Below are 57671 nucleotides of genomic sequence, written 5' to 3'. Positions count from 1 at the left end.
TGCCAGTCGAGGTGAAATCCACCTGCCTTGCCGCTCATGCCCTGCCGCCGGAATTCAAAGGACGCGCTGATGACTATATTGACCTCATCTGCGACACATTATTGCCGGTGGTTGCCAGTGAAAATCTGGCCGACGCCGTCGATGCCTTTTGTGAACATCTGGCGTTCTCACCGGCACAGGTTGAACGGGTTTTTAATGCCGCAAAAACCTTAGGTTTACCGGTTAAATTACACGCCGAACAACTGTCTTCCCTGCATGGTAGCGCCCTGGCTGCACGACATCATGCGCTGTCAGCCGACCATCTGGAATACGCCACAGCAGAAGATGCTCAGGCAATGGCCGCCAGCGGCACCGTCGCCGTATTACTGCCGGGGGCCTATTATTTGCTGCGCGAAACACAATGCCCGCCGGTGGATGAGTTCCGCAAACATCGGGTGCCGATGGCGCTGGCCAGTGATGCCAATCCGGGCACATCGCCTGCGCTTTCTTTGCGTCTGATGCTGAACATGGGATGTACCTTGTTCCGCCTGACGCCTGAAGAAGCGCTGGCCGGGATCACCTGCCATGGTGCACGTGCGCTGGGTTTACAGGACACGCACGGCACGCTGGAAGCGGGCAAAGTCGCTGACTTTATACACTGGCCACTGTCGCGTCCTGCCGGGCTGGTTTACTGGCTGGGCGGTCAGTTGCCCTGCACTGTTGTTTTTCGTGGAGAAGTACGAGGAGAGTTCCGTTCATGAGCCTTTCAACTGCCAATGTTATCGCTGAACCGTACCATTTTATCCAGGGGACAGCGCCGTTACTGATCAGTATCCCTCACGCAGGTACACATCTGACGCCAGAAGTCGCCAGCGGTCTGAGCGAAGCCGCCCTGCCGCTTTCCGATACCGACTGGCATATCCCGCAACTGTACGATTTTGCGCGCTCACTGGGTGCCAGCATTCTGGTCGGCCAGTATTCACGGTTCGTTATCGATCTCAACCGGCCTTCCGACGATAAACCGCTGTATACCACTGCCACCACGGGTTTGTATCCCGAGACGTTATTTGATGGTCGCGCGACCTTCAAACCAGGCATGACGCCGACAAATACCCAACGCCAGCAATATTTGGATCAAATCTGGCAACCGTATCACCAGAAAATCCAGTCAGAACTGGCGCGCATGAAACAGGAATTCGGTTATGCACTGCTGTTTGATGCGCATTCCATTGCATCGGTGATCCCGCGTCTTTTCGACGGCCAGTTACCGGATCTCAACCTCGGCACCAACAGCGGCGCAAGCTGTTCACCGGCGCTGAGTGAAATCCTTGAGAGAACCTGCCAGCAACAAACCCGCTTCAGCCATGTGCTTAATGGCCGTTTTAAGGGTGGATATATCACGAGGGCTTACGGCCAGCCTGATGTGGATATTCACACTGTTCAGCTTGAGCTGGCGCAGGTGAATTACATGGAGGAGATGGAGCCATTTGCTTACTCGCCTGATAAGGCGGCTGAATTGCAGGTGTTATTGAAACAGTTGCTGGAAGGAATGGTGAGATGGGGGACGGACAGGTATAAACAAAGCGCTGTTTAATTTCGCTTTTCGCTGGCCGCTAAGGGTAAAACCTGGGTTGCCACCCAGACTAGGCTTAAGGTCAAGACCGTGGGCGTCGGCCCACACCGACCAGAGACCCGGTAACGCGCGGGCCTCTGGACTCCGCGCTTTTTCACTGCGCGCTATCGCTAGTAAATCATGTTTCAGGTATCACAGTGACAGGCTGGAAATCTTGCCGCTACGCGGTGCCTTCATTTCGGGATTGCAGCCTCAGGTCTGCAACCTCTCATTCAGCAAGCTTTCTGAAACGCCCGCACGATCTTAAATTCAAAGACAGCCTGTTTTTCGTCTTTTTAATAAGTTGATTGGCGTGCTCAAAAATGGCACCGAGTGAATGGTTCGAGACCCGAGGCTCGAAACCTGAAACTCGGGAATCGCGCAGCGATGACATTTTACGCCACTCACTGTTGCTAATGAACATGTCCGTCGTGCCCGCGATAGCGCGCAGTTTAAGACGTGGGAGATCCAAGAGGGGCCCGTCATGGCCCCTTTTGGTCGGTTTCGGCGATCAAAGCAGAGTGATAGCCGTTATTAATAAACCGAAATTGTCTCGATCAAGCCCTCGCTGCAAGCGAAAAACCGCCCTAATGCCCGGTCTGGCATTATTTAAAGTCCGCATACGGCACTAACGGTTCCGGCGGCATATCCAGATCCCCTTGCCAGCCGCTCATCGAATATCTCGCGTAGAGCAGAAAGTGGCTTGGCGTGTAATCCTTCGCCTGCTGAATATCAATCCCCCCGCCGACGGTCCAGTGAGAACTGACGCGCCGTTCGAGCAGTGCCTGCAATGTATAGCCAAAACCGGATCTACTGCTGCCAGTTTCGATGGCATTTTTATCCGGTAATGAATCCGGGATCAGATTCTGGATCGGATAGCGTTTCTGATCGCTGGTTGAGGAGCGCGACCAGGAGACCGAACCGCCAAGCTGCCATGACCAGTTCTCCGTGCGCTGGCGATAACTGACCGGTACGGAGAGTGAGAAGTATTGCTGCGGGCTGTAGTAACCGCCCTGTCCCAGCGTGTAACCGCTGAGATCTTTCTGGTAATGCCAGAGCATGGAGCTGAGCCCCACCGTGGCGCGGCGGTTATCTTCGTTAATGACTTTGTAGTAATAGCCCCCCATCAGGCGTTCGCGCGTGTTGTCTTCGACATTTTCACCGGTCAGCTGATGCGCGCTGAGATCAGCCCACACGCCGTTAGCCTGCCCCTGATCGTAACTTAATCCCAGGCTGGCACCGGTCGCGCGAACGCCGCCCCAGGTGGTGCCGGTACCCGGATCTTTTGCGCCCGCGAAAGAAAGTAACGAACTGGAAACCGGACGGCGCGACACCGTGGTCGTCCAGCCGATATCGCCCCAGTCACCGCTGTAAGCCAGCCCGCCGACCCAGTCTACAACCGGGAAACCCAGTGGCGTGGTGCCTAAATCGCCTTTCCATTTGTCATTTTCCCATCCTGCGCCAAGGCTGACGCCATTGGCGTTCTGGCTGCGGTAACGGCGGCAGTTTTGATCGCTACAGGTCCCGAAACTGGCTTCGTAATTACCGTCTTCGTTATCAAAGGTTCCGGCATCCATCCGCACCCAGTCGGCCCGCAGGAATCCGCGCCCCTGATAAACCGGCATATCCGCCTGCAACATGGTGGTGTTGGCCGTGAGATCAGATTTCCCCGGCGTGCCGCTTGATGTCCACGAATCGGTGTCCAGCGTGAAATTCACATCCTGCTGACGGTACAGATCATGCGCGTCTGAACGGATACCGCGTTTCAGCCAGTCATCCGTGGCATTGTTGCGGGTCAGGCGCGTATAGCTGTCGTTATCTTCTGGCACTTTACCGGTGATGCCGCTGGCGACCATCGCCTGTGCGTAATCCTGACGCGCCGTTTGTGGCTGTCCGAGTTGCTGCTCAAGGTTGGCGGCGTTGCGATAAATCAGCGCCTTGTCTTGTCCGTCCGGCTGTGAACGCGCAGCCGTTTTCAAGGGTTGTAACAGCGCCGCCGCTTTGGTGGTTTCACCGACATCACGCCAGGCCATGGCGACCTGTCGTTGCTGATTCAGGCTGAGTTCATGCAGATCAGCCTGCTGCAACTGCTGTTTCGCCTGCGAGGTATTACCGGCAGCAAGGGAAGTATCAATGGCGGTCAGGGTTTTACCGAGCTGAATGCGCTGCGCCATTTCGCGCATGTTGTCGTCCCATTTCGCCTGCGGCAAGGTATTGAGATGGCGCAGTGCGGCGTCGTCACGATCGGAACCGGACAGATACAACGCATAAGCGTAAACCTGTTGCGGATCCACCGGACGCTTCGCCGCAAACTGTGCAAAAGCCGCATCCGCCTGCGCCGGTTCACCCGCCTCACGCAGGGCACTGGCATAATGGTAGGTCGTCCAGACATCGTCCGGATTGAGTTTCAGCACCTCGCCGTAGCGGTTCGCAGCCTGATTCCAGTTGTGTTCGGCGGCATATTTTTGCGCCTGCGCAGTGACAACGTCACTTTGCAGTCCACGCTGTTTATCGCTGAGTTTCGCCTGCGATGCACCAGGCAATGAATTAATGTAATCCAGCGCTTTTTGCGGCGACTGACGCTGATAGATATTCGCCAGCCCGCGCTGGGCGCTACTGTTATCGTGCTCCAGCTTCAGTGCGCGGCGGTAAGCCTGCTCCGCCTGCGTGTCATTTTTGCGCTCAACCGCCACATCCCCAAGCCCGATCTGCGCCCACGGGTCGCGGGAGTCCAGACGTTGCGCCTGGTTGTAAGCCGCTTCGCCCTGATCAAGCAGCCCGGTTTTCAATGCCTTATCGCCCTGCTCGATTTTCAGCCAGTAGCTGTTGGACCGGATCAGGCTGTTCCATTTACCCGCGTTATAGCCATCTGTTTCGGCGGCTTTCGCCCGCTGAAACAAAGTCAGCGCCTGCTGGCGGTTACCGGCGCGGGAATAAGCCAGCCCCATCGCACCGAGGACTTCAGCATCGTCAGGTTGCGCCTGCAATGCCTGCTTCAGCGGCGCAATCGCGCCGGTGGAACCACCATTATTAATCTGCGCCAGACCACGGAGTCGCGCCTGATAACGCGGATCGGCCAGTAACGCCTGCTGGCGCTGAAGTTCCTGCTGCGCGGCAATCACCTGCGGACCGGTGTCGAACGTGGCGATAAACTGTTGCAAGGCATCGACGCTCGGGTTGCCCACAGTCTGGTCCTTAATCTTCTGCAGCCATAAATCAGCGGCCGGAGAACGCCCTTCATTGGTGGCGGCGATTTGCTTAATCAGCCCGACAGCTTTGGCGTTATCCCCTTCGTCAAACGCCATCTGCGCCAGTTGCAGACGTAACTGCACATCACCCGGATACTGATTATTCAGCGCCTGAAGCTGTGCCTGCGCACGGGCTTTTTGCCCCGGCAGCCGCGCAATAAGTTGCCAGTATTCTACTGCCAGATCCAGCGTTGGCGGCTGGCCACCAAACAACTCATCATATTGCGCTTTGGCTTCATCGAGCCGCCCTGCCGTTGCCAGTAACCGCGTCTGCTGGAGTTTTTGCTGCATTTCCGGGGAGGCGATTTTCAGGCTCAGCTGCGCCTGCCGGTATTCATCCGAACCAGGCGAAACCTGTTTAATTTTTTCCAGTTGCTGCTGTGCCTTGGCCTGATCGCCTTCGCGGAGAAGCAAACGTAAACGGGCGGACATGACTTTCGGGTTTTGCGGATCCATTAATTCCAGGCGAAACAGGGACTGACGCACCAGATCGTCCTGATGACTGGCTTCACCGACCCGCACCTGTTCCAGTAACCATTGTTCCGGTGAAACAACGGGGGCTGCAACCGCAGGCGCAGCCAGCAAGGCCAGCCCGATCGTCAGGGCCAGTCTGCCGCGCAAAAACAGGTTTGTGCGCTGTGTGTTCACGGACTTATTCCTGGTCATCATCAGACAGACGACGACGGGCCAGAGAACGCAAACCGGTCCACAACAGGATTGCTGCCAGAATCACCACGATCACCGCCATAACCGCCAGCAATACCGGATGGTTCGCCAGGGCGTTCCATACCCGCTCCCACCACGGCAAATGGCCAGCATAATAGGTATCACCGACTTTCAGACTGCTGACGCCGGAATCACGCACCACCGCCACCGAGCCAAAGACCTGCGCCCTCTGTTTGCTATCCTGCATCGACTTGTTCAGCATTTCGAAGCCCTGCTGACCGTTTGCCATCAGCGCGACCACGCTGCGCTGATCAAAGTACGGCGACTGTAACCCGACAACCGCCGCAATCGGGCCTTGCGCACTGATTTGCGCGCTGGCATCCACCCGCGCATCGCTGGCCGGTGCCGTGTTATCCGGTAACGACGTCTGGCGGACTGGCGTATTCACCGCATCGCGCGCTGCCTCGATCAGTAAGCTGGCCTTTTTCTCATCGCGCATGCTGTCGTCACGCAAATCCGCAGGCAGATTGCCGATCACCAGCAGATCGGCGTCGGTGGATTTTGCTTTTGCCGCATCTTCGGTCAGCCCCACGCCAAGCGCCGGATAACCGGTGAGTGCGCCAATATTGCCCATCGTATCAAGCAGCGTAGTTAACTGAACCGGTTGCGGTTGCGGCTGAACCACAAGCAGCGTCTGGGATAAATCCGCCAGGCGGCTGAACGGGAAACCGGCGTTGGCGAAGGCGCGCAAGTCAGGCATCGCCATGAAATGGCGGTAACCGGAGAAGTCGATAGTGGAGCTGTCATCTATCACCACATGATTTGGCACGGTGTTATAGGTTTCACAGCGCCCTTCGGTGCCGCTCGCCAGCAGCGAGGTGTAGTCAAAATCGAAGCGCATCTGGTTAACCGCACCCAGTTTCAGCGCGGGAATATTCAGGTCTTTGCTGCCATCCAGCAGCCCCTGTAACAGGGACAGATGCAGTAATTGTGAATCTTCATCGTGTCCGGTTTTCAGGGTCAGATCCTGCACAAACTGGTTATTCAGGCTGATGCTCAGGCGAGAAGTGTTTTTCAGCTGTGGCGAGGTATAACGGTACTTCAGCCGCATATCGATACCGGAGCTGTTAATCAGGAACAGATCCGGCGGCAGATTAATGTTGAGCGTGATCGGATTCGGCTGGATGCCGTCAGACTGTAACTGTTCCGCATACTGTTTCAGTTCGCCAAAATTCATCGGGCGATCGGTACGCACCCAGTTTGGCGCGTCATACGGCTGGCGTGGCTGGATCCTGTCCACTTTATCGACGCCGATCGTTTCGCCACGAAACAGGATATTCCCCTGCGCAATGCCTTTTACTGCCGTCAGTAAGTCCTGATCATCACGACCGAGGATCAGCAGCATTTTGATGTACGGATTATCCGGGCGGCTGATCATCTGCACCACCGGCCCTTTCACCGGCGGCAATTCTTTGAGGAAATCAGGGCGTTTGCCATTGGTTGCAAACACCACCGCGTGGCCGTCCGGCAACTGGTTATACAACGTCGGGAAGGATTGCCCGCGCCACTGGGCTTTGGTGCCGAACCAGGAGGCCAGAATCGCCGCTGCCTGTTGCTGGCCGGCATCCGGAGACGTGGCAAAGACCATCGGCAGGCTCAGCGGACGACTGTCGCGCGCATCAAAGAACGGTACCGGGAAATGTGCCAGATCGTTGCTCAGCGGCAGTTTCTGATATTGCAGGCTAAGCGAACTGCCCTTGCCGATTTCCAGCCACAGGGTGGTGTTCGCCGGGTTTTCACAGACGTTCTGGTAGTGACCAATAAACTCCAGACGGATGCGGTTGAAGTCGGTGACATAACGCGGGTCAATGGTCATCTGCAGGTGATTTTTCTTGCCGAGCTGGTCTTTATCAATCACTTCAACGCCCATCAGCTGGTCGTTGAGATACACCTTAAGATGCGACTGAACCGGGATCAGCGATGGCGACGGCGTGAACTCGAGATTCAGTGTGGCCTGTGTCACGACTTCGTCACTGCGCACACCGAACTCAATCTGTCCGTTCGGCTGAATACCGCGCAAGGTGATGGCACCCGGCCGCGGTGCCACATCGGCAAACGGTAATGTCACGCTGCGCACCGGCGCACCCGGAATAATCATCGGGTTTACCGCAGGCGCCACCATCGGCAGGGTCACTTCAGGCGCAGGCGTGGCGTTGCCCGGTACAACCGGTGCAGGCGTCTGTTCACTGAAGGCCGGAGCCACAGAACCCAACGCCAATGTCATCAAGGCAGATGCCATAAAAGTGGTTAACGGAAGTCTTTTCATTGTTTTGTCATCATCAGGTTGTATTCATCAGGCTGAACGGCAAGCGGCGGATTACGCGGAGCGAAAGACAGCAGCCAGCGGCCAAACGTTCGGGTTCCGGACGCCAGCGGACGGTAGCGTTGCGGGGCGATGTCCAGCATCCGCAGATAGCCACGGATCCCCAACCCCAGCACCTCACGCAGGCTTTCCATCGGTTTGTCTTCAGGGAAGTTGTCTTCGCGTAATACCCAACTGTCGGCCCGGGCAAACGTACATTGGATGAAATCGATATGTTGTTGGGTGGTTAATGGCAGTAACTGCATGCCGATGTTTTCACCAAACACGCGGCTGATCTGCATCGGGAAGGTATATTCCTGTTGTCCACGGTGAAGCAGTAACGTGACGTTGTCACCGGCATGAAACTGGCTTGCGCTCGGGGTTTCCAGTCCGACACCGTTGTCGGAGTAGTCCTGAATGGTGCAGACATAAATGTGTCCGTCGGGTTTTAACAGTGACGCGGGCATTCTGGCTTCTACACGATGTGCCTGACGCACCTGTTTGGATTCGAACGCCACGGCAATCGCCCCGCCCAGAATAATCATGTTGTAAATCACCCACGCCATACTCACCAGCACCGTCAGGATTTCATCCGGGCGGCCATAGACAATGCGGTAGGCACCGAAGAATAAACCGGCCAGATTGAGCAACATCAGGATTTGATACGGGCGGCTGATTTTCCAGTCAACGTAAGCGTGCTTATTCAGGCCGCCTTTGGCCGTGACGTTGAAAGCCCCGGCATGCGGATTAAACAACGCCACGGTGGTCGGCCTGGCGATATACCAGGCCAGCACGGTTTCGTAGATTTCATTCCAGAACGAATGGCGGTATTTGCCCTGTACGCGGGAGTTAGTCAGGCTGGCATGGATCATGTGCGGCAAGACATACAGTGCGATGGCAACGGCCGGTGCATAAATGATGTAAGCATGCAGCAGCAGAAACGCCAGGGGCGCTGTGAGGAAGATCAGGCGCGGAATACCGGCCAGAAAATGCAACATGGCGTTGGCGTAACACAACCGTTGCGCCAGCTTCAGCCCTTTACCAAACATCGGATTGTCGAGGCGGAATATCTGTACCATGCCGCGCGCCCAGCGGATCCGCTGGCTGATGTGAGCAGAGAGGCTTTCTGTCGCCAGCCCCGCCGCCTGCGGAATACGAATATACGCCGACGTGTAACCGTGGCGGTGCATCCGCAGAGACGTGTGCGCATCTTCAGTGACCGTTTCTACGGCGATACCGCCGATTTCATCAAGCACATCGCGGCGCAATACGGCGCAGGATCCACAGAAGAAACTGGCATCCCACAGGTCGTTGCCGTCCTGCACCAGTCCGTAAAACAGTTCGCCTTCGTTTGGCGTGCGGCGCATACGGCCCAGATTACGTTCGAACGGATCGGGCGAGAAAAAATGATGCGGCGTTTGCAACATGCTGAGTTTTTTATCTTTAAAGAACCAGCCGACCGTCAGTTGCAGGAAAGAACGGGTCGGCACGTGGTCGCAGTCAAAAATCGCCACAAGCTGGCTTTTCGCCTGTTTCAGTGCGTTATTGATGTTGCCCGCTTTGGCATTTTCACGCGTTTCACGGGCGATGTATTTCACACCAATTTCATGGGCAAAATCGGCGAATTCCTGCCGGTTGCCGTCATCAAGCAGATAAATGGTCAGTTTGTCCCGGGGCCAGTCGAGACCCAGCGCGGCGTACAGCGTCGGTTTCACGACGCTGAGATCTTCGTTATACGTCGGGATCAGCAGATCCACCGTCGGCCACGTCGAGACATCTGCAGGCATCGGCACCGGTTTACGGTTGAGCGGCCAGAGGGTCTGGATATAGCCCAGCACCAGCACCGTCCAGGAATAGGTTTCCGCACCTAACAGAAGCAGGCCGCAAATCAGACTCAGCGGATCTTCCCAGTTCAGCGTTGAGGTGTAGCGCCACCATAAATAACGGCAGGAAATGGTCAGCGACAACACGATCATCATCAGCGCCGGGAAGCGGCCCGGAATACGGCGAATAATCATCGCAATGCTCCACAGCAGCACCACGAAGACGAACTGTGCGATGTAACTAAAAGGCTGAGAAATACAGAACATCGCCAGGGTGAGCGCCACCAGTGCGGTCATCCAGACCAGAATACGTTTACCGAGACGGCTCATTTTGCCGATACGGCGCGTGACCTTAATTTCCAGCGGACTGTGTGTGACCTGTTCAGGTAATAATTCGAGCCACAAATGGACTTTTTTGCGCAACTGCTGTGGCCAGCGGGTGTGAATCACACGCCCGCGCCGGCTTTCAGCAGGCAGGATGATCAGCAACCACAGGCTTTGCACGATATAGCGCAGCGGATCGGCCAGACGCGGGCGCGACGGCGAAATTTGCGGATACCAGCGGGTGCGTTGTGCTTTAACACGCTGCCAGACTGGGGATTCAAAACGCAAAAACAGCCAGCTAAGCGCCACGCAGAAAATCATTACGCCAGCGGCGGTCCGTGAGGAGTGGCTGGCGCGATAGTACCGGTAGCGGTTTTGTAATTCGAAAACTACCGGCGGCACCAGAAACAGGTTGAGCACGCGGTTCATTTTTCCGGACTCCGCCCCATTGTCTGGCTATGCACATCCCCTGAATGGCGCAAATGCAGCAGGAACCAGTTCGCCAGCGTGTTAATTTCGCGACTGATTTTACTGTTACTATTCCATTCCCCTGCCGGTTGTTTCGCCGCCAGTGACTCCGCCATGGCTTCGTCGCGGTGCAGAATTACCGGAATCAAAACGGGCAAAGTTTCCTGCCATAACAGCAAAATATCCTGCTGTAACTGACTGGAAGGAATGAACTGATTGAGCAGATAGCGCCCGTTGGCTGGCAGCACATACTGATGTAAACGGGTGTGTGACTGGGTATCGGCGTGGAGAAGCACTACCGTACTGTCGGCAATTTTTTGCGCGGTAAGCGGATCGGCTGCCGGAGAGTCGATCAGGATCCAGTCATATACGCCGGTATTTTTAAGCTGAGTGATCGCCTTTTGCCAGTCAAAATCCGGCTGACTGGCGTCGCCGGTCGTGGCATGCCCGTAAGGCAGGAAATCAAGATGAGAGTGGTAACGCAGTGCGGAGTTTTGCCACGGCTCTCCTGTATTGTGCGCATAGCGCCATCCGCGAGCCTGAGCGAAAGGCATACCAAAGTGCAATCGCAGTAAGTTTTCCGGTGAAAAGTCGATGACCAGAACCTTTTCATTTAATTGCGCAAGACCCCAGGCCAGTGCAGCCGTGACTGAAGTGGTGCCCGTACCGCCACGAATTCCCTGTAAGGCAATGACAGCCATATTATTTTTTCTCCGCGCCGCGTTCACCGTATTGCGCCAGCTCAGCCAGTAGCGGCCAGCGGGACATTAGTTGCGGAATCTTTTCTTTACGGGCTATATCGACATAATTTAATTCTGACAAAGAAAAAAGGTGACTCAGTGCAAAGAAATCATCATCTTTCGTCGGTTCGGATTCCTCCGGGTCTACAATATTGGCTCCCACCGATTCTTTCTCCCTGCTTCAATCTAAATACTGATACCACGACAGCCAAAATGCGCTTACCTGTCTGGGCTTTTTAGTATCAAACATTATTGTGAAGTATTATGATTATTTAATGTAGCAATGATAGAATTTATTATACTCACATTTCTCAGTGTGTCCCAAGCAGACTTTTAATCAAAAACGATACAAGCAGATTAACTATATGGCACTCTCCTTTTCATTGGGCATGAAGCAATTCTGGAATGGATTAGCCCGGATGCAGGCTCAGGGGCTTTACTGGGTTAACACCGAAAGTCAGGAAGCCGCTTATCATCTTTGCGGACAAACGGTTGAGGCTCAGCAAGGTGAAGTTCCGGTCAACGTTTTTTTCCCACAGCACAATTTAATTTGCACTGCACAAGAAAACAGGCTATCTGACGATGATATCCTTCTCACTTATTTAAAAAAATATCAGAAAAAAACGTTTTATTACCTGTTAGCGAATGGGAAGAAAGCATTTCTCTCTCTTGCAGCGGATATTAATCGTTTGCCTGCTCACTCAGCCTCATTAATGATTCTATTACTTCCGGTCAGTACCTGGCAGGCAGTAAATGATAAACAATGGGTCCGCTGGCTGAGTGAAATGAGCGCATGTGTCAATAATAAAGGTGCAACTATCCTTATTATCTGCTATGGAGCCGGTATTAATGCGGTTAAAACTCAGCTTCATTTATACCATCGCAATATATGCGGTCTTGCGGATTTGAAAACAGATGTTGAACCGAACCAGTGGGGCGTTTCCTGGTGGCATGACAATTTGGGGGCAGAAGCTAATACGCTTTATCCACTGACGCGCCGCCTGACCGGCTGGGAAATTCAAAAGAACGCCTCTGCCGCTGTTTCCGAACAAACCGGCGATGATCAGTGGATGCTGCTGGCCGAACGCTCAGTGCTTGAAGGCGCACCTGCACTTTCAGAACGCTGGTTCCTGTTCGATGATAATGAGGCGCTGAGCGAGCGCGCGGCACATGCGCGATCGGCGACGGTCATTTTCGCCCTCACCGGTAATGACGAAGTGGAAGTGCTGGCCCGTCAGGTTCATCGTTTACGCATGCAGCGTGGCAATGGTTTAAAAATTGTCGTGCGCGAAATGAATTCTTCTTTGCGCTATGTCGATCAGCGTCTGCTCCAGGCCTGTGGTGCGAATCTGGTTGTGCCACAAGCAGCGCGCCTCTCCAACTTTCTGACCTTGCTCGATGACCTGCAAAATCTCACTTATACCCGCCATGTGCCGGATGATATCGGGCTGCTGCTCGACAGCCGTCTGCCCACGCATCATAAGGGTTATCTGCCACTGCCGGTTTTCTGCGAAGTCATGCACGATATCTGGAATCACGCCGCGCTGGCGACGGAATCCCGGGGCATTTTAATTTCGCTGCGCCCTGCCGCCGGGATCAGCCCGCAGCAGGCGATGTCTTTGTGTTCTCTGCGCCGCGACGGCGATATTCTGACCGTTACCGGGCGTCATCTGTATCTGTTCCTGTCGAACTGTCAGGTCAGCGACGTCGAAAATGTACTGGCGTTTCTGTTTAATCTGCCGGTCAAAGAAGTGTTCACCAGCCAGACGTTCTGGAGTCAGGAGCTGGATATCCGCACGGAAGTTTTGCGTCTGGCCGCCAGGCCGCCGATGGCAAATCCGGTGTCTGAAGCGCAGCCTTTTGTGGCGCATAAAACTGAACCTTTAAAACGTGCCCAGGTTCATCAGCCCGTTCCCATCACGCTGGCCGTGAGCGATACGCCAGTTATTCAGGCGCGGGAGTAAAAGAGATGGATATTCAGGATATTATCGAAATCTTTATTCTGGCGGCGGTGATTTTTATCCCGCTGGGATATGCCCTGCGTAGCCGTTTGCCGCGCTGGAAAAACCGCTTTGCGACGCGATTTCTGTCGCCGCGTTATTTAACCCCCATGACCATCAGCAGCATCAATAAGAACCGCAAACGCTCCGCTACTTTGCCTGAAACTTCTGCGGCTACAGGAAAATCCAAAACTTCACTATGAACGAATCGCAATCTTCTTCGCCGCGTTTGCGGATCTGGCAATCCTGGCGCGGCCTCGGTGCCTGGAACTATTATTTTTTACTCAAATTTGTTCTGCTTTCACAGGGTTATCTGAATTTTGATGCCCTGAGCAATGTCGTCTTTGCCGCCGTGTTGCTATTCCCGTTACGTTCGCTGCGCCTGCACCGCTGGAGACAGTGGATTGCCCTGCCTTTCGGGCTGGCGTTGCTGTATCACGATACCTGGCTGCCTGGCTGGCGTTCAATTGTCAATCAGGGGGCGGACGTAGCAGGCTTCAGTTTCAGTTATCTGCTCGAACTGGCCGATCGCTTTATCAACTGGCAGTGGATTGCCATCGGTTTCGCTTTGCTGGTCGGTTATCTGTTTATATCCCAGTGGATCCGGCTGACCACGTTTACCGTCATTGCGCTGCTGTGGCTTAACCTCAGCGGGCTGATCACACCGTTTTTCGCACATTCGCCGCCACCGGTTATCGCCCAAAATGCCGTAACGACACCAGTGACCGTTGCGCCATCAGCCACTGATAACACCGTGAACGGCCCGCCAACCAATGCCAACCTGAACGCTTATTTAGAGCAGTTCTACCAAAACGAACGGCGTAAGGCGACGAAGTTCCCCGACGCACTTCCTGCCGATGCACAGCCGTTTGACCTGCTGGTGATCAACATCTGTTCGCTGGCCTGGTCAGATCTGGACGCCGTGAATCTTTCGAATTCACCGCTGTGGTCGCGTTTTGATTTTGTGTTCAGCAATTTCAATTCAGCCACAGCCTACAGCGGCCCGGCATCCATCCGCCTGCTGCGCGCCAGTTGCGGTCAGACATCGCATCATGATTTGTATCAGCCTGCCGGTCAGCAGTGTTATCTGTTTGACGATCTCGCGCGTCTGGGCTTCACGCCTCAGCTGGCAATGGACCATACGGGTGTGTTCGGTAATTACATCGGTAACCTGCGTGATGATGCTGACATGAAAGTTCCGCTGATGTCCCAGGCCGGTCTGGGTTATGAGCTGACGTCCTTTGATGGCTCACCGATTTTCAACGACGGACAACTGTTCTCCCGCTGGCTGGAGAATCAGGAGAAAGCCGGTACCGCACGCACCGCAACCTTCTTTAACCTGATTCCGCTGCATGACGGCAACCGTTACGTGGGCAGCAATAAGGGCGCGGATTATCATAACCGTGCGCAAACTCTGCTGAATCAGCTGAATATCTTTATGGATCAGCTGGATAAATCCGGCCGCAAAGTGATGCTGGTGGTGGTGCCTGAACACGGCGCCGCGCTGGTGGGCGACAAGATGCAAATCTCGGGTCTGCGTGATATCCCGAGTCCGGGCATTACCCATATTCCTGTCGGGGTGAAATTCTTTGGGATGCAGGCACCGCACGCGCCATCACCAATGAAAATTGACGGCCAGAGCAGCTATCAGGCGATTTCAGAAATGGTCGCCCGCGCAGTCGATGGCAAAGTGTTTACCAGCCCGACGATGGACTGGAAAACCTTCGGTTCGAACCTGCCACAAACGCCGCTGGTATCTGAAAATGAGAACTCAGTGGTGATGGAATATCAGGGGAAAATCTATATTCGCCTGAATGGCGGGGGATGGGTGCCGTATCCGAGCTGAATGAAACCGGTAAGCAAGGTTTTGGTTTGCTCCTCCCCCTGCGAAGGGGGAGGACGGGAGGGGGTTTTAAGGGCTAGAACCGGGTAAGAGTAAACCTCAGGTTTAGATTTTGACCTTAATACCCCACCCCAACCCTCCCCTTCGCAGGGGAGGGAGTTGTCCGTCTTTCTGCATTTATTCCGCAAATAACTGGTCATACACATGCTGTAAATGCCGGCTCATTCTTGCCTTCGCCCCTGCGCCATCCTGCGCCAGAATCGCGTCTAAAATCCCCTGATGATCGGCATTCATTTCACGGGCAAAATCCACTTCGGTGTAATGACTCTCCAGACGCATAAACCGACGTGAACGACGTTTATCCCACAAATATCCCATCATATCGTGCAGCACTTCGTTGCCGGTCATTTCGCTGATCATCATATGGAAACGGCGGTCAGCTTCGAGAAAAGCGTCGTTATTAGCATTCAGTTCGTTTAATTCCCGGGCGATAGCTCTCAGTTTTTCACGCTGTTCGTCGGTGCCGTTAATCGCCGCCAGTTCTGCTGTCATAGATTCATAAACCTGACGCGCTTTCACCAGCGATTGCAGGCTGAATTCCTCTTCGGTACTTACCGTTTGCACCGCAGGTGTGGCCTGCGGCAACGGGTCGCTGACGTACACGCCGTTGCCGGTACGGATTTCCACCCAGCCGGTGATCTCCAGCGCAATCAATGCCTCACGGATAGATGAACGACTGACGCCAAGTTGTTTAGACAAATCCCGTTCAGACGGGATCATCGCGCCCGGGGCAAACTGTCCGGTATTAATGCAGTTAATCAATACATTAGAAATCTGGCGATACAGCCGTTCAACTTTAAGGGTGGGTAATGCCATTATTTTCTCCGTGTTCATGCTGAATCCCAGATCTGTTATCCCGGTCACATTAATGTTCGGTTTGATGCTGAATCATATGTCGGTCTGATGGCCTGACCAGCAGACCACCTGACCAGACCGCGCATTAAGATTGAACTTATCACCGGCCCTGCGTCAACTACATTCAGACAGTCAGTTAACAATTTTAAGGAAAACACATGGAACAGACATGGCGTTGGTACGGCCCGAACGATCCGGTTTCACTTGATGATGTGCGTCAGGCTGGCGCAACCGGCGTGGTTACCGCCCTGCACCATATTCCTAACGGTGAAGTCTGGCCGGTAGAAGAGATAAAGAAACGTAAGGCGATAATTGAAGCCAAAGGTCTGGTGTGGTCCGTAGTGGAAAGCATTCCGGTGCATGAGGAAATCAAAACCCGCAGCGGAGATGTTGAAAAGCACATTGCTAACTATCAGCAATCTATCCGTAATCTGGCGGAATGCGGCATCTATACGGTCTGCTATAACTTCATGCCGGTTCTCGACTGGACACGCACGGACCTCGGCTATCTGCTGCCGGACGGTTCACGCGCCCTGCGCTTTGACCATATCGCATTTGCGGCCTTTGAATTGCATCTGCTGAAACGCGAAGGCGCGACGTCTTATTACAGCGCGGATGAGCAAAAACAGGCAGCCGAATACTTTGCGGCGATGACGCAGGCGGAGAAAGATCAGCTGGTGTCTAACATCATTGCCGGTTTACCGGGTGCGGAAGAAGGCTACACGCTGGATCAGTTCCGTGCGCGTCTGGCGACTTACGACGGTATCGACAAAGCCAAACTGCGCGAAAACATGGCGCATTTCCTGCGCAGCATTGTGCCGGTTGCCGAGCAATGCGGTTTAAGTCTGGCAGTTCACCCGGACGATCCACCGCGCCCTATTCTCGGCCTGCCGCGTATTATCTCCACCATTGAAGATATGCAGTGGTTGAAAGAAACGGTCGACAGTATCCACAACGGTTTTTGCTTCTGCACCGGTTCTTACGGCGTGCGTGAAGATAATGACCTGGTGAAAATGATGACCACTTACGCCGACCGCGTGCACTTCATCCATCTGCGCGCCACCCAGCGCGAAGACGTGCCGGAAAGCTTCCATGAAGCCGATCATTTAGATGGTGATGTGGATATGGTGGCGGTTATCAAAGCGATTCTGACGGAAGAACAAACACGTCGCCGCGCTGGCAATCTGCGCGCTATCCCGATGCGTCCGGATCACGGCCATCAGATGCTGGATGATTTGCATAAGAAAACCAATCCGGGGTATTCGGCGATTGGACGTCTGCGGGGACTGGCAGAACTGCGGGGTGTGGAGCGGGCTTTGAAACAGAGTTTTTTTAATCAATAATTTTGCACCTCCCCCTGCGAAGGGGGAGGACGGGAGGGGGTTTTAAAGGCTAACACCTATACCAAAGCAAACTTCAACTTATTTATTTGACCTTAATACCCCACCCCAACCCTCCCCTTCGCAGGGGAGGGAGCAGTTCAGTGCTTTGACTTTCCCCTGCTATGGGAGAAGAGCAAGGCAAAAACTCAAAAATGATACGCCACGGCATTTTCATGCTCAGGCCACGGATGTGATTTATACGGCTTGGCCGGATAGTTAATCTCCACACTCCGGCGGCGGAAATCACTCGGGCTGACCCCCACCCGTTTACGGAAGACCCGCGAGAAATACAACTGATCGTCATACCCCACCACACGACCAATCGTCGCGATGGATTCCTGCGTCGTCTGTAATAAAAGTTTGGCGCGGATCACCCGCTGATCTTCGCGCCAGCGCAGGATGTTGATCCCGACCTGTTCGCGGAATAAATGCGCCAGCCGCGATGGTGAGAGGCAAACATGGCGCGCGACTTCATCGATACGCAGCTCACCCGCCAGATTGCCGGTAATAAACTGGCAGGCTTCGATGACACGTGGGTCCATGATTTTCTGCGGACTCTGCGGATCTTCTTCCATGGCTCGCAGCAACAGACGTTCCAGCAGATTCATCCCCAGCTCTTCGCAAAAACGTCGCCCCGATTTTTGCGTTTGTTCGATGTTGGCAAACAGACGGTCAAATTCCAGCAACAAGGTATTATTCGGTAAAGAAAGACGCCCGACATCGCGGGTTTTGGTGTGCCATTCCAGCCAGTCTGCCCAGTAGGCGCGCGGGCGGAAATACACCCAGCGATGATACCAGGAGTCGGCGTTGGCAGAACGACTGTAAAGATGGCGGGCTTTCGGTGGGAATAACAGCAGATCACCGGGATTGCAGTAGAACGTGTCTTCGCCGTCGAAGACTTTACCCTGCCCCTTCACCGTCAAATTAAGAATGTAGCCTTTCATTCCACCCGGACGGTCGATGGCGAAATCCAGTGGCCCGTCAGCAAGGATAGGTGTCATACCGGCGACCAGATAGGCATTGAAACTGTAACCCGGTAACAGCGGATTTTGCTGCTGATCCTGAATCATACGGTGATACATCGAACCTCCTGAAACTTCACTGGACTATGGACTTTTCATCTATTCTAATCGGCAGTGAAAACGCTGCCAGTAAAGGTTGCTAAATTGTGAACAACCACGCGTTTTTTCGGCATTTAACCCGTAATAGCGTTAAATGCCGCGTGATGATTGCGTGAAAGCGTTATCACAAAACCAGATTAAACGGTCTTTTTCGCTTTCTGTTTGTAGCGGTCGAAGATAACTGCCGCCAGCAGGATCAAGCCACGAACCACATATTGCGAGAACGGAGAAATGTTCAGCAGGTTCATGGCATTTTCCACGGTACCCAGAATGAGGATCCCGGAAACCACATAGGAAATTTTACCGATACCGCCTTTCAGGGAAACGCCACCCAATACGCAGGCAGAGATAACGATCAACTCGAAGCCCAGTGAGGTCATCGGCTGGCCGCTGGTCATACGTGACGCCAGAATGATCCCCGCCGCCGCTGATACCAGCCCGGACAGCACGAAGATGATGATTTTCGTACGCACCACCGGCACACCGGCCAGACGCGCCGCATCTTCATTACCGCCAATCGCCAGCGTGTTACGCCCGAAGGTGGTTTTGTTCAGCAACAGACCAAAGATGATCAGACAGCCGACCGTCAGCCAGATAGGTGCAGGCAGCCCCAGCCAGTTGGCATAACCGAGGGTGAAGAAACGTTCGTCTTCGATGCCCACCGCTTTACCGTCAGAAATGATGTACGCAAGACCGCGCACAATCTGCATAGTGGCAAGCGTGGTGATCAGCGCATTGATTTTCAGACGGGCGATAACAAAACCGTTGAGCAAACCGGTCAGCATCCCGAGCAGTAAACCGGCAGCAACGCCGATCCACAGGCTTTCGGTCATGTTGATCACCACGGCGGTGGTAACGCCCGCACAGGCAATCACCGATGCAACAGACAGATCGAAGTCACCGGAAGCCAGACAGAACAGCATCCCGCAGGCCACCATGCCGGACATCGAAATCGCCAGCCCCAACCCTTTCATGTTGATGAAAGAACTGAAGTTTGGCACGAAAATGGTACAGGCGATAAACAGCACGGCGAACACCACTAACATGCCGTAACTGTCCCAGATACGCATCAGACCCTGGCCGCCGCGTGAGGCTGCTGAAGGTTGATCCGGTTTGGCTGAATTGGTTGTCATACTCGACATAATATTTTTGCTCCTCAGTCAGGCAGCGTCATGGGCAGAATCAAGAACTGGCGTGCGCAACATAGCGAGCCCCAGCGCTTTTTCTTCGGTGGCGTCGTCATGCAACAGTTCGCCGGAGATTGCGCCTTCGCGCATCACCACCACCCTGTCGGCCAGACCCAGCACTTCCGGTAAATCACTGGACGCAAACAGCACCGCAATGCCTTGTTTTGCCAGTGAATAAATCACATTATAAATTTCATGCTTGGCGCCAACGTCGATACCCCGCGTTGGTTCATCCAGCAAAATGACTTTCATTTCTTCCGACAACCAGCGGCCCAGAATGGCTTTTTGCTGATTGCCCCCTGAAAGGTTCATGATCAGTTGCTGGTCGCTGGGGGTTTTGATATTCAGCGCATCGATATGTTTACGCGCATTTTTCGCTTCCCAGGCGTTGTTGATCAGGCACCCTGCCTTCACCGTTTTGCGACGGGCGCTGATGTTGATGTTGTCGCGCACCGAGTGCACAGGAATAATGCCGTCAGCTTTGCGGTCTTCCGGACACAACATGATGCCCTGGCGGATCGCATCTGCCGGTTTACGAATATTCAGCGCTACACCGTCCAGCCGGACGGTACCGCCGGTAATACGCGTACCACCAAATAATCCTTTCATCAGCTCACTGCGCCCTGCACCCACCAGCCCGAACAGGCCGACGATTTCGCCCTGACGTACCGTCAGGCTGACCGGCGTTCTCACGCCCGGTGCTTTCACCTCATCCAGTTCAAGGCGAATTTCGCCGTGCGGACGCGGCGCGTAACCGTAAATGTCATCGAGATTACGGCCAACCATCGCCTGCACCAGCTTGCTGTTATCCACCTGTGTCATGTCGTCAAAGGTGCGAACGTAACGTCCGTCTTTGAAAACGGTGACGGCGTCACTTAATGCAAAGATCTCTTCCATACGGTGTGAGACATATAAAATCACACGCCCTTCTGCCCGTAACTCACGGATAACACGGAACAATTGTTCAATTTCGCGTGCAGAAAGCGAACTGGTAGGTTCATCGAATGCAATAATTTTGGCATTGCGCGCCAGCGCCTTGGCAATTTCCACCATCTGCCACTGGCCGATGGAGAGATATTTCAGCGGTGTATCGGGGTCGATATCCAGCCCGAGATGTTCAAGCTGAAGTTTGGCTTCGTAACGCAGCAATTTACGGTTTACAAAACCGTGTTTGCTCGGCAACTGCCCGAGATAAATGTTCTCTGCTACCGTCATTTCCGGCACCAGATGGAGTTCCTGATAAATGATCGCCACACCGGCATCGAGCGCATCCGTGGTATGGCTGAACGCGACCGGCTGGCCTTTGATATGAATATTGCCCTGGGAAGGCTGATAGTTCCCGCTGAGGATCTTCAGCAGGGTGGATTTCCCCGCTCCGTTTTCGCCCATCAGCGCATGAATTTGTCCGGCGTAACAATTGAATGAAATACCGTCCAGCGCTTTCACGCCCGGAAAAGTTTTGCCAATGTCATGGAATTCCAGATACGGCCTGGCCGCATCAAACTCCGTCAGTGACGGTGTCAGCAAAGGCGTCTTATTATCGAAAGATTGCTGAGTCATAGTGGCTACCTGGAAGTTGAGTAAGTATGGATGCACGCCACTGCAAAGCAGAAAACAGTTCAAACTATTTAAAACTGTCGTCCGTTCTGCAGCAGCGTCTCTCCCCTTCATACTTCAAGTCGCAGATGCGTTGGCTACGCTTACTCACCCGAATCACTTACTTATGTAAGCTCATCGGGACTCGCTCACTTGCCGCCTTCCTGCAACTCGAATTATTTAGGGGTATTGCTTGTTTCAACCACATCTGAAGATCACATAAGACCTTTTTTCTTCAGCTCTTCTTTGAAGTTGTCGCGGGTAATCAGGACAACATCCGTCACTTCGGTAAATTTCGGTGGTTCAACGCCTTTGGTAACCCATTCATTCAGCATCTGAATACTTTTGTAACCGTGGATATCCGGGCTAGGTAACAGGGAACCGTAGAAGCCAGTCTGGGCGCTTTTTGACAACTCATTCACTGCATCCACACCGTTGATGCCGATGCCGATCACGTTAGCCGCTTTAAAGCCCTGACCTTCGGTTGCACGCACGCCACCCAATACGGTGTTGTCGTTCATGCCGATGATCAGCCAGTTTTTCACTTCAGGATGTTGCACCAGCAGGGAGTTACCGGCATCCAGTGCGCCCGGGATGTCGTTAGATTTAGTCGGGACTTTGTAGATTTGTTTTTCCGGGAAACCGGCAGCTTTCAGTGCCTCCATTGAACCGGAGGTGCGGCGGCGCGCCGTATCGAGTTCATCGGCAGTAATGGCCATCACGCCGGTATCAGCGACTTTCCAGCCACGTTTTTGCATTTCTTTGTACAGTTCCTGCCCCTGACGTTCGCCGATTTTGGTCGCGGCCATCATGACTAATGGCACTTCTTCCATTGGCTTGCCTTTGGCATTCACAAACTGGTCATCCACCTGGATCACTTTCATGTCATAGCTGCGCGCTTTCGCCATGATGGCAGGGCCGAGACGCGGATCCGGCGTACAGATGACAAAACCTTTCGCGCCGTTGGCCGCCAGGCTGTCGATTGCATTCAACGTTTTTTCACCATCCGGCACGGCGATTTTAATGACGTCGAAGTGGAGATCCTTACCGGCTTTATCTGCGAACCGCCATTCAGTCTGGAACCACGGCTCTTCCGGTTGTTTAACCAGGAAGCCCAGCTTCGGATTCTCGGCTGCCATAGCTGAATGTGACATAAGGGCAGCTAACCCGACCGCCGCTAATGCCTTAGTGAATTTATGCATGATGTTCTCCGACTTTTATTGTTGTTTTTCACAATCACAGTCTTAAATCTGGTGGTTTGCCGCAATCGTGAAAACGTTATCAGTAGCGTAAAGAAACAAAGTGAAAGTGCGGCGAAGTCCAGTTTATAGAGGATTTGCGTCACACTCTCTTGTAAGACGGGTTAAGTTTTAGCGGTAATTTTGCAGCGGAATGTAGAGCGCTATCACACGGCGGGAAAACAGCAGGTTTGTGCATAGATATAGCGATTTTAGCCAAACGCTAACATTTGACCAACCTCACAGAAACATCATTGGGAGCAGATTTGTGCATACTTCCAGCTAACGCCTCCTCACTCACTTTTTTGCATCCTCCTACTGTTAGAGCAATTCGATTCGCCGCCGTAATGACTACGGCAAACCTGAAGGAGTGAGAAAGAATGACGCAAGGTGCGATTGCTCTTGGTCTTGATTTTGGCAGCGATTCCGTCCGTGCCCTGGCTGTGGATTGTCAGACCGGTGCCGAGATGGAAACCGATGTGGTTTATTATCCGCGCTGGAATGAAGGTCGCTATTGTGATGCGGCAATAAATCAGTTCCGCCATCACCCGCTCGACTATATAGAGGCAATGGAACAGGCGATTAAAAACGTAGTGCAACGGCTGGGCAGCGAGCGTGCTGCGCGCGTGGTGGGTATCGGCGTCGATTCCACCGGCTCAACCCCCGCTCCTGTCGATGAGGAAGGCAACATTCTGGCGCTGAAAGCGGAATTTGCCGAAAACCCGAATGCCATGTTTGTGCTCTGGAAAGATCATACGGCAATAGAAGAAGCGGAAGAGATCAACCGTCTGTGTCGCAGCGGCGATTTCCCCGACTATTCCCGCTATATCGGCGGCGTTTATTCCTCAGAATGGTTCTGGGCGAAAATCCTGCACGTTTCCCGTGCTGATGCTGCGGTTAAACAAGCAGCCGCGTCATGGGTTGAATTGTGCGACTGGGTGCCCGCCCTGCTTTCCGGCACCACCGCACCGGACAAAGTGGTGCGCGGACGTTGCAGCGCCGGACACAAAATGCTCTGGCATCCGTCATGGGGCGGCCTGCCACCAAAAGCGTTCTTTGCCGCCCTCGATCCGCTGCTGGTTGAACATCTGCCCTATCCGCTGTTTACCGACACCGTCACCGCCGAACAGGCTGTTGGCACACTGACACCTGAATGGGCAGAACGTCTTGGCTTACCCGCCAGTGTGGTGCTTTCGGGCGGCGCATTCGACTGCCATATGGGGGCAGTCGGCGCGGGCGCACAGCCTTATACGCTGGTCAAAGTGATCGGCACCTCTACCTGCGACATCCTGATCGCCGATAAAGAACGCGTAAACGACCGTGCTATCGCCGGGATCTGCGGACAGGTGGAAGGCAGCGTCGTGCCGGACATGATCGGGATGGAAGCCGGACAATCCGCTTTCGGCGACATGTACGCCTGGTTCAGCCGTCTGCTGAGCTGGCCGCTGATTCAGGCTGCCAAAGCCCATCCGGAAATGGCACCGCAACTGACCAGCCTGCAAAAAAATCTGCTGACCGATCTCACTGTGGCCTGGGCCGCTCATCCGAAACTGGATCATCTGCCGCTGGTGCTCGACTGGTTTAACGGCCGCCGTACACCGTTTGCCAACCAGCGCCTGAAAGGTGTCATTACCGATATCAATCTGGGCACAGAAGCACCTGAACTGTTCGGCGGCTTTATCGCAGCGACCGCTTTTGGCGCGCGCGCCATCATGGAATGTTTCGAACAGCAGGATATTCCGGTGGAAAACGTGCTGACGCTCGGGGGCATCGCGCGTAAATCGCCGGTCATCATGCAGGTTTGCGCCGATGTGATGAACCGTCCGTTGCAAATTGTCGCTTCCGATCAGTGCTGCGCACTGGGTGCCGCGATTTTCGCCGCCGTCGCTGCCGGGGAGTTCAAAGATGTTCCTGCCGCACAGGAAAAAATGGCCTGCAGCATCGAACGTACGCTGACGCCGGATCCGCAGCGCGTCGCGCAATATCAGCGCCTGTACGAACGTTATCAGCAATGGTGTGCCACGACTGAACCGCTGTTTGCAGCGAAACCGGCGCATTAACCCGTATTTCATCTATCCGATATTCAGGAGTAATAAATGGACGCGTTTAAACATCTCGAAGTGTGGTTCGCCATTGGCAGTCAGCATCTGTACGGTCCGCAGGCATTACGTCAGGTAAAAGAGAACGCCGAGAAGGTGGTCAGTAGCCTGAACAGCGAAGCCGGTTTGCCGATAAAACTGGTGCTCAAACCGCTGGTGACCACGCCGGACGAAATCACCGCATTGTGCCGTGAAGCCAACTATGACAACGCCTGCGTGGGCATCATCACCTGGCTGCATACCTTCTCGCCGGCCAAAATGTGGATTGCCGGTCTGAGCATCCTGCATAAGCCACTGATGCAGTTCCATACGCAATTCAATGCTGAAATCCCATGGGAAACCATGGACATGGACTTCATGAACCTGAACCAGACCGCGCACGGTGGCCGTGAATTCGGCTTCATCGGTGCCCGTATGCGTCAGCAACACACCGTGGTAGCCGGTCACTGGCAGGACGGTGAATCTCACCGCCGTATCGCCCAGTGGATGCGCGTTGCTGCCGCCAAAAACGAAAGCCAGCACCTGAAAGTGGCACGTTTTGGCGATAATATGCGTGAAGTTGCTGTCACCGAAGGCGATAAAGTTGCCGCTCAAATCCAGTTCGGCTACAGCATCAGTGCCTACGGAATTGGTGATTTGGTCAGCGTAATCAACGAAGTCAGCAAAGGCGACATCGATACGCTGGTGGAAGAATATGAAGCCACCTATCGCCTGACGGATGCGGTAAAAATTAACGGCGAACGTCGTGAAAACTTGCTGGATGCTGCCAAAATTGAACTTGGTATGACCCGTTTCCTCGAACAAGGTAAATTCGGGGCATTCACGACCAACTTTGAAGATCTGCACGGCATGAAACAACTGCCCGGGCTGGCAGTCCAGCGTCTGATGCAGAAAGGCTACGGCTTTGGTGGCGAAGGTGACTGGAAAACGTCTGCCCTGCTGCGCATCATGAAAGTCATGGCCAGCGGTCTGAAAGGCGGCACTTCTTTCATGGAGGATTACACCTACCACTTCAAACCAGGCAGTGATCTGGTGGTGGGCTCGCACATGCTGGAAGTGTGTCCGTCGATTGCCAAAGAAGAGAAGCCGCTGCTTGATGCGCAATATCTCGGCATAGGCGGTAAAGCGGATCCGGCGCGTCTGATTTTCTCCACACCGGCAGGTCCGGCGGTCAATGCCAGCGTCATCGACATGGGCGACCGTTTCCGTCTGCTGGTCAATCTGGTGGATACCATCGAACAGCCACACCCGCTGCCAAAACTGCCGGTTGCGCGCGCTATCTGGAAAGCCCAGCCATCACTGGCAACAGCGGCAGAAGCGTGGATCCTCGGCGGCGGCGCGCACCATACCGTGTTCTCTCAGGCACTGGATATTGACGCGCTGCGGTTATATGCGGAATTTTCCGGGATTGAATTGCTGGTGATCGATAACGACACGACGTTGCCGGACTTCAAGAATCAGATCCGGTGGAATGAAGTTTATTACAAACTTTGCAGTCGCTGATTTGTTTGCAGAAGGCCGCTGCAATGGCGGCTTACACTGCTAAAGCGAGTTAGCGTAAATTTCGGTTTCTTACGTGCGGTGATCACTTAACACGCTGCGCCGAAACCGCCCAAAAGGGGAAAGTGCTTTTCCCCTTTTGGATTTCCCCACGCTTTTTCAACACGCGCTCCGCTCGCTGGCTATGTTTCAGTTGCCGCGGTGACAGGCTGGAAATCTTGCCGCTACGCGGTACCTTCATTTCGGGATTGCAGCCTCAGGTCTGCAACCTCTCATTCAGCAAGCTTTCTGAACGCCCGCACCATCTTAAATTCAAAGGCAAATGTCTTTTATCTTTTAGAAAAGTGGATTGGCGTGCTTAAAATCCAGCTGAACGGAGCGGCTTCGAGACCTGTGGCTCGAAGACCGAGAGAAGGCAGTGCGAAGCACCTGGATTTGCGCCACTCACCAATGCATCAGAACATGTCCGTCATACCCGCGACAGCGCGCAGTGAAAAAGCGCGGAGTCCAGAGGCCCGCGCGTTACCGGGTCTCTGGTCGGTGTGGGCCGACGCCCACGGTTTTGAAGTTGAATTGGCGGCCGCCCGCCAGGGCAATTTCCACACCTTTCCAAAAGGTGTCATCCGTCCGTCACATTCCCCCTTTACCCTCACCTGCACTAATAAGTCCCAAAGAGGATAGTACCAACCATGATCATTCCAGCTACAGCCAGCGGGAATGCGCCTGCGCGCATGTCTTCTCCCCCCGCGATCTCTGTCCATCAGGTGTCCCATTTCTTTGGGAGCAACCCGGTACTCAATCACGTCAATTTATCCGTGCCGGAAGGCACGATCCTCGCCCTGCTTGGCCCTTCCGGCTGCGGAAAAAGTACGCTGCTGAAAATGCTGGCGGGATTACTCCATCCTGCGTCAGGACAAATCAGCTTCGATGGTGTCACTGTCGCCAGCGGGAAAATCAGTCTGCCACCGGAAAAACGTAATCTCGGCATGGCCTTTCAGGATTATGCCCTGTGGCCGCACATGACCGTGCGCCAGAACGTCGCGTTTCCGTTGCAGATGCGCGGCATCCGCGGTGCGATACAGCAGGAGAAAGTGATGGCGGCGCTGGAGCGCGTCGGACTGGCGGATTTTGTCTCCCGCCGCCCTGCCGAACTTTCCGGCGGTCAGCAACAGCGTGTGGCCCTCGCCCGCGCCATTGTGGCTGAGCCACGCATTTTGCTGTTCGACGAGCCGCTGTCGAATCTTGACCGCGACCTGCGGGAAAGCCTGTGCGAGGAAATGGCAACATTGTTGCGCCAGCTCGGCACCACGGCGGTGTATGTCACCCACGATCAGCACGAGGCTCACGCACTCGCTCACCGCATTGCGCGCATGGACAAAGGCGCGATCGCCAGCATTGACCAGATTGACCCTTCCGTTGTTTCACCTTTTGTTGCTTAACCTTTGATGGAATGAAAATGATGACCCGCACACACAACAAAACCTCCAAAACGTTTTCCCGTACCAAAACAGGCGTAATGACAGCAATGACTCTTTCTCTCGCAATGGCGGCAGGCAACGCTCAGGCACTGACGCTCTACACCGCCGGGCCGGGCTCGCTGGCAAAAAAACTGGCGGCAGGCTATGAAAAACAAACCGGCGTAAAAGTCGATGTGTTCCAGGCAACAACCGGCAAAGTGATGGCTCGCCTGGAAGCCGAACAGGCCAACCCGCGGGCCGATATACTTATCTCAGCATCCTGGGATACCGCAACCGATCTCGAACAACGTGGCTGGTTGCTTGAATACCAAAGCCCCAATGCGGCACAGGTTCCCGCGCAGTTTAAAACCCCCTATTACGTCGCTCAGGGTATTTCCGCACTGGGCATCGTCTGGAACACAAAAAGTGGGACGACCGAGCCTAAAGACTGGGGCGATTTAGCCAAACCGGAATTCAAAGACAAAGTGACCACGCCGGATCCGTCTCTCTCCGGGGCGTCTCTGGATTTGCTGATCGGTCTACAAAATGCCCACGCGCAACAGGCCTGGAAACTGTTTGAGGATCTGAAAGCCAACGGCATGATTATCGCCGGACCCAACGCACAGGCGCTGACGCCGGTCTTACAGGGCGCGAAAGCTGCGGTATTTGGCGCGGTTGATTATGTGTCTTACGCCAGTATGCAGGACGGTGAATCGGTCAAAGTGATTTTCCCGAGCAGCGGAACGGTTATCGCCCCGCGCCCGATGATGATCCTCAAATCCAGCCAGCAGCCCAAAGAAGCCAAAGCCTTTATCGATTACGCGCTGTCGCCTGAAGGCCAGAAACTGGTCGCCGATGCCTGGCTGATGCCGGCCCGTACGGATATCGACGCCAAACGCCCGCTGTTTAAATCGCTGAAATTATTACCGGAAGCATCACAGGCTTCCGCATCACGTAAAGACGTTCTCGACCGCTTCGCGAAACTGTTCGGACAGCAATAATCCCTTCCCGGGCTGTTTGAAAAAGCAGCCCGCTTCTGAGATTTAATCAATGAATAGAAATGCTTTCCTGCCGGGCATGACGGGCATTGCGCTGTTACTGCTGGTCGCGGTGCCGGTCAGTTTTGTGATTTTACAGGCGGTCTTTCCGCATCTGGATGCCGGCAGTTATTCGGCACCGTTCAGTGCATTTTATCGTGTTTTCCAAGAACCTCAGTTACGTGAACTGTTCGCGACAACATTAAAAGTCGGTCTGGGCGTGGCGATATGCAGCGGCCTGATTGGCATTCCATTAGGTGCCTTGCGCGGCCTGTTCGTGCTACCCGCCGCCGCGCTGTGGGACATCCTGTTTCTGGTGCCCTTCCTTTTACCGCCGTATATTGCCGCGCTGTCATGGATGATGGCGTTACAGACCCACGGTTATGTCCAGCAACTGCTGCCGTGGCTGCATCTGAATGATTTTTTGTTTTCGCTGCCGGGCATGGTGATGGTGATGACGCTGAATGTGTTTCCGGTCGTGTATTTCGCGGTATCGCGCAGCATGGCCGCCAGCGGCAGTCGTCTGGCAGATGTTGCGCGTATTCATGGTGCGGGTCCGTGGCGGGCATTTTTGCGCATCACTTTACCCATGGCGTTACCGGCAATGGCCTCCAGTTTGTTACTGGCGTTTACGCTGTCGATTGAAGAATACGGCGTGCCCGGCGCGCTGGGTTCGCGCAGCGGCATTCTGATGCTCACCACCGGCATCGAACAGCGCCTTGCCGACTGGCCGATCGACCTGCCCGGCGCGGCAGTGCTGTCGCTGATGCTGGTAGCAATTGCGCTTTGTGCGTACAGCGTTCAGCGTGCAGTGCTGGCGGGCAAGAATGTGGAAAGCGTGACCGGCAAACCGGCGGACGTGACACAAAAAACGCCGGGAGTCTGGACAATTCCGGTGCTGATGTTGTTTACAGCGGTGGCAGTGATTGCCGTCGCACTGCCGATTGTCTCCACACTGGCCACGGCGTTTTCCCGCACGTTGTCCGGCGGGCTGTCGTGGCAGAATCTGACCTTCCGCCACTTCAGTAATCTGTTTGCCGCGCACGGCGACGCGCTGAGTGCGCTGTCGACCAGCCTCAGTCTGGCGCTGGGTACCGCGCTGATCGCCGGGGCGACCGGCTTTCTTGCCTCGTGGCTGGTAGTGGCACGAAAAATTCGCGGTGCGGCGGTTATCGACGGTTTATCGCTGTTACCGGCGGCATTGCCGGGGATTGTGGTGGGTGTCGGTCTGATTCTGGCCTGGAACCGCAGTTTCTGGCCGGTGACGCCGTACAACACCTGGGGAATTCTGCTGCTGGCTTACTGCTGCCTGTTGCTGCCTTATCCGGTGCGTTATGTCAGCGCCGCGTTGAAGCAGATTGGCGGCAATCTGGACGCCGCCGCACGGGTGCACGGTGCCACGGCGGCGCAGACATTGCGTCTGATCCTGCTGCCGCTGGTATTTCCGAGCCTGCTGGCATCAATGATGATGGTTTTTGCCGTGGCGTCACGGGAACTGGTGACGTCCCTGCTGCTTTCACCGGCGGGCGTACAGACCGTATCGGTGTATGTCTGGCGTCAGTTTGAACAGGGTTCGGTGGGCGACGGGATGGCGATGGCGTCGGTTGCAGTGCTGCTGAGCCTGACGCTGATGTTGATTGCGGTCAGGCTGCAACAACGGCCCCCGGCTTAGCTTTCCCGCTGCGGTTCAGCGTGCGGGCGGTCACCGGAGGGGATCAGTAAACCGGCGGCGACTGCCAGTAGCGAAATCACTGCAGACACCACAAATACCCAGTGCAGCGACGCCGCCACGCTGTCGGTCAGAGCACCCAGTTGCTGGCTATCCATTGCGCTGCGGGTGGCTTTCTCCATCAACAGTTGTACCGGATCGTTTACCTGCGGCAGACGATATTGCAGATTCAGATTCAACGTTGCGCCAAGCACCGCGGTGCCAATGGCGGAACCCAGCATACGGGTAAAGAGTGTTGAGGCCGTCGCGATGCCGCGGATAGCCGGTTCAACGCTGTTTTGCACCGAGACAATAAAGGTGGTATTACACAACCCCATGCCCGCGCCAATCGAAAATGCCGCCAGACGCGCCATCCACAAACCGGACGATGGCGAAAGCAGCAACAGCGCCAGACTTCCGCCGACCAGCAATAATCCGCCAATGACCGCCGTTGCACGGTATGAAGTCGCCTGCATCAGACGGCTGCTGAACATGCTCGCCAGCGGCCAGCCAATCGACATCAGCGCCAGCGTGGTGCCCGCCTGTAACGGCGTTCCGCCGAGTACGCCCTGCACATAGGTTGGCAAAAATGCGCTGATACCCATCATGGTGGCGCCAATGATCAACCCGCCAACATTTCCGGCAATAATCACTTTGCTTTGCCACAGCGCCAGCGGGAACAAAGGCTCCGGCGTTTTACGCTCCTGGCGGATAAGCAGCCATGCGCTGCCAACGGCTAATGCCATCAGTGCCAACGCCCAGTAACCCAGCACTTCAGCCTGCAACAGCGCCAGGAGTAAGGCCGCGACAGAAAGGGTCAGATAACCGGTACCGGCCAGATCCAGCTTATGTGGTTTACGCTGTCCGTCCGGCGGCAGGTATTTCACCAGAATGATCATCGCCACCAGGCCGACAGGCACGTTCACCCAAAACACCACCGCCCACGGAAAATGGGAAACAATAAACGCTCCCATCAGCGGGCCGACAATCGCCGAAACGCCCCATACGCTGGACAAATATCCCTGCGCTTTTGCCCTTTCCTGCGGGCCGTACACATTGGCAATCAGCGTGGTGGCTATCGGCGTGATTGCCCCTGCACCCAGTCCCTGCAGGGCACGAAAGCCGATCATCCAGCCAAGCGAAGGGGCGAATCCGCACAGAACAGAGCCGATCAGAAACAGCGTGGTACCGATGAAAAACATTTTCCGGCAACCATACAAATCCGCCAGCCGCCCGTAGATGGGTACGCTGATCGCCTGCGTCAGCAGATAGACGGCAAACACCCAGCCGAGCAGCGAGAACCCACCCAGATCGCCAATAATGGTCGGCATCGCCGTCGCGACAATGGTCACTTCTACGGCGGCCATAAACATCGACAACATGCAGGCGGCAAGGATTAGAGGTCGGTGAGAAGATTTAACAGCAGACTTTACTTCAGGATGATTGACGGCCATGTTCTTTGTTTTCTTTAGCATTGTTTTGATGAGTGCACGCAGGCAGATACCAAATTATAGACAAAAAAGAGGCGCCGGGTTTGCACACAGCGCCTGTTAAGGACAGTTTAATTATGACAACATCAGTTATAAGTGTTGACTAAAAAAAGATGATTTATTGAGAAAGCGATTATGCGTCCTCTGGCCTGAATAAATGGATGGGTAAAGTGAGGCGTACGGGGGCTAATAAGTTGGAAAAAGCCAATGAGCGGGAGGGAGCAAAATGTCCACTACCATTAGTCCAGCGCGTCAGTCGCCCGGCACTAAATACGAGCTCACCAGCGAAATAAACTCCGCGTTCCCTTTCTATTATCACTCCCCCTTTTTTATGTTCACAGATACCCGTAAGAGAAGTATGTCCATGGACATTTTGATAATCTGCCTTGCCGCAAATAACAGCCCCCGGAGCATCATCCATGATAGCAAACACCCAGCCACCTCCATTTGGTACAAGGGTGCGTTGAGGATCCATTATATTAACAAGTTTATAATTTCCCGCCGCCTGACGGATAACTTCATAAACATATAACGGATTAGCGGGTTCCTGATCGACACATTTAGGGTCGATCACTTTCATCATTTTGCGTTTAAGCAACATGCTGTTCAATTTTGAATATTGCTGTTTTTCAGGCACTTAATTCCATCCATGATAAATTTTAAAAAACCGTCAGCCTCATACTTTAATCACCATTTCCAGGTTAAAGCTGGACAGGTCGATAAACTTCGCCATATCGCGGCTTTCCGCACGAGGTAAATACGGAATTTCACCGAGCAGCGGTGCGGAAATATTGACGCTGAGCGCATCAATCGTTTCCTGATAATGAGCCAGACAGGGATTAATGCGGTTCGCCACCCAACCAAGCAGTGGTAAACCATCCGCAATAATCGCCTGCGCGGTTAATAACGCATGGCTGACACAACCTTCCTGAATACCTACCACTAATACTACCGGCATATTTTGCTGACGGACCCAGTCCGAATATAAAAGATGCGGTGTGATCAATGTTCTCCAGCCGTCGCACCCTTCAACTACAACGGAGTCAGCCTCCTTACGCATGAAATTAAGACCGTTAGTCATTATTTCAAAAACATTTTCAGGGACCTGGCTGGCATAAATATCTTCATCAGCTAATGCCAGTGGAGTTATTTTATTAAAAGGATAAGAAATTGAAGATGACTGCTGGAGCGTTACCGCATCTTTATTTCGAACCCCGTCGGCCAGCTCCTGACTGCCTGTTGCAATAGGTTTATAGCCTAAAACGCAGCGATCCTGCGCGGCTAAAGCCTGAAGCAAGGCACGTGTGACAATGGTTTTACCTACACGGGCATCCGTACCCGTGACGAAAAAGTGCGTTAACATGGAATTCAGGCTCCGGGATCTCTCCGTCTTATTGAAAGATAGTCTCCGGTAAGAACACACCGCCAGAGACAAAGTCACGACAGAAAGTCTAGGCGATGCGGGATGAGAGCGGTTTGCGTTAGCGCAATGTTTTGTTGACTGTCCATGCAGTTAATGCCGAGGGCTTATATTTTTTTATTTACGAACACAGGTTAATGATATATCCCAATTAATGGAAATTACGACAGGGCGGCAAGGAAGAAAGTCCCGATGCGCTGACGAAGATCAAGGATTCGGGCGAATAAATGCAGCCAATGCAGCCAATGCAGAAGTATCTTCAATTACGCAGGATATTAGCCTTGCAGTAATTTAATTAACAGGGATCCGCTATATAACGCATCTTTCACTAACGCCGCGCCGGGCATCGTTCCCTGATTATAGAATTGTGTCGATTCAAGTTTGATATTTTCGCTATAGGCGGGAAGCGATTGCTGCTGAATACAGGACATTATCGCGGGATGGAGAATATCCTGAGATAAATTCAGCGGTGAGCCGATCAGCACTTTCTCCGGATTAAACAGATTGACCATGATCGCCAGAATGCGTCCAACGCTTTGTCCGACGCTAATGATCACATCACGCGCTAGCTGATCGCCACGGTTTGCTGCATCACACACGGCCTCGATAGTCAGCGACACACCATGCAGTAAGCTGGCCGGAACCGGTACCGTTAACCGCTGACGAACCAGATCAAGAATGCTGTCAGTGCTGGCGACAGTTTCAAGGCAACCGTGATTGCCGCAATAACAGCGCTTGCCGTAAGGATCCACCTGCGTATGGCCGATTTCCGCCACACTGCTGCTGCCCGCGTGCAACACGCGCCCGCCCGTGATCACCCCGGCTCCGACGTTGTGATCAATCACCACCTGTACCACATTTTTACAGCCCCGGGAGGCACCGTATAGCAACTCGGCCAGCGTCCAGGCACCGATATCGTGCTGCACATACACCGGCAAACCGGTGTGCTCAGACAGCGTGTCACCCAGCGGCATATCAAACACGTCATGATAAAACGGCATGCGGTGCACAATGCCACGCCGTGCGTCGATCATGCCCGGTAAGGTAATGGCGATGGCGGTGAGACGTTCGAGTTTGCGCTGATGACGGATAAAAAACTGATCGATTTCCGAAATAATACGTTTAAGCAGAGGTTGCGATGCCTGTTCCGGCAGCGGGAGGACTTCTTCTACCACCAGTTTACTGCTGAGATCACGCAGACCCAGGGTAATGGAACCGAGACTGATACGTGCTGAAAGGTAATGCCAGGCCTGCGTATCGAGCGCTAAACCAATGGCCGGACGCCCGCGGCTACCGGGATCCTGAAATTCAGTTTCCAGCACCAGATGCGCCTGGATTAACTCACGAACTATCTTGGTGATACTGGCAGGAGCCAGTTGTGCTTTTTTTGACAATTCAATGCGCGAAATAGGACCAAACTGATCTATCAGGCGGTACACAGCACCGACATTGGTTTGTTTTATCTGATCGATATGTCCTGGTTGCCCGTCGGGGATCACTCAAGGAACTCCTGTTATTTTCGCGCTTCAAAATAAAGATTAGGGCTATGTTGGAGTTTTTGTTATATGTCGTCAACTATTTGATTCGTTATGTGATTTGGTGCACAAATTGCGCGAAAACACGCTCAGAATTGACTGGAAATACAGCATCTTCTGACTTCGCCTCCTTATTCTTCGTGTAACAACAAATCCATAAATGCCCGGGCTGCGGCAGTCGCAGGACGCCGTGCGTGATTCACCAGCCAAAGCTCTGTCGTGCCCTGCAGTGTGCCAAATCGCAAATACCTCACCCCTTCAACCTGAATACGCAGATAAGAAGCGGGCAAAATTGACACCCCGAGACCGGCCGCGACCAGGCCGATAATGGTCAGCGGTTCGCCGACTTCCTGAGTGATATACGGCGTGATCCCCTGCACTTTGAGCTGGCCGAGTATATCGTCGTAAAGCGACGTGCCGACATCTTTGGAGAAAAACACAAAAGGCTGATCGGCAAGGTGCTGAAAAGTCAGTTCACCCTCTTTAAGCGCATTCAGCGGATGGTCTTTGTGCACCACAGCAATCAGCGGCTCGGACAGCACAAGATGGTGTTCCAGCTCCTCCGGTAACTCGCCATTACGCATAATGCCCAGATCCAGTTTTCCCTCCAGTAACGGTTCGATCTGCTGTTTGCTGTTGAGCTGCTCAATGCGAATATTGACATCCGGATAGGTCAGACGAAAACGGTGCAAGGTGCGGGAAACACGACGTAAAAACGGTGCCGAAGAGGTCAGCCCGAGGGTCAGATTGCCAGACTCGCCGCGATGAATGCGTGCCGCCTGGGCGGACGCCTCACCGACACGCTGCAAAATCTGCCGGGCTTCCGGTAGAAACGCCTGTCCCGCCTGGGTCAGCCGCACGCTGCGGTTGTTACGGTAAAACAGCGCGGCGCCGAGATGGGTTTCCAGCGCCTGAATTTGCTGGCTCAGCGGCGGCTGGGACATGTGCAGACGTTCCGCTGCCCGGCCAAAATGCAGTTCCTCGGCAACAGCGATGAAATAACGTAAATGACGCAGTTCGATGTGGTTCATGATGTGGATTAATTCGCCCGATTGATACTTTAAACATATCGTTTTTGACTGATTAATATATTAGACAATAAACCTCGCAGCGTTAAAATTCTTATACATTTTAAAATTAAGTTTTACAGCCCCCGTATTAAGGACTTCCAGTGAAAACCTCCCGGCGGATTTCCGCTGCACCAGCCAGTGATTCAGTTAACGACGACGAGTTAAATCCTGAAACCCCCGTCGCCCGCTCCGGACTTAAAACCCCTTTTATCAAGCGTGGTACGCCGCAATTTATCCGCGTCACCCTTGCGCTGTTTTCAGCGGGTCTGGCGACGTTTGCCCTGCTGTATTGCGTCCAGCCAATTCTGCCGGTGTTGTCGCATGATTTCGGCGTTTCACCGGCCACCAGCAGCCTGTCGTTGTCGTTGTCCACCGGTTTAATGGCGATTGGCCTGCTGTTCACCGGGCCAGTTTCTGATGCCGTCGGGCGTAAATCAGTGATGGTGGTGGCGTTATTTCTCGCTGCGGGCTGCACGCTGGTCTGTTCCTTTATGCAAAGCTGGGATGGCATTCTCGTCATGCGTGCGCTGATCGGCCTGTCGCTGAGCGGCGTGGCGGCAGTCGCCATGACTTATCTCAGTGAGGAAATCCACCCGAGCGTGGTCGCTTTCTCGATGGGCTTATACATCAGCGGAAATTCTATCGGCGGCATGAGCGGACGTTTAGTCAGCGGCGTGCTGACGGATTTCTTCTCCTGGCGTATCGCCGTTGCCGTCGTTGGTTTCTTCGCGCTCGCGGCGGCAATTATGTTCTGGCGCATTCTGCCGCCGTCAAAACATTTCCGGGCAAGCTCGCTGAAACCACGCAAGCTGCTGATTAACTTCAAGCTGCACTGGCGCGACAGCGGCTTGCCGCTACTTTTCGCCGAAGGTTTCCTGCTGATGGGGAGTTTCGTGACCATGTTTAACTACATCGGTTACCGTCTGCTTTCATCGCCCTACAATCTGAGCCAGGCGATTGTCGGTATTATCTCTGTGGTCTATCTGATGGGCACCTACAGCTCGCCGAAAGCCGGTGCGCTGACCGGTGTTTATGGCCGCGGCCCGGTGCTGATCGGCGCAACAGCGCTCATGCTGCTGGGGATTTTGATCACCGCCTTCTCGCCGGTCTGGCTGATTTTCATCGGTATGATCCTGGTTACCGGCGGGTTCTTCGCCGCCCACTCCGTCGCCAGCGGCTGGATCGGGCGTCGTGCACGCCGCGCAAAAGGACAGGCTTCCTCGTTATACCTTTTCAGTTATTACGCAGGGTCGAGCGTCGCCGGGACGTCAGGCGGATTCTTCTGGCACTCATTTGGCTGGTACGGGATTACCGGGTTTATCAGTTTGATGCTGATTGCCGGTGTCGGTGTCGGCTTTAAGCTGATGAGCTTATCTGAGGCGAAAGCGGTTTAACTTGTTTGCTCCTCACCCTTCGCAGGGGGAGGAGCAAACCCAAAATCTACTCCCCTAATTTCCCCATTCGCCGCTGGCTATCCCCCTCAAACAACTGCATTCGCGCAGTATCAATCTGTACCCACACGCGATCCCCTGGCGCGGCACCCGATCTCACCATGCTGTAAACACTCAGGCTTTCACGGCCAAATTTACCGTGGATCAGTTCGCTCAGACCGGTCGGTTCAATCAGCGTGATGTCCAGCGGCACGGCGCCCGGCGCACCCTCTTTGCACAGCACAATGGCTTCAGGGCGGACGCCATAAATCACCTCTGAACCACTTTGCAGATTCATGATTGAAGGATCCACCGGCAACGTTAATTCCGGCGTAATCCGTAACTGCGGTGCAGAATCGCCCAGTTCCAGTGTGCCGTTGATGAAATTCATTGAAGGCGACCCGATAAAGCTGGCAACGAATTTATTGGCCGGTGTGTCGTACAGTTCCAGCGGCGTGCCGACCTGCTGGATCAGGCCATGATTAAGCACCACAATACGGTCGGCGAGCGTCATGGCTTCGACCTGATCGTGCGTCACATAAACAATGGTGTTTTTCATTCTCTGATGCAGGCTTTTGATTTCAATCCTCATCTGTCCGCGTAACTGCGCATCCAGGTTGGAAAGCGGTTCATCGAACAAAAACACCTGCGGTTCGCGCACGATCGCCCTGCCCATTGCCACCCGCTGACGCTGCCCGCCGGAAAGCTCTTTCGGGCGGCGATGCAGCAGCGCAGTCAGCCCGAGGATATCGGCAGCTTTATTTACCGCAGCCTCAATCTCCGCTTTCGGGCGTTTTTGCACTTCGAGGCTGAAGCCCATGTTGCGCGCCACGGTCATGTGCGGATACAACGCATAACTCTGGAATACCATTGAAATGTCACGGTCTTTCGGCGCCACCTGATTCATCAGACGCGAACCAATATGAATGTCCCCCGCCGTCGCCAGTTCCAGCCCGGCGATGGTGCGCAGCAGGGTCGATTTACCGCAACCGGACGGCCCGACCAGCACCACAAACTCGCCGTCTTTAATGGTCAGGTTGATATGTCGCAACACTTCGACATTTTCGTAACGTTTTTGAAGATCGGAAATCGTAATCTGAGCCATAAAATTATCCTTTAACCGCACCCGCAGTCAGCCCCTGAACCAGGTAACGCTGAATGAACGCAAAGAACAGACAGGCAGGAATGAGCGCCAACACGGCCGCCGCCATCATGTCGCCCCATGAAACCGCGAATTTCGACACAAAACTGAGTAAGCCAACCGGGAACGTCATCACCTCGTTTTTGTTGATGAGCATCAGCGAGAACAACAATTCGCTCCACGCGGCGGTAAACACAAAACCTAACGTTGCCGCCATGCCCGGTAACGTCAGCGGGATGATGACTTTGCGCAGCGCCATAAAGCGGCTGCACCCTTCCAGCATCGCGGACTCTTCCAGATCCTTCGGAATGCTGTCGAAAAACGACTGCATCAGGAACGTGGCAAAAGGGACGTTAAAGGCGGTGTAAATCAGCACCAGCCCCAGCAGGCTGTTGGTCAGGCCGAGCGGTGCCATTACTTTGTAAATTGGCGCGAGGATCATCACCAGCGGGAACATCTGCGTAAACAGCAGCAGCGCGGCCATCACCGTTTTGCCGCGAAAACTGAAACGGGAAAACGCAAAGCCGGCACCGGCAGCAATGATCGTGGTCAGAAATGCCGTGCCGAATGACACAATCAGACTGTTGAAGAAATACAGTGGAAACTGGCTTTCCGTAAACACCCGCTGAAAATGTGTCAGCGTCATCTCACCCGGCCACATCCGCACGCCTTCGCTGTAGAGCAGTTTGTCCGGTGTGATTGAGATTTTGATCAGCCAGTAAATCGGGAACAGCGCGAACACCAGGTAAAACAAAATTCCCAGCCGGTGTCCGCCCTTGCGCAGCCACGCGTTGAATGACAATGCGTTCATATGAGCCTCCTTATTTCAGCAACTGATGGCGGATGCGCAGTAAAACCAGCGCGTAAAGCGTCATCAGCACCAGCAGGAACACTGCCATCGCCGACGCATAACCAAAGTCGAGTTTGCGGTATGCAGTGGTGAAGATGAAACTCGACAGAATCGAAGTGGAATTGGCCGGGCCGCCGTCGGTCATCACCACAATCAGGTCGGCGAAATTCGCAATCCAGATGGTGCGCAGCATCACCGTGATGGCAATCATCGGTGCCAGAAACGGCAGTGTAACTTTGCGAAACTGCTGCCAGCCGGTCGCCCCGTCCATTGCCGCCGCTTCGTACAAATCTTTCGGAATCGACTGCAACGCCGCCAGCAACGTTATGGCGAAAAACGGAATGCCGAACCAGACGTTGGCCACCACCGGGCCGTACAGCGCCAGTTGCGGATCAGACAGAATATTGTACGGCTCGGAAATGATATGCAGATCAGCCAGCCAGTAAGGCAGTACGCCAATCACCGGATTGAGCAACCACGCCCAGGTCAGGCCGGAGAGAAACGCCGGAACCGCCCACGGCAGAAACACCAGCGCCTGCACCCAGCGGCGGCCGGGAAACTCACGGTTGAGCAATAAGGCTAACCCCAGCCCCAGCGCGAACTGCAACACCAGTGAAGTCAGTGTCCAGTTGAAGGTATGGCGCAGCGCAGCATAGAAATGCCGGTCATCAAACATGGTGCGGAAGTTATCCAGCCCGACCCAGCCGGTATCGAAAGGGTTAAGCAACTGGATGTTCTGAAAAGCATAGGAAATGCCGATGGCCATCGGAACAAAGATAAACAGGCCGATCAGCACCAGCGTCGGGCTGAGATAAACCCAGGGTTCCAGCAGCGCCCGCAAACGCGGGAAGCGCGGCACGGCAGCGGTGTCTGGCGGTGAAACTTCCAACATCATGACGCGTCTCCGTTGAGAAGAATATCGAACTCCGGCAGCAGATTCGCGCCGGAGTTATCCGGTTTACTTTTGCGCAGCCAGCCAGGCTTTCTGTTCTTTGGTCAGGTATTTCGCCCAGTCTTTCACCATGCTTTCGGTGTCGTTCTGGCCGAGCAGCGTTTCCTGCGAACTGTCTTTCACAATCACCGAGTTGAAATAGCCCCAGCCTTTGAGGTGCGTTGGCATAGTCAGCGGGATGTAATCCGGGCTGTTCAGCTCGGCAAACCAGCCTGCAAACTGCGGCGCGTGGTAATACGCATCCTGCTCTGCGCCCTTATAAATCGGTAAGGTGCCGACAAATTTCGACCAGGTGAGGTTGTTTTCTTTGTTACTGAGGAAGGAAATCAGATCCCAGCTTTGATCCTGATGTTTGCCCTGTTTGAACATCGACCAGCCGGTATAACCGATGGTCGGATAGGCTTTGCCGTTCGGCCCGAGCGGCATTGGCGCGACCGAGAAATCGTCAGGATTCATGCTGTTTTTGATGGCGATCAGCGCGTCCGGATCCTGATCGAGCATTGCGCATTTACCGGAATAGAATCCGGAGACGATTTCGTTAAAGCCCCAGTTGACGCTGTCTTTTGGCGCATAACCCTTCTGGTACATATCCACCAGGAATTGCGCACCTTTAATCGCACCAGGTTTGGTCAGCGTGCTGTTGCCCTCTTTGTCGAAGAAGTCCGGCGAGCCGTTCATCGCCGCCATAAACATCATCCAGGCATTCGTGCCGCCGACGCCGCCGCGCATGCAATAACCGCTGATGCCGTTACCCAGCGCGCTGATTTTCTTCGCATCCGCCATAAACTCGTCCATGGTTTTCGGCGCCTCGGTCAGACCCGCCTGCTGGAAGAGTTTTTTGTTCCAGAACATGGCCCGCAGATAAAAACCGTACGGGATCATGGTGGCGGTGCCGCCGGAAGAACGCGCCATGGTCAGTGTTTTGTCAGTCAGATCCGGCGTGCCCGACCAGCCTTTCAGCCGCGGTTCGAGATCAGCCAGCATGCCGTTACTGGCATACAGCCCTTGCCAGGTGTCCGGCATTTCCACCACATCCGGGTATTGTCCGCTCTGGATCATGGTGCCAAGCTTTTCAAACGCCTGTCCCCACGGCAGCGACACCACGTCGATCTCGACATCAGGGTGCTGCGTTTTGTAAGCGGTTAACATTTTTTGCAGCATTTCAGTACGCGCCGGGCTGGTGATCACTTCCACCAGCGTCAGTTTGGTGGCGGCAAAACTGGCGCAGGAAAACAGGCTGACGCTGAGCGCCAGCAGGCTGAGCACATGACGTTTCGGGTGTCGCATAATCTTGATTCTCCACGGTGAAAAAAGTCGGAACACAGGAACGGTCTTTCAACAAAGGCCTCAGGAACAGGCGCTTTCGATGGCGTTTTTCAGGTCACGCCATAAATCTTCGGTCTCTTCCAGCCCGATAGAAATGCGGATCACGCGGGGCGACACACCGAAATCTATTGCCGAGTTGAATTCGCCCGCCTGATTCAGCACAGAAATGGCTGGCATCACCAGACTTTCGAAACCGCCCCAACTGACCCCCATACGGAACAGATTCAGCGCGTTACAGAACGTCGGAATATCGATGCCTTCGCTCAGCTCAAAGGAGAACAGACCGCTGTAGCCGGTCAGCGTGGAAGTCGGCAACGGGTCAAGTCCCGGATGATTCACCTGCGTGATGCGCGAATAGCCCTGCAACCGGCGCGCCAGTTCCAGCGCACTTTCGTGATGCTGGCGCATACGCAGCGGCAGCGTGCGCAGGCCGCGCAGCAGCAGCCAGGCTTCATTGGCAGAAAGTTTGCCGCCTAAAAACGGGCTGATATAACGACTGATGGCGCTGATGCGTTCCTGGCTGGAAATCACCAGCCCGGCGACCACGTCGCTGTGCCCGCTGATGTATTTCGACGCGGAATGAATGACCAGATCGATGCCCGCAGCCAGTGGCTTCTGGAAAATCGGCGACGCCCAGCTATTGTCGATCATCGTTATTACGCCGTATTTTTTCGCCAGTTCCGCGATGGCCCGCAGATTTTGTTCGCCCATCACCCAACTGTTCGGGCTTTCGAGATACAGCAGTTTCGCGCCCTGCATCGCCTCTTCCAGCGCGGGCAGTGAACCGCCATCGACAAACTGTGATTCAATCTGAAAACGGGTACAGAAACCGCGCAGGAAACGGTAGGTGTCCGGGTAGACGTGATTCACGCACACCACTTTATCGCCGGGACCGGCCACGCTGAGAATGGCGTTACTGATCGCCGCCATGCCGCTGCCGAACGCCAGACAAGCTTCGCCGCCTTCGAGTTGCGCCACTTTTTTCTGCAATTCGACGACGGTCGGGTTATCAACGCGGGAATACAAAGCATGGTCGCTGTCGCCGCGAAAACGGGCAATCATGCTGTCATAATCAGTGAAACTGAATAACGAAGACTGATAGATGGGCGGCGAAATCGCTCCGCGATCGTGGCGGGCGTCGTGCACTAAACGGGTGTTTTCCCCTAACTCAACAGGCTGGCTCTTATCATCTTGCTGCATTGATCACTTCCTTCATGTCACGTTCAGTTATGTTCAGAATGTCGTTGCTTAGCCTGCGCGCGTTTTCCGGTTCACGGCGCGCAATGGCTTCAAATAACATGCGATGCAGCGGAAAAGAGTCGCTGAACAGCGCCTGCTCAGGCGGCGATTCAAAAAAGGCATGCAGCAGGTCATAAATGCCGCCGACCATTTGCAGCAGCAGCGGATTGTGCGCCGCGCTGTAGATTGCCGCGTGAAACTGCCAGTCTTCTGCCCCGGCGGAACCGACGCTCAGATGGACTTTTTCCATCACATCCAGCTTCTGTTCGATAAACAGCAAATCGCTTTCCGTCGCACGTACCGCCGCCAGCGCGGAAGCCTCGCATTCAATGATCCGGCGCACTTCCAGTGCATGAAGCATGGTGGCTGAGTCATTCTTAAAGCGCAGGGACAGAAAGCTGTCGTTAGCGGTAATTTCAGACTGCAAAAACGTGCCGCTGCCTTTTTTGCGCACGATAATCCCCAGCGCTTCCCAGCGTTTCAGCGCCTCGCGTACGGTGTTACGGCTCACCGCCAGCCCTTCGGCCAGCACGCGCTCGGGCGGCAATTTCTCGCCGATACGGGTGCCGGACTGCGCCACATAGCGGGTCAGCGCATCGAGCACCAGCGTGTCGCTTTGTTGTGGCGCAATCGGATGCAATAAATTTATGTCGCCGTTCATTGGCTTCTCCGCACTTTGGCTTGTGCAAACATCGGCCATAATTGGCCCAACAACTCAACCTGTGGACCACTTTGCAATTTATCTGCCAGTTTTAAAAACAACCGTTAAGCGAATGATTTACAGACACAATGAGTAAATTTCATCCCAAACGGGAAAGCAGCGACAAGATCGCGGTGGTGCAAAAACATGGAGTTTTGTTACGACGCTGTGCAGGAAATGTTCTGTGATGTAGCACGGGATGAATTGACGCCCATCCGTGCAAATGATAACTGTTATCATGTAAATTCATCCCCTCAGGCAGGTTGGAATGACACCGAACACTGAATCCTCCGCAGCAGCGTCCTGCTGTATCGTCGGCGGTGGCCCCGCAGGATTAATGCTGGGATATCTTCTGGCGCGAAAGGGAATTGACGTCACCGTGCTGGAAAAGCACAGCGACTTTTTACGCGATTTTCGCGGCGATACCATTCATCCGTCTACACTGGACATCATCTGGCAACTGGGTTTTCTCGACGAGTTCCTCGCCCTGCCGCATCAGCGCGCTGAAAAGCTTTATGGCGAGATCAACGGCCAGGAAACCACGCTGGCGGATTTCAGTCATCTGCCGACGCAGTGCAAATTTATCGCTTTTATGCCGCAGTGGGATTTTCTCAACTTCATCGCCAGCAAGGCTGCGCAACTGCCCAATTTCCGGCTGATTCATAACGCGCAGGTCCTGTCATTGCTGGAGGATAAATGCCAGGTATCCGGCGTTCTTGCTGAAGTGAATGGCGAAACGCAGCATTTTGATGCGGATCTGGTCGTCGGTTGCGACGGGCGTAATTCCATCGTGCGCGAACAGGCCGGGATGGAAATCCGCCGTTATGGCGCGCCACGTGACGTGTTATGGCTGAAAATCCCCAAACGCCCGGATGATCCTCTGTGGTCGATGGGGCATCGCGGGCCAAAGAAAAACTTCATCATGATCGACCGGGGTGATTACTGGCAGTGTGGGTATTCGATCCCGAAAGACAGCCTGGATGCGCTCAAAGCACAGGGCATCGCGCCTTTTCTCGACCTGCTGGCGGAAGTGTCGCCGTTTGAGCGCCAGCGCTTAGCCGACGATATTCTCAGCTGGGAAAACGTACGCTTGCTGGTGATCCGCATCGACCGTCTCAAAGAATGGGCTAAACCGGGTCTGTTGTGCATCGGCGACGCGGCACATGCTATGTCACCGATTGGCGGCGTCGGCGTGAATCTGGCGATTCAGGATGCGGTGGCGACAGCGAATATCATCACTGAACCGCTGAAGGCCGGACGCCTGACGCTGCGACACTTAAAACGTATCCAGCGCCGCCGCGCGTTCCCGACGTGGGCGACGCAGGCATTACAGATCATGATCAGTAAAGCAGGACAGAAACAAAGAAAGCGTGCCCCTTCACGGCTGGAAGCGTGGCTGCGCGGGCGGAAATTTATACCTTTCCTGTTTGGACGCCTCATCGGCGTGGGATTTTATCGGGAAATCCCGAAGCTTTGATTTTTCAGGCAAACGTATTGATGTGCACGGTCAACTCCCTCCCCTGCGAAGGGGAGGGTTGGGGTGGGGTATTAAAGCGAAATTAATAAGTTGAAGTTTGCTCAAACGCGGTGTAAGCCCGTAAAACCCCCTCCCGCCTCCCCCTTCGCAGGGGGAGGAGCCGTACCGAATCCTCTTCTGAACAGGCATCACAAATTTAAATATTCCCCGCTTTTTCATCACCCATAATTGATAAGCGTCATAACGCCCGGTGAACTATTTCGGCAAAGTGCCCGCCTTTCACTTGGATCCAAATTTAATCTCGGGGAATACAATAATGCTGGAATTACTGATCGGGCTGGTAGTCGCCGTCTTTGTCGGCCGCTATATCATTAAAGGCTATTCACCCACCGGCGTTCTGATGGTCGGCGGCTTATTATTGCTGATTATCAGCGCCATCATGGGTCACAGCATCCTGCCGGAAGGCACCAAAAGTACCGGCTGGAATGCGACAGATATCGTTGAGTACGTCAAAATTCTGCTGATGAGCCGCGGTGGCGATCTGGGGATGATGATCATGATGCTGTGCGGTTTCGCAGCCTATATGACCCATATTGGTGCCAACGATGTGGTCGTCAAACTGGCGTCGCGCCCGTTACAGATGATCAATTCACCGTACATTCTGATGGTTGCGGCGTATATTCTGGCGTGTCTGATGTCCCTGGCCGTGTCTTCGGCGACCGGTCTGGGCGTGTTACTGATGGCAACGTTGTTCCCGATTATGGTTAACGTCGGCATCAGCCGGGGCGCGGCGGCGGCGATTTGTGCGTCTCCTGCGGCGATCATTCTTTCCCCTACCTCAGGTGATGTGGTGCTGGCGGCGCAGGCGGCGAATATGCCGCTGGTGGATTTTGCCTTTAAAGTCACCCTGCCGATTTCGATTGCTGCCATCGCGGCGATGGCGGTCGCGCACTTCTTCTGGCAACGCTATCTGGATAAACGCGATACCTCCGTGCTGGCAGATGCTGTCGATTCCAATGCTGACGATGTCATTGAAACCAATGCTCCGGCTTTCTACGCTATTTTGCCTTTCACGCCGATTATCGGTGTGCTGATTTTTGACGGTAAATGGGGACCCAATCTGCATATCATCACCATTCTGGTGATTTGTATGTTGCTGACCGCCCTGATTGAAACCGTGCGTAACCGTAACGGCAAAGCGGTATTCGCCGGACTGGACGTGGCTTATCGCGGCATGGCGGATGCATTCGCCAACGTTGTGATGCTGCTGGTCGCGGCGGGCGTGTTTGCTCAGGGGCTGAGCACCGTCGGGTTCATCAGCAGCCTGATAGGACTGGCGCAAAACTTTGGCTCCGGCAGCATCGTCATGATGCTGGTGCTAGTAGTCATCACCGTGCTCGCCGCCATGACCACCGGCTCCGGTAATGCTTCGTTTTACGCCTTCGTCGAACTTATCCCAAAACTGGCCGCGAAAATGGGCATCAACCCGGAATATCTGGTCATCCCGATGTTGCAGGCATCGAACCTGGGTCGCACTATTTCCCCTGTTTCGGGCGTCATAGTGGCCGTGGCCGGTATGGCAAAAATATCGCCTTTCGAAGTCGTCAAACGCACGTCCGTTCCCGTGCTGGTTGGCCTGATTGTGGTAATTGTCGCCACCGAAATTCTGGTGCCGGTGCATTAAAGCCTTTCTATTTAAATCCCCTTCCTGAGCGAAGGGGATCATTGATCACATAAATACGATAACGAGAATGCCTCTCACAGGTTAAGCTACTGCGCCTTGAAGGTCGGGGAAGTTTCCCTGTGCTGATTTGATAGCAAAACCAGCGTGAGAAAAGCTTTTATGTTGAATAATCCGGGTTATAAACGTATTGGCGGGTGGCTACTGGCCCCGATGGCGTATCTGATTGTGACGCTGCTGAGCGTGGTATTAATGCTGTTTCTGTTTTCAATGGCGTTATTTATGCCGGAATCGCGCGAATATCTCATCACCAACTCCCAGGCATTTACCCTGCAATGGTATTTCTCGGTGGTGACCACGTTAGCGATGGGGTTATTTACCGTCGCGGTATTGTGGCAATTCTGTAAGCGCGCCAGAGTGTTACCCAAAATGTATATTATCTGGTTATTGTGCACAGTACTTCTGGCGGTAAAAGCCTTTGCATTCTCACCGGTTACCGATGATTTGGCCGTGCGTAACTTATTGTTACCTTTATTGGCCGCCGCCGTCTTTGTGCCTTATTTCAAGCGCTCACTGCGGGTAAAAGAAACCTTCACGGAATAACCCTGAGGTTTTTAATGTTTATTATGTCCGGGCAATTGTCATGACCTCTTATTTATTACTTTTTGTCGGCACTGTGCTGGTAAATAACTTCGTACTGGTTAAGTTTCTTGGCCTGTGCCCGTTTATGGGCGTTTCCAAAAAACTGGAATCCGCTATCGGTATGGGTCTCGCCACCACATTTGTGATCACCCTGTCGAATATCTGCTCGTGGATCGTCAACACTTTCGTTCTGATGCCGCTGGGGCTGGTTTATCTGCGCACTATGGCCTTTATTCTGGTGATCGCGGTTGTTGTGCAGTTCACCGAAATGGTGGTGCGCAAAACCAGCCCGTCTCTGTACCGCCTGCTGGGCATCTTCCTGCCGCTTATCACCACCAACTGCGCTGTGCTCGGCGTGGCGCTGCTGAACATCAACCAGCAATTCAACTTTATGCAATCTGCGCTGTACGGTTTCGCCGCGTCACTGGGCTTCTCGCTGGTGATGGTGCTGTTTGCCGCTATCCGTGAACGTCTGGTGGTGGCTGACGTCCCGGCACCGTTCAAAGGTTCTTCGATTGCGCTGGTCACGGCTGGCCTGATGTCATTAGCCTTTATGGGCTTCACAGGTCTGGTGAAATTCTAATGTTTGAATTATGGGTAGCGATTGGCGCGCTGACCGCTCTGGCGCTGGTTTTTGGCCTGCTGCTGGGTTACGCCTCGCGCCGTTTTGCCGTGGAAGGCAACCCGGTTGTCGATCAGATTGACGATATCCTGCCGCAAAGCCAGTGTGCGCAATGTGGCTATCCCGGCTGCAAGCCTTACGCCGAAGCGGTCGCCAATGGCGACAACATCAATAAATGCGTGCCGGGCGGCGAAGCCGTCATGCTCAAGCTGGCGACCTTGCTTAACGTTGAGCCGCAGCCGATGGGTGAAGACGCCGCGGCTGCTGTCCCGGTGCGTAAAGTCGCCTATATCGACGAGAGCAATTGCATCGGCTGCACCAAGTGTATTCAGGCCTGTCCGGTGGATGCCATCGTGGGTGCCACCCGCGCCGTACACACCGTGATTACTGATTTATGTACCGGCTGTGACCTGTGCGTCGCGCCGTGCCCGACGGACTGCATCGAAATGCTGCCAGTAAAAACCACCACCGCAAACTGGAAGTGGGATTTGAAATCCATTCCGGTTCAGGTCATCCATGCGGAGTAACATGTTTAATCTGTTTGCGGCGCTCAAAAAAGACAAAGTCTGGGACTTCGACGGCGGTATTCATCCGCCGGAAATGAAGACTCAGTCGAGCCACGTTCCGCTGCGCAACGTGCCGCTGCCTGAGCGCTTTATCATCCCCCTTCAGCAACACCTTGGCCCTGAAGGCGAGCTGTGTGTGAAAGCCGGCGACCCTGTGTTAAAAGGTCAGCCGCTGACCACTGGCCGTGGCCGTACCGTGCCGGTTCACGCGCCGACGTCGGGCGTGATCACGGCCATCGAACCGCACATCACCGCGCACCCTTCCGGTCTGAAAGAACTCTGTGTGCTGATTGAAGCCGACGGCCTTGATACCTGGTGCGAACGCGAATTCATTGCCGATTACCGCCAGCTTTCTGCTGATGAACTGAATCAGCGCATCAGTCAGGCCGGTATTGCCGGGCTGGGTGGCGCAGGCTTCCCGACCGCCAGCAAATTAGCCGGTGGCCTGACATCGACCCGCACACTGATCCTCAACGCGGCCGAATGTGAGCCTTACATCACTGCCGATGACCGGCTGATGCAGGAACATGCCATGGAAATTCTCCAGGGCACACGCATCCTCTGCCACATGTTGCATCCTGAACGGGTGCTGATCGGCATCGAAGACAACAAACCTGAAGCGATTGCCGCGCTTAAAGCCGCGATCAGCGCTGAAATCTCCGACGGAGTGCGTTTCGAACTGCGGGTCATTCCGACCAAATACCCGTCCGGCGGTGCCAAACAGCTGACCAAAATCCTGACCGGCCTCGAAGTGCCGAAAGGCCATCACTCGTCGTCCATCGGCGTACTGATGCAAAACGTCGGCACCGTGTTTGCCATTAAGCGCGCAATCATTGACGGCGAACCGCTGATCGAACGCGTGGTCACGCTGACCGGCGAAGCGATGGCAAAACCGGGTAACGTCTGGGCGCGTCTGGGCACGCCGATTGAACACCTGATGCAGGAAGGCCAGTTACAACCGCAGGGCGATAAAAAGATGGTGATCATGGGCGGCCCGCTGATGGGCTTCACCCTGCCATCGCTCAATGTGCCCGTGGTCAAAATTTCCAACTGTCTGCTCGCGCCGTCTGACGCCGAACTGGGTCAGCCGGAGCCGGAAGAAGCCTGTATCCGTTGCAGCCTGTGCGCGGAATCCTGTCCGGCCGGTTTACTGCCTCAGCAACTTTACTGGTTCAGTAAAGGTGAAGAACACGAAAAAGCGCGCAAGCATAATCTGTTCGACTGCATCGAATGCGGCGCCTGTGCCTATGTCTGTCCGAGCAATATTCCGCTGGTGCAGTATTACCGTCAGGAAAAGGCCGAAATCCGTGCCATCGATGCAGAGAGCGCCCGGGCCACCGAAGCCAAAGCCCGTTTCGAAGCCAAACAGGCGCGTATGGAACGTGAGAAATTAGCGCGTGAAGAGAAACATCAGAAAGCGGCAGTGAAGCTGGACGACGTCGCAGCAGAAGAAGCACCTGTCGCTGAAAAAACCACGGAACAACAGGCCGAAGCCGATCCGCGCAAAGCGGCGCTGGCCGCTGCCATTGCCCGTGCGAAAGCGAAGAAAGCCGCCGCTGAGCAGGAAATCCCGGTGGCTTCTGAGCCGGTGCCTGAAACGCCGCCATCTGCAGAAGACGATCGTAAGGCCGCCGTGGCTGCGGCTATCGCCCGCGTGAAAGCGAAGAAAGCCGGCAATAACGGCGTTGTCGTGGAAGCCAAAGAAAGCGAACTGAACGTTGCACCGCAGCCCTCCGCTGACGACGATCGCAAAGCTGCTGTCGCCGCCGCCATTGCCCGCGTGAAAGCCAAAAAGGCTGCCGCTGCGCAACCTGCGGGTAGTGAAGGAAACGTGACAGCGTCACCTGCAGAACCTTCCGCAGACGACAAACGCAAGGCGGCAGTGGCGGCTGCCATCGCACGTGCCAAAGCCAAAAAAGCCGCTGCGCTGAGTGAAGCGCAGGACGCTGAACCGGAAGAAAAAGAAACATCACAACAAGAAAGCGATCCACGCAAAGCCGCTGTAGCGGCTGCGATCGCCCGAGTTAAGGCCCGTAAAGCCGCTCAGACAATGTCGAACGAGGAATAGATGGCCTTCAGGATTGCAAGTTCACCTTTTACGCATAATCGCCAGAACACCAGTACCATCATGATGATGGTGATTCTGGCGTGTATTCCCGGCCTGCTCGCTCAGGTCTGGTTCTTCGGTTACGGCACGCTGATTCAGCTGACGCTGGCTATCGTCATTGCCCTGCTGGCAGAAGGCGCGGTGTTACAGTTGCGCAAACTGCCGGTGAAAAAACGCCTGGGCGATAACAGTGCCCTGCTGACAGCCGTTTTGCTGGGTATCAGCCTGCCGCCGCTGGGCCCGTGGTGGATGGTGGTGCTCGGCACGATTTTCGCCATCATCATCGCCAAACAACTTTACGGGGGTCTTGGTCAGAATCCGTTTAACCCGGCCATGGTAGGTTATGTGGTGCTGCTGATTTCTTTCCCGGTTCAGATGACAACCTGGCTGCCGCCGGATGTTTTACAGCATCATCACGTCGGATTCACCGACACGCTGCTGACCATTTTCACCGGTCACAACAGTCAGGATCTGACCGCGTATCAGTTGAACATGAACGTGGATGGCGTGACGCAGGCGACACCACTGGATGCATTTAAAACCGGTCTGCGCTCCGGCCATACCGCCGATCAGATCCTCGGAACGCCGCTGTTCAGCGGCACACTGGCCGGTCTCGGCTGGCAGTGGATTAACCTCGGATTCCTGGCCGGTGGCCTGTTCCTGATGTGGCGCAAAATCATCAGCTGGCATATTCCGGCCGCCATGTTAGGCATGCTGGTCATTTGCGCGGGTATCGCGTGGGGTCTGGCACCGGAAAACTATCCTTCACCGCTGATCGGACTGTTCTCCGGCGCGACGATGCTGGGCGCGTTCTTTATTGCCACGGATCCGGTGACGGCATCCACCACCCCGAAAGGCCGCCTGATTTTCGGGGGACTGATTGGTTTACTGGTGTGGCTGATCCGCAGTTACGGCGGTTATCCGGATGGTGTCGCTTTTGCCGTTTTACTGGCCAATATCACCGTGCCGCTGATTGATCACTACACACAACCACGTGTTTACGGGCATCGCTGAGGAAGAATTATGTTAGCTACAATGCGACGCCACGGCCTGATTCTGGCTTTCTTTGGCGCACTGATGACCGGTATGACGGCACTGGTCAACCTGATGACCAAGCCGACCATTGAACATCAGGCGCTGTTACAGCAAAAAACGCTGTTTGATCAGGTGATCCCGGCCAGCGTGTACGACAACGATATGCAAAACGAATGTTACAACGTCACTGATGAGTCACTTGGCAGCATGGCGCCGCACCGTCTGTATCTGGCGCGCAAAAATGGTCAGCCGGTGGCTGCCGTGGTTGAAACCACCGCGCCTGACGGCTATTCCGGTGCGATCCAGTTGCTGGTGGCGGCTGATTTTCATGGCAAAGTTTACGGTTCCCGCGTGCTGGAACAGCACGAAACGCCGGGGCTGGGTGACAAAATTGAAGTGCGCATTTCCGACTGGATCAAACATTTCGCCAATCAGACCGTCAATGGTGCAAGCGATGAGCGCTGGGCGGTGAAGAAAGACGGCGGTATGTTTGATCAGTTTACCGGTGCGACCATTACACCGCGCGCCGTCGTCCGCTCGGTAAAACGTACGGCGCTGTTTATCGGGACGGTACCGTCTCAGCTTTCCCACCTCACCCCTTGTGGAGCCCGTGATGAGTGAAGCCAAAAAGATAATCGTTCAGGGTCTGTGGACCAATAACTCCTCGCTGGTGCAGTTGCTGGGGCTTTGTCCGCTGCTGGCCGTGACGTCGACTGCCACCAATGCTCTCGGTTTAGGGCTGGCGACCACGCTGGTGCTGACCTGTACCAACGCCATGATTTCCGCATTCCGTAAGTGGATCCCGGATGAAATCCGCATCCCGATTTACGTGCTGATTATCGCCTCGGTGGTCAGTACCGTGCAGATGTTGATCAACGCCTACGCGTTCGGTCTGTATCAGGCGCTGGGCATTTTTATTCCGCTGATTGTGACCAACTGCATTGTGGTCGGACGTGCCGAAGCCTGCGCCGCCAGCAGCCCTGTGCATCTGGCTGCCCTCGACGGTGCGATGACAGGTCTCGGGGCAACCTGCGCAATGTTTGTGCTGGGTTCAATGCGTGAAATTCTCGGCAGCGGCGTGCTGTTCAATGGCGCTGATTTGTTGCTCGGCAGTTGGGCGAAAGTGCTGCGCGTCGAAGTGCTGCATCTGGATAACCCGTTCCTTCTGGCAATGCTGCCGCCGGGCGCATTTATCGGCCTCGGTCTGCTGCTGGCCAGCAAATATCTGATTGATCAGCGTATGAAAGCACGGCAAGCGGCACAGCACGTTGTGGCGGAAGAAAGTCTGCCAAAGGGAAGCGTTCATGAATAAGGAAAAACGCACCGAAATTCTCAGCCGTTTGCGCGATAACAATCCGCATCCCACTACCGAACTGGTGTATACCACCCCGTTCGAACTGCTGATTTCGGTATTACTTTCTGCGCAGGCTACCGATGTCAGCGTGAACAAGGCGACAGCAAAGCTGTATCCGGTCGCCAACACGCCGGAATCGGTTCTGGCGCTTGGCGTGGACGGCGTAAAGGAATACATCAAAACCATTGGCCTGTTTAATGCCAAAGCGGAGAACGTGATTAAAACCTGCCGTATTTTGCTGGAAAAACACCATGGTGAAGTGCCGGAAGACCGCGCCGCGCTTGAAGCGCTGCCTGGCGTTGGCCGCAAAACCGCCAACGTAGTGCTCAATACCGCCTTCGGCTGGCCGACCATTGCCGTGGATACGCATATTTTCCGCGTCTGTAACCGCACGAAGTTCGCGCCGGGTAAAACCGTGGATGACGTCGAAGAGAAATTGCTGAAAGTGGTTCCGGCCGAGTTCAAGCTCGACTGCCACCACTGGCTGATCCTGCATGGCCGCTATACCTGCATTGCACGTAAGCCGCGGTGCGGGTCATGTTTGATCGAAGATTTGTGCGAGAGTAAAGAGAAGGTTTATGCGGAGTGAAAGGGGATTCCCTTTGGATCCCTTTAAATGGCTTTAAATGGCTTTAAAAGCTTTAAATAGAATTGAGTAAATTTCGGTTTCTCAATAACGGTTATCACACGGCCTTTCGTGCCGAAACCGACCAGAGGGGAAAGGCTTTTCCCCTCTGAACTCCCCTCGCTTTTTCAAACATGTGATCCGCGCGCTGGCTATGTTTCAGCAACCGCAGCGACAGGCTGGAAATCTTGCCGCTGCGCGGTTCCTTCGTTTCGGGATTGCAGCCTATGGTCTGCAACCTCTCATTCAGCAAGCTTTCTGAATCGCCCGCAGGATCTTAAATTCAAAAAACAAAATTACTCTGTTTTAGAGAGTTCAATGGCGTGCTCAAAATCCAGCTGAACGGAGCGGCTTCGAGACCTGTGGCTCGAAGACCGAGAGAAGGTAGTGCGCAGCACCTGGATTTGCGCCACTCATCAATACAGCAGAACATGTCCCTTGCGCCAGCGGAGCGCGCAGTGAAAAAGCGCGGAGTCCAGAGGCCCGCGCGTTACCGGGTCTCTGGTCGGTGTGGGCCGATGCCCACGGTGTTGACCTTGAATTTGAATTTGAAGTTAAAAGCCGCCATTGCAGCGGCCTCTGCAATCAAATAAACGATTTCGCCTGCTTCAGCACCACATCACAGGCTTTGGTTTTCACTTTCTCTTTCACCTGCGTCAGCCCGCTCCCCAGATTATTCAGATCCACACTTTGATCTTTACCGGTTTTCAGCAAACCACCCAGCCCCTGCTGATAATCCTGGCTTTCAGCACCCTCTGCTGTCTGGATGCCCAGCTTGCTCAGCAACTGATCTTTCACATTCTCAGTGCTGGCTTTGGAAAGTACGTTGTTCTTCACGCAGTACTGCAACACACCTGCGACGTTGTTCGCGCTGGTCGACGTCAGGGCACTGTCGCCGCCACTGAGCAGCGAGGTCAGCGAAGACGTGGTGCCGGCAGAACCGGTTTTGCTGCTGGTGCCATTCAGTCCTTCGTTGGCGGCCTGCTGCAGTTGTCCCAGAAGATTATTCGAAGCCTGTGCACCTGCTGAAAGCAAAATACCCGCAGAGGCCAATGCCAGAACAACGACTTTCAATGTTTTCATGTCTTACTCCATCCATTTCACATAAGTATTGCGGCAAAGCTTGGGCTGAAAGTTTCATTACATCAATAGGAATACCGGACAGAACGTCTTTATTGCGCCACATTTGACGACTTGTTAAGCGCCTGCTGCGCCAGCCAAAGCCCGGCGGCGGTGAAGAAATGCTGCGCCAGCGGCGTTGCCCTGCCCGCTTCGGCGACGACCAGCGCGGCATGACGACTCATCGGCGTGATATCCAGCGGGCAACGTTTCAGTGCAGGATGCATTTCATCAATCAGATGTCCACGCGGCACCAGCGCACAGCCAATTCCGACAAACACGCCCTGCATCAGCTGGAAAATAGACGTGCTTTCCAGCCGCGGATGCAGCTCAAGTCCGGCCTGGCGGAAGAAATTATCCAGATACCGGCGGAAATAGCGGCTCGGTTCAGACAGACACAACGGCAGCGCGGCAACCTGTTCGGCGGTTATCCGTTCAATGCCCTGTAACTGCGGGAAATGATCCGGGTGATACACCACGTCAACACCGCCGTCATCGAGCGGCACCAGCTGGAAGCGCAGCTCATTGAGCGTCGAGAACTCAAAGAAACCGATACCGACATCCACCGAATGGCTGCTCAGCGCTTCAATCAACTGATCAGCACTGACTTCTGCCACGCGGTAATCCAGTCCCGGATGCGCTTCGCTGACCGCCTTAATCAGTTGCGCCAGCGACACGCTGCATTGCGGCATCACGCCGATACGCAATGTCCCGCTCATGCCCTGTTTCAGCGATTCGACTTCCAGTTTCAGGCCTTCATAGACAGCCACGATTTCCCGCGCCCAGCTCAGCACCCGCAGACCTTCTGCGGTAAAACCTTCGAAGTTATTACCGCGATTGATCAGATTCAGGTCGAGCTCTTTTTCGAGGTTTTTGAGACGCATCGAAAGCGTCGGCTGGCTGACAAAGCTGGCTTCCGCCGCCCTGCCAAAATGCCGTTCGCGTTCGAGGTTACAGAGATAGATAAGTTGTTTGATATCCAATTTATTTTCTAATTCAGCCGGTTGTTATGCCTTATCGATTGCTGCTGATTATAAGCCAAAGTCATGATAATGACGCAGCGGATTAAAACCGGCTAAGGCATCCTGACGTTGTTTGCGGGCGCGACGGGCCAGTGCATAGGCCAGATCGCCGTTGAAACCGTGGAATCCGCCCGGATAGATGCTGAATTCCACCGGCACGCCAGCGCGGATTAACCGGCGGGCATAGTCGATGTTTTCATCGAGGAACAAATCAATTGAGCCGACGCCAATCCAGGCCGGTGGTAATCCGCTCAGATCCTCTGCGCGGGCAGCCGCAGCGTAGCAGGAAATATCCGGCAAACCGGCTTCGTGACCGAGGTAGGCGTGCCAGCCGAAACGGTTGTCCTCGCGCGTCCAGGAGAATTCGCCGGTCACCGGATTCGGGTTGGGATCGGTCACAGTGCGGTCGTCGAGCATCGGATACATCAGGTTTTGAAACGCCAGTGTCGGACCGCCCCGGTCGCGGGTCAGCAGCGCCAGAGAGGCCGCCAGCCCGGCACCGGCGCTGTCACCCATCACACCGATATGTGCAGGGTCAATACCCAACGCCTCTGCCTGTGCGGTCATCCAGATCAGCGCGGCATAACAATCTTCCAGCGGGCCGGGGAATGGCGTTTCCGGCGCGAGACGGTAATCCACCGATACAATGACGCAGTCGTGCTGTGCCGTCGTCGGGCGGGTCAGCGGCATCGACTGTTCAGGGCTGCCCAGCACATAACCGCCACCGTGAATATGCAGAATACCCATCCGGCCTTTCCGTTCATGCTGCGGCGAAATCACCACGACACGCACCGCTGGCGCATTTTCGCCACCTGAAATGTGATGCTGACTAACCGTTACCGGCAACCCGTCATCCTGTAACAGACTTTCCAGCGCCGCCGTCTGACGTTGCTCGCGCATGGCAGGCAGAACGGAGGCTGTAAGCACACGTTCTGGCATCAGATCCAGTAACGGGCGCAGTTCGGGGTCAACAAGGTGGGCAGTTTTCATGGCGGGATCCATTTATCCGTTTATCATCCCGTCATTTATAACGCCTTGAGCCGGTTTTAAAAAGTCTGAATTGTTATTGCTTATGACTGATTACGTTAAGATTTTTTAGGAGGTTAAGCCCATAACCCCGTGAATACCCATATAAATCCCCACCAGCGCGATCAGCACACTGGAAAAATAAGGCGCCCGGCGCGCCAGCGTGTTTAAACCGCTCCAGCGTTTAGCCGCCTGGCGGACACTGACGGCAGCCGCCACGCCTACAGTTACCAGCGTCAGCGCCAGTCCGATGCTGAAACACACTACCATCGTCGCTCCCAGCGCCAGTTGTTTAAGCTGGATGCAGATCAGCAGCACGGTAATGGCGGCCGGGCACGGGATCAGCCCGCCGGTCAGACCGAAAAATAAAATCTGCCCGTTAGTCACTTCCGTGCTGGCAAAGCGCCGCTCAATATCGCTGGCGTGCGCCAGTTCATGGGCGTCCTGATATTCCTGCGGCGACAGGCTGATACGCTTCATGCCGCGCAGGTTATTAAGTCCCCGGGGCTGAACGTGACGCTGAACATTCGCATGCGTGCGGGAATGTCCGTGATGATGGTCATGATCAGCATGATGCCCGTGCGCGTGCTCCTTCTTCCAGAGTTGTTCACCACGAAATGTACGCCAGAACATCCATGCCGCCGTGCCCAGGATGATGACCGCAGACACCAGTTGCAACCACGGCTCGACAGCCTCTGCGGTGAACCGGTTGCTGAGATACATGCCGCCAAACGCGATGATCCAGACAATCGCAGTATGCGAAACCGTGGCCGCCAGCCCCAGTAAAATAGCCTGCCGGACAGTGCCTTTAATCGCAATGATAAAGGCGGCCATCATGGTTTTCGAATGGCCGGGCTCAAGCCCGTGCAAAATCCCCAGCAATATGGCGCTGGGTATAAAGATCCACGCATTTCCCTGCTGTAAAAGGGTAGAAAAG

Annotated in this window: 47 protein-coding genes (2 of these 47 running past the window's edge); 22 read left to right on the top strand and 25 right to left on the bottom strand. The window is 54.5% G+C overall.

All coding sequences use genetic code 11. The features are described 5' to 3' along the window. Positions 1 to 740, top strand: partial view of an imidazolonepropionase gene (hutI, locus tag GW591_RS05920; RefSeq protein ID WP_013575468.1) — the 3' portion only. The gene continues 523 nt to the left of window position 1, outside the view; the window shows 740 of its 1263 coding nt (coding positions 524-1263); the start codon falls outside the window, past its left edge; the stop codon is at positions 738 to 740. Next, entirely contained in the window at positions 737 to 1573 is an 837-nt protein-coding gene (gene hutG / locus GW591_RS05915; RefSeq protein ID WP_166860302.1) for an N-formylglutamate deformylase, read from the top strand. Before hutI ends, hutG begins: the two co-directional genes overlap by 4 nt. A 623-nt stretch (positions 1574 to 2196) precedes the next feature. On the opposite strand, the gene GW591_RS05910 is transcribed toward hutG, so the two are convergent. The 5 genes from GW591_RS05910 to bcsR are packed head-to-tail and all read right to left on the bottom strand — an operon-like array spanning position 2197 to position 11385. Further along, on the bottom strand, positions 2197 to 5487 hold the full coding sequence (locus tag GW591_RS05910; protein WP_166860300.1) for a cellulose synthase subunit BcsC-related outer membrane protein: 3291 nt from the start codon (positions 5485 to 5487) through the stop codon (positions 2197 to 2199). A gap of 4 nt (positions 5488 to 5491) precedes the next feature. Continuing rightward, positions 5492 to 7831 (bottom strand): cellulose biosynthesis cyclic di-GMP-binding regulatory protein BcsB, encoded by a 2340-nt coding sequence (gene bcsB / locus GW591_RS05905; protein WP_166860297.1) that lies wholly within the window; start codon positions 7829 to 7831, stop codon positions 5492 to 5494. Further along, complete coding sequence (gene bcsA, locus GW591_RS05900) at positions 7828 to 10443, bottom strand: UDP-forming cellulose synthase catalytic subunit (RefSeq protein ID WP_013575464.1); 2616 nt, start codon at positions 10441 to 10443, stop codon at positions 7828 to 7830. The genes bcsB and bcsA overlap by 4 nt, the downstream gene beginning before the upstream one ends. Further along, positions 10440 to 11183: a cellulose biosynthesis protein BcsQ gene (gene bcsQ / locus GW591_RS05895; protein WP_013575463.1), complete on the bottom strand. Its 744-nt coding sequence runs from the start codon at positions 11181 to 11183 to the stop codon at positions 10440 to 10442. Before bcsQ ends, bcsA begins: the two co-directional genes overlap by 4 nt. A 1-nt stretch (position 11184) precedes the next feature. Beyond that, complete coding sequence (gene bcsR, locus GW591_RS05890; RefSeq protein ID WP_013575462.1) at positions 11185 to 11385, bottom strand: cellulose biosynthesis protein BcsR; 201 nt, start codon at positions 11383 to 11385, stop codon at positions 11185 to 11187. A gap of 202 nt (positions 11386 to 11587) precedes the next feature. On the opposite strand from bcsR, the gene bcsE reads away from it, so the two are divergent. From bcsE to bcsG, 3 genes are read left to right on the top strand one after another with little or no spacing between them, the layout of a single operon-like run. Beyond that, a complete protein-coding gene (bcsE, locus tag GW591_RS05885) occupies positions 11588 to 13186 on the top strand; it encodes a cellulose biosynthesis protein BcsE (RefSeq protein ID WP_121019360.1) in 1599 nt (532 codons plus the stop codon). A 5-nt stretch (positions 13187 to 13191) separates the two neighbouring features. Next, positions 13192 to 13425: a cellulose biosynthesis protein BcsF gene (gene bcsF / locus GW591_RS05880; RefSeq protein WP_013575460.1), complete on the top strand. Its 234-nt coding sequence runs from the start codon at positions 13192 to 13194 to the stop codon at positions 13423 to 13425. Continuing rightward, positions 13422 to 15068, top strand: a complete 1647-nt coding sequence (gene bcsG, locus GW591_RS05875; RefSeq protein WP_166860295.1) for a cellulose biosynthesis protein BcsG — start codon at positions 13422 to 13424, stop codon at positions 15066 to 15068. The genes bcsF and bcsG overlap by 4 nt, the downstream gene beginning before the upstream one ends. 174 nt (positions 15069 to 15242) lie before the next feature. On the opposite strand, the gene GW591_RS05870 is transcribed toward bcsG, so the two are convergent. Next, complete coding sequence (locus tag GW591_RS05870) at positions 15243 to 15941, bottom strand: FadR/GntR family transcriptional regulator (RefSeq protein ID WP_013575458.1); 699 nt, start codon at positions 15939 to 15941, stop codon at positions 15243 to 15245. Between the two features lie 197 nt (positions 15942 to 16138). On the opposite strand from GW591_RS05870, the gene uxuA reads away from it, so the two are divergent. Next, complete coding sequence (gene uxuA / locus GW591_RS05865; protein WP_013575457.1) at positions 16139 to 17323, top strand: mannonate dehydratase; 1185 nt, start codon at positions 16139 to 16141, stop codon at positions 17321 to 17323. Between the two features lie 185 nt (positions 17324 to 17508). On the opposite strand, the gene araC is transcribed toward uxuA, so the two are convergent. The 4 genes from araC to GW591_RS05845 form a co-directional block, all read right to left on the bottom strand. Beyond that, positions 17509 to 18444, bottom strand: a complete 936-nt coding sequence (gene araC / locus GW591_RS05860) for an arabinose operon transcriptional regulator AraC (RefSeq protein ID WP_013575456.1) — start codon at positions 18442 to 18444, stop codon at positions 17509 to 17511. Positions 18445 to 18620: 176 nt separating this feature from the next. Next, positions 18621 to 19625, bottom strand: coding sequence for an L-arabinose ABC transporter permease AraH (gene araH, locus GW591_RS05855; protein WP_013575455.1), 1005 nt, complete (start codon positions 19623 to 19625; stop codon positions 18621 to 18623). An 18-nt stretch (positions 19626 to 19643) separates the two neighbouring features. Continuing rightward, entirely contained in the window at positions 19644 to 21230 is a 1587-nt protein-coding gene (gene araG / locus GW591_RS05850; protein WP_013575454.1) for an L-arabinose ABC transporter ATP-binding protein AraG, read from the bottom strand. Positions 21231 to 21481: 251 nt separating this feature from the next. Then, positions 21482 to 22468, bottom strand: a complete 987-nt coding sequence (locus tag GW591_RS05845) for an arabinose ABC transporter substrate-binding protein (protein WP_013575452.1) — start codon at positions 22466 to 22468, stop codon at positions 21482 to 21484. Between the two features lie 416 nt (positions 22469 to 22884). Between GW591_RS05845 and GW591_RS05840 the strand changes: the two genes are divergently transcribed. The 5 genes from GW591_RS05840 to GW591_RS05820 all read left to right on the top strand — a co-directional run bounded on the left by GW591_RS05840 (position 22885) and on the right by GW591_RS05820 (position 30269). Beyond that, complete coding sequence (locus tag GW591_RS05840; RefSeq protein WP_013575451.1) at positions 22885 to 24564, top strand: ribulokinase; 1680 nt, start codon at positions 22885 to 22887, stop codon at positions 24562 to 24564. 36 nt (positions 24565 to 24600) lie between these two features. After that, positions 24601 to 26106: an L-arabinose isomerase gene (gene araA / locus GW591_RS05835; protein WP_013575450.1), complete on the top strand. Its 1506-nt coding sequence runs from the start codon at positions 24601 to 24603 to the stop codon at positions 26104 to 26106. Between the two features lie 686 nt (positions 26107 to 26792). Then, on the top strand, positions 26793 to 27542 hold the full coding sequence (locus GW591_RS05830) for an ABC transporter ATP-binding protein (protein ID WP_013575449.1): 750 nt from the start codon (positions 26793 to 26795) through the stop codon (positions 27540 to 27542). A gap of 77 nt (positions 27543 to 27619) precedes the next feature. Beyond that, on the top strand, positions 27620 to 28561 hold the full coding sequence (locus GW591_RS05825) for an ABC transporter substrate-binding protein (protein ID WP_173362096.1): 942 nt from the start codon (positions 27620 to 27622) through the stop codon (positions 28559 to 28561). A 49-nt stretch (positions 28562 to 28610) separates the two neighbouring features. Next, positions 28611 to 30269 (top strand): ABC transporter permease, encoded by a 1659-nt coding sequence (locus GW591_RS05820; protein ID WP_166860292.1) that lies wholly within the window; start codon positions 28611 to 28613, stop codon positions 30267 to 30269. Here the strand turns inward: GW591_RS05820 and GW591_RS05815 are convergent. The 5 genes from GW591_RS05815 to GW591_RS05795 form a co-directional block, all read right to left on the bottom strand. Further along, on the bottom strand, positions 30266 to 31759 hold the full coding sequence (locus GW591_RS05815; protein ID WP_166860290.1) for an MDR family MFS transporter: 1494 nt from the start codon (positions 31757 to 31759) through the stop codon (positions 30266 to 30268). The two genes, GW591_RS05820 and GW591_RS05815, sit on opposite strands and share 4 nt — an antisense overlap. 169 nt (positions 31760 to 31928) lie before the next feature. Then, on the bottom strand, positions 31929 to 32432 hold the full coding sequence (locus GW591_RS05810) for a hypothetical protein (protein ID WP_041673134.1): 504 nt from the start codon (positions 32430 to 32432) through the stop codon (positions 31929 to 31931). Between the two features lie 39 nt (positions 32433 to 32471). Then, a complete protein-coding gene (gene bioD / locus GW591_RS05805) occupies positions 32472 to 33158 on the bottom strand; it encodes a dethiobiotin synthase (RefSeq protein WP_013575444.1) in 687 nt (228 codons plus the stop codon). 332 nt (positions 33159 to 33490) lie between these two features. Continuing rightward, positions 33491 to 34714, bottom strand: a complete 1224-nt coding sequence (mlc, locus tag GW591_RS05800; protein ID WP_013575443.1) for a sugar metabolism global transcriptional regulator Mlc — start codon at positions 34712 to 34714, stop codon at positions 33491 to 33493. A gap of 167 nt (positions 34715 to 34881) precedes the next feature. Continuing rightward, positions 34882 to 35781 (bottom strand): LysR family transcriptional regulator, encoded by a 900-nt coding sequence (locus tag GW591_RS05795; RefSeq protein ID WP_112198729.1) that lies wholly within the window; start codon positions 35779 to 35781, stop codon positions 34882 to 34884. A gap of 140 nt (positions 35782 to 35921) precedes the next feature. Here GW591_RS05795 and GW591_RS05790 point away from each other — a divergent pair, with 140 nt between their 5' ends. Next, the gene (locus tag GW591_RS05790) at positions 35922 to 37214 is read left to right on the top strand and encodes an MFS transporter (RefSeq protein WP_166860288.1); all 1293 of its coding nucleotides are present in this window, start codon (positions 35922 to 35924) and stop codon (positions 37212 to 37214) included. 46 nt (positions 37215 to 37260) lie between these two features. Here GW591_RS05790 and GW591_RS05785 read toward each other — a convergent pair whose 3' ends face one another. From GW591_RS05785 to GW591_RS05760, 6 genes are all read right to left on the bottom strand, one after another. After that, positions 37261 to 38355: an ABC transporter ATP-binding protein gene (locus GW591_RS05785; RefSeq protein WP_166860286.1), complete on the bottom strand. Its 1095-nt coding sequence runs from the start codon at positions 38353 to 38355 to the stop codon at positions 37261 to 37263. Between the two features lie 4 nt (positions 38356 to 38359). Then, positions 38360 to 39202 (bottom strand): carbohydrate ABC transporter permease, encoded by an 843-nt coding sequence (locus GW591_RS05780; RefSeq protein ID WP_013575439.1) that lies wholly within the window; start codon positions 39200 to 39202, stop codon positions 38360 to 38362. A 10-nt stretch (positions 39203 to 39212) separates the two neighbouring features. Further along, positions 39213 to 40136: a carbohydrate ABC transporter permease gene (locus GW591_RS05775; protein WP_013575438.1), complete on the bottom strand. Its 924-nt coding sequence runs from the start codon at positions 40134 to 40136 to the stop codon at positions 39213 to 39215. 63 nt (positions 40137 to 40199) lie between these two features. Further along, entirely contained in the window at positions 40200 to 41480 is a 1281-nt protein-coding gene (locus GW591_RS05770; RefSeq protein ID WP_013575437.1) for an ABC transporter substrate-binding protein, read from the bottom strand. 60 nt (positions 41481 to 41540) lie between these two features. Beyond that, complete coding sequence (locus tag GW591_RS05765; protein ID WP_013575436.1) at positions 41541 to 42719, bottom strand: aminotransferase class I/II-fold pyridoxal phosphate-dependent enzyme; 1179 nt, start codon at positions 42717 to 42719, stop codon at positions 41541 to 41543. Continuing rightward, positions 42706 to 43419 carry a FadR/GntR family transcriptional regulator gene (locus GW591_RS05760; protein ID WP_013575435.1) on the bottom strand — a complete coding sequence of 238 codons (714 nt, stop codon included), beginning with the start codon at positions 43417 to 43419 and terminating at the stop codon, positions 42706 to 42708. Before GW591_RS05760 ends, GW591_RS05765 begins: the two co-directional genes overlap by 14 nt. A 307-nt stretch (positions 43420 to 43726) precedes the next feature. Here GW591_RS05760 and GW591_RS05755 point away from each other — a divergent pair, with 307 nt between their 5' ends. The 10 genes from GW591_RS05755 to nth all read left to right on the top strand — a co-directional run bounded on the left by GW591_RS05755 (position 43727) and on the right by nth (position 53531). After that, positions 43727 to 44935, top strand: coding sequence for an FAD-dependent oxidoreductase (locus GW591_RS05755; RefSeq protein ID WP_013575434.1), 1209 nt, complete (start codon positions 43727 to 43729; stop codon positions 44933 to 44935). Between the two features lie 316 nt (positions 44936 to 45251). Next, positions 45252 to 46619, top strand: coding sequence for an anaerobic C4-dicarboxylate transporter DcuC (gene dcuC, locus GW591_RS05750; protein ID WP_013575433.1), 1368 nt, complete (start codon positions 45252 to 45254; stop codon positions 46617 to 46619). 159 nt (positions 46620 to 46778) lie between these two features. Beyond that, positions 46779 to 47219 (top strand): DUF2569 domain-containing protein, encoded by a 441-nt coding sequence (locus GW591_RS05745; RefSeq protein WP_112152221.1) that lies wholly within the window; start codon positions 46779 to 46781, stop codon positions 47217 to 47219. A 40-nt stretch (positions 47220 to 47259) separates the two neighbouring features. Beyond that, the gene (rsxA, locus tag GW591_RS05740) at positions 47260 to 47841 is read left to right on the top strand and encodes an electron transport complex subunit RsxA (RefSeq protein WP_013575431.1); all 582 of its coding nucleotides are present in this window, start codon (positions 47260 to 47262) and stop codon (positions 47839 to 47841) included. After that, complete coding sequence (gene rsxB / locus GW591_RS05735; protein ID WP_013575430.1) at positions 47841 to 48407, top strand: electron transport complex subunit RsxB; 567 nt, start codon at positions 47841 to 47843, stop codon at positions 48405 to 48407. Before rsxA ends, rsxB begins: the two co-directional genes overlap by 1 nt. A gap of 1 nt (position 48408) precedes the next feature. Beyond that, positions 48409 to 50514 (top strand): electron transport complex subunit RsxC, encoded by a 2106-nt coding sequence (rsxC, locus tag GW591_RS05730; RefSeq protein WP_166860284.1) that lies wholly within the window; start codon positions 48409 to 48411, stop codon positions 50512 to 50514. After that, a complete protein-coding gene (gene rsxD / locus GW591_RS05725; protein ID WP_013575428.1) occupies positions 50515 to 51567 on the top strand; it encodes an electron transport complex subunit RsxD in 1053 nt (350 codons plus the stop codon). 9 nt (positions 51568 to 51576) lie between these two features. Continuing rightward, entirely contained in the window at positions 51577 to 52209 is a 633-nt protein-coding gene (rsxG, locus tag GW591_RS05720) for an electron transport complex subunit RsxG (protein WP_013575427.1), read from the top strand. Next, on the top strand, positions 52202 to 52900 hold the full coding sequence (locus GW591_RS05715) for an electron transport complex subunit E (protein ID WP_126124867.1): 699 nt from the start codon (positions 52202 to 52204) through the stop codon (positions 52898 to 52900). Before rsxG ends, GW591_RS05715 begins: the two co-directional genes overlap by 8 nt. Further along, positions 52893 to 53531 (top strand): endonuclease III, encoded by a 639-nt coding sequence (gene nth / locus GW591_RS05710; protein WP_013575425.1) that lies wholly within the window; start codon positions 52893 to 52895, stop codon positions 53529 to 53531. Before GW591_RS05715 ends, nth begins: the two co-directional genes overlap by 8 nt. 621 nt (positions 53532 to 54152) lie before the next feature. On the opposite strand, the gene GW591_RS05705 is transcribed toward nth, so the two are convergent. The 4 genes from GW591_RS05705 to GW591_RS05690 all read right to left on the bottom strand — a co-directional run. After that, on the bottom strand, positions 54153 to 54650 hold the full coding sequence (locus tag GW591_RS05705; protein ID WP_119261602.1) for a DUF2501 domain-containing protein: 498 nt from the start codon (positions 54648 to 54650) through the stop codon (positions 54153 to 54155). A gap of 89 nt (positions 54651 to 54739) precedes the next feature. Beyond that, positions 54740 to 55669 carry a LysR family transcriptional regulator gene (locus tag GW591_RS05700; protein ID WP_013575423.1) on the bottom strand — a complete coding sequence of 310 codons (930 nt, stop codon included), beginning with the start codon at positions 55667 to 55669 and terminating at the stop codon, positions 54740 to 54742. 48 nt (positions 55670 to 55717) lie between these two features. Beyond that, complete coding sequence (locus GW591_RS05695) at positions 55718 to 56698, bottom strand: alpha/beta hydrolase (protein ID WP_166860282.1); 981 nt, start codon at positions 56696 to 56698, stop codon at positions 55718 to 55720. 105 nt (positions 56699 to 56803) lie between these two features. Further along, positions 56804 to 57671: the 3' portion of a nickel/cobalt efflux protein RcnA gene (locus GW591_RS05690; protein WP_013575421.1), read on the bottom strand. Its footprint extends 8 nt past the window's final position; 868 of the gene's 876 nt are visible here — the last part of the coding sequence; its start codon lies off the right edge, out of view; the stop codon is at positions 56804 to 56806.

It is taken from the genome of Rahnella aceris (assembly GCF_011684115.1).
Lineage (GTDB): Bacteria > Pseudomonadota > Gammaproteobacteria > Enterobacterales > Enterobacteriaceae > Rahnella > Rahnella aceris.
This window is presented reverse-complemented; position numbering and strand designations above follow the sequence as displayed.

Excerpts from the sequence above, each read along its gene's own strand:
- GW591_RS05715 (WP_126124867.1), top strand. The coding sequence starts at position 52,202 with ATGAGTGAAGCCAAAAAGATAATCGTTCAGGGTCTGTGGACCAATAAC.
- GW591_RS05795 (WP_112198729.1), bottom strand. The coding sequence starts at position 35,781 with ATGAACCACATCGAACTGCGTCATTTACGTTATTTCATCGCTGTTGCC.
- GW591_RS05775 (WP_013575438.1), bottom strand. The coding sequence starts at position 40,136 with ATGATGTTGGAAGTTTCACCGCCAGACACCGCTGCCGTGCCGCGCTTC.
- GW591_RS05820 (WP_166860292.1), top strand. The coding sequence starts at position 28,611 with ATGAATAGAAATGCTTTCCTGCCGGGCATGACGGGCATTGCGCTGTTA.
- GW591_RS05745 (WP_112152221.1), top strand. The coding sequence starts at position 46,779 with ATGTTGAATAATCCGGGTTATAAACGTATTGGCGGGTGGCTACTGGCC.
- GW591_RS05825 (WP_173362096.1), top strand. The coding sequence starts at position 27,620 with ATGACAGCAATGACTCTTTCTCTCGCAATGGCGGCAGGCAACGCTCAG.
- GW591_RS05830 (WP_013575449.1), top strand. The coding sequence starts at position 26,793 with ATGATCATTCCAGCTACAGCCAGCGGGAATGCGCCTGCGCGCATGTCT.
- GW591_RS05845 (WP_013575452.1), bottom strand. The coding sequence starts at position 22,468 with ATGCATAAATTCACTAAGGCATTAGCGGCGGTCGGGTTAGCTGCCCTT.
- bcsG (WP_166860295.1), top strand. The coding sequence starts at position 13,422 with ATGAACGAATCGCAATCTTCTTCGCCGCGTTTGCGGATCTGGCAATCC.
- hutG (WP_166860302.1), top strand. The coding sequence starts at position 737 with ATGAGCCTTTCAACTGCCAATGTTATCGCTGAACCGTACCATTTTATC.
- nth (WP_013575425.1), top strand. The coding sequence starts at position 52,893 with ATGAATAAGGAAAAACGCACCGAAATTCTCAGCCGTTTGCGCGATAAC.
- bcsQ (WP_013575463.1), bottom strand. The coding sequence starts at position 11,183 with ATGGCTGTCATTGCCTTACAGGGAATTCGTGGCGGTACGGGCACCACT.
- bcsF (WP_013575460.1), top strand. The coding sequence starts at position 13,192 with ATGGATATTCAGGATATTATCGAAATCTTTATTCTGGCGGCGGTGATT.
- bioD (WP_013575444.1), bottom strand. The coding sequence starts at position 33,158 with ATGTTAACGCACTTTTTCGTCACGGGTACGGATGCCCGTGTAGGTAAA.
- bcsB (WP_166860297.1), bottom strand. The coding sequence starts at position 7,831 with ATGAAAAGACTTCCGTTAACCACTTTTATGGCATCTGCCTTGATGACA.
- GW591_RS05705 (WP_119261602.1), bottom strand. The coding sequence starts at position 54,650 with ATGAAAACATTGAAAGTCGTTGTTCTGGCATTGGCCTCTGCGGGTATT.
- dcuC (WP_013575433.1), top strand. The coding sequence starts at position 45,252 with ATGCTGGAATTACTGATCGGGCTGGTAGTCGCCGTCTTTGTCGGCCGC.
- bcsA (WP_013575464.1), bottom strand. The coding sequence starts at position 10,443 with ATGAACCGCGTGCTCAACCTGTTTCTGGTGCCGCCGGTAGTTTTCGAA.
- GW591_RS05765 (WP_013575436.1), bottom strand. The coding sequence starts at position 42,719 with ATGCAGCAAGATGATAAGAGCCAGCCTGTTGAGTTAGGGGAAAACACC.
- araC (WP_013575456.1), bottom strand. The coding sequence starts at position 18,444 with ATGTATCACCGTATGATTCAGGATCAGCAGCAAAATCCGCTGTTACCG.
- GW591_RS05840 (WP_013575451.1), top strand. The coding sequence starts at position 22,885 with ATGACGCAAGGTGCGATTGCTCTTGGTCTTGATTTTGGCAGCGATTCC.
- rsxC (WP_166860284.1), top strand. The coding sequence starts at position 48,409 with ATGTTTAATCTGTTTGCGGCGCTCAAAAAAGACAAAGTCTGGGACTTC.
- GW591_RS05870 (WP_013575458.1), bottom strand. The coding sequence starts at position 15,941 with ATGGCATTACCCACCCTTAAAGTTGAACGGCTGTATCGCCAGATTTCT.
- araG (WP_013575454.1), bottom strand. The coding sequence starts at position 21,230 with ATGACTCAGCAATCTTTCGATAATAAGACGCCTTTGCTGACACCGTCA.
- GW591_RS05770 (WP_013575437.1), bottom strand. The coding sequence starts at position 41,480 with ATGCGACACCCGAAACGTCATGTGCTCAGCCTGCTGGCGCTCAGCGTC.
- rsxB (WP_013575430.1), top strand. The coding sequence starts at position 47,841 with ATGTTTGAATTATGGGTAGCGATTGGCGCGCTGACCGCTCTGGCGCTG.
- araA (WP_013575450.1), top strand. The coding sequence starts at position 24,601 with ATGGACGCGTTTAAACATCTCGAAGTGTGGTTCGCCATTGGCAGTCAG.
- GW591_RS05755 (WP_013575434.1), top strand. The coding sequence starts at position 43,727 with ATGACACCGAACACTGAATCCTCCGCAGCAGCGTCCTGCTGTATCGTC.
- GW591_RS05815 (WP_166860290.1), bottom strand. The coding sequence starts at position 31,759 with ATGGCCGTCAATCATCCTGAAGTAAAGTCTGCTGTTAAATCTTCTCAC.
- GW591_RS05760 (WP_013575435.1), bottom strand. The coding sequence starts at position 43,419 with ATGAACGGCGACATAAATTTATTGCATCCGATTGCGCCACAACAAAGC.
- GW591_RS05785 (WP_166860286.1), bottom strand. The coding sequence starts at position 38,355 with ATGGCTCAGATTACGATTTCCGATCTTCAAAAACGTTACGAAAATGTC.
- rsxA (WP_013575431.1), top strand. The coding sequence starts at position 47,260 with ATGACCTCTTATTTATTACTTTTTGTCGGCACTGTGCTGGTAAATAAC.
- uxuA (WP_013575457.1), top strand. The coding sequence starts at position 16,139 with ATGGAACAGACATGGCGTTGGTACGGCCCGAACGATCCGGTTTCACTT.
- rsxD (WP_013575428.1), top strand. The coding sequence starts at position 50,515 with ATGGCCTTCAGGATTGCAAGTTCACCTTTTACGCATAATCGCCAGAAC.
- rsxG (WP_013575427.1), top strand. The coding sequence starts at position 51,577 with ATGTTAGCTACAATGCGACGCCACGGCCTGATTCTGGCTTTCTTTGGC.
- araH (WP_013575455.1), bottom strand. The coding sequence starts at position 19,625 with ATGTCGAGTATGACAACCAATTCAGCCAAACCGGATCAACCTTCAGCA.
- bcsE (WP_121019360.1), top strand. The coding sequence starts at position 11,588 with ATGGCACTCTCCTTTTCATTGGGCATGAAGCAATTCTGGAATGGATTA.
- GW591_RS05695 (WP_166860282.1), bottom strand. The coding sequence starts at position 56,698 with ATGAAAACTGCCCACCTTGTTGACCCCGAACTGCGCCCGTTACTGGAT.
- GW591_RS05780 (WP_013575439.1), bottom strand. The coding sequence starts at position 39,202 with ATGAACGCATTGTCATTCAACGCGTGGCTGCGCAAGGGCGGACACCGG.